A 50,860-nucleotide genomic window follows, 5' to 3' on the forward strand; every position below is an offset into this window, starting at 1 on the left:
GCCACATGGTGGGAGAGTATGTCGTCGCCCTTCTTTTGAAAGCCTGATTACGCAAGTAGTCAGGCTTTTTTTTTGGAGATTGGAGAAGGGAAATGGGAGAAGAGTAGAATCTGCTGATAAACAAATCACGCAATTAAAAGAACATCTTCTTTGTATTGAAAATTTTACGCATTTCCCTTCTCTCATTTCTCATTTCCCTTCTCCATCCAAACAAACCGCACAAATATAAAAAAGCCGTTTAAATCAATTTAAACGGCTTTTTTATATTTTATATCTCTACGGTAGTAATACTGTAGTTACTACTTCAACAGGGTCGCTAGGGTGTAATTTAGGTACAATAGCATGATAAGTTACGAATTTAGGTCGTCCACCCCAGTTTTGTAAGAAATCTACATGGAGGGTATATTGGTTGTATCGACTTCGTGTGTATACATATTTTATGTCAGCTGTATTGGATTCTACCCAAAATTGACCAATGATTAAATCAAAGTTTCTAAAGTCGATTTCAACATTACATCCTTGTACTAGCTTTCTGTAGTCGTACGGATTGTTGATGATGACGAATTGATTTTCGTGAAGACTTGGTACATACAAATTGTCTTTGGTATTAAAGCATCCGTATTGTTCTAAGTTTTCTGTGCGAATGAATACATCTTGTTCGTAATCATCGCTAAAGGAGCAACCTGCAAAGAGTAGAATTGATCCTAGAATTAAACTGTATTTTTTGATCATAGCTTTTTATTTTAATTGTTGGGGAATCGTACAAACGGGTATGGGCTTTATTTTGTGTTGGTTGATTCGATTTAATCGAGTGTATATGGTAAAAACATCACGTGCTCTTCCTTGAAAGTCTTCGATTGTTTTGCCTTGTTCTGCTGCTAGCATCGCTACTTCTAATTCATCATAGGTTGCTCCTAATTGATCTTCATCTGTTCGGTCATCACCAAATAAACCATCTGTTGGTTTGGCTTGAATGATGCTATCAGGCACGTTTAAAAACTCACCAATTAAGCGAACTTGTGATTTTAATAGATCGGCAATGGGACTGATGTCTACACCGCCATCTCCGTATTTCGTAAAGAATCCTACGCCGAAGTCTTCGATTTTATTTCCTGTTCCTACAACGAGGTAACGATGAATTCCCGCATAGTAGTAGAGGGTTGTCATGCGCAATCTTGCTCTTGTGTTGGCTAGGGTTAAGGCTACCAATTGTTCATCCTCTGTAGTGGGTACTTGCTGGGTAAAAAGATCAAATGTTGAAGTTAAATCTGCAAGTGTACTAGTCACATTGGGATAGGTGGCTTTTAAAAAAGCAAGGTGCTCTTGTGCTCGATCAACTTGGGATGCCGCTTGGTGAATGGGCATTTCTACACAAAGTAAGGGCAGCCCCGTTTGCGCACAGAGCGTTGATGTTACCGCTGAATCAATACCTCCCGATATTCCGATGGTAAAACCTTTGATTCCACTCATTACGGCATAGTTCTTCAGCCAATCAACAATGTGACGGGTTACTGCTTCGGTTTGAAAGTTTTGATTCATCATAGAAAAATTGTGATTGAATTGTGGTTCTTCTTTTTATATTTGTAACGATCAGAAAAATATTAAGTATACTATGTTCAAAATTAGTAAAATATCTTTATCCTGCTTGTTGGTTTCTAGTTTTTTTGTTTGGGGTTGTGGGGATTCTAAAACGAAGTTAGATCATGAAGTAGAACAAATTCCGATGGAAGTTACGGTAGTGCGCTTTGATCAGGAGTTTTATACTGGAAAAGACGAAGATTTTCAGCAGTTGAAAGCTAAATATCCCTATATGTTTCCTGCGGGAGTTGCGGATGCAGATTGGCTAGGAAAAAAACAAGACACTATTTTTAAGGAGTTATACGAAGAAGTAAACAAATCGTATGCCGATCTCAAATCGCTACCTGAAGAGTTAAAGCATTTATTCCAGTATATCAAATACTATTATCCAGAGGAATCAGACCACAAAAAGATTATAACGGTTCTATCGGAAGTTGATGTAGCAGCCAAAGCGATTTATGCTGATACGTTAGCCTTAGTTAGTTTAGATACGTATTTAGGTAAGGATCATCATTTTTATAAAAGTTTTCCGAATTATACCCATTTGACGTTTGAGTCTTCTCAGATTTTGCCTGATATGGCAGAGAGTTTTATTGTTCAAAAATTACCTAAAACAATGGATCGTACGTTTTTAGGCGCTATGATTCAGAAAGGTAAATTAGTGTTTGCAAAAGAATTATTGTTGCCTAAAGTGCCCAAAGAGAACTTAATGACTTATAGTAAAGAACAGTTGGATTGGTGTTTAGCGAATGAATCACAGGTTTGGCGTTACTTTATCGACAATCAATTGTTGTTTGATACGGATGTTAAATTAAGCGCTCGTTTTATTGATCCTGCACCTTTTAGCAAGTTTTATCTCGATATTGACGGCGAATCTCCAGGACGCGTAGGAGTTTGGTTGGGTTGGCAAATTGTTCGTTCATTTATGGAAAATAATAATGTAACTTTGCAGGAACTTTTTGCAATGAATGCGAAAGATATTTTCGAAAAATCAAAATATAAACCGAAGAAGTAATGAGTAAAAAGCACATTTCTGATATCAATATTAGAGTAGAATTAGATGAGAATCGCGTTCCAGATAAATTAACATGGACGGCTAAAGACGGCGGTGTTGATCGCGCAAAGTCTAAAGCGATGTTGTTATCTATTTGGGATCACGCAGCACAAGAAACCTTGCGTATTGATTTGTGGACTAAAGATATGCCAGTGGATGAGATGAAGAAGTTTTTTCATCAAACGTTGGTTGCTATGGCTGATACCTATGAACGCGCAACAGAAGACGAGAAAATGGCAGCAACAATGCGCGATTTCTGCGAGTATTTTGCAGAGAAAACAGAACTGTTAGACCAATAATAGAAAAGGGCAATTTTATCAGTAAAATCGCCCTTTTTATTTTTTATACTACCATGAGGTTGCAACCTCGAATATCAGCATGATCAAATCGCCCTAAAATTTCAAAGCTTCCGTCTTCGTATTTTTTACCTAGATCTTGTGTGGCAATGAAGGAACACGAATTGATATTGGCTAAATCAATCACATTGACTCCTCCTGCTTTTCCAAAGGTTTCAATACGTGTAAAAGGATCTTCTGGATCTCGAATAACAATATCCATCCACGTGGGACACTGAAAAATGCCATCGCCTAGGGAGTACGCCTGAGAAAGGAGTTCTGTCATGCCGTATTCGGAGTGGATTTTAGTTAGGCCGAACCCTTTACACAACAACTGGTGAAGCTCTTCGCGAATCATTTCCTTACGCTTTCCTTTCATCCCCCCTGTTTCCATAATAATGGTGTTGTTTAGCTCAAATTGATGTTGTTCAATGATGTCCAACAAAGCATAGGTTACGCCCAAAAGCAAAATATTTTTGCCTTGCTTGTCTAGTATTTCTAATTGGGTGATTAATTCGTCATAATTGTGTAAATAGAAACCACTTTCAGGGTGATTGGATTGCTTGATGAAATCATCTGCCATGTAAATAAGCGAAGATCCCTCTCGTTCTAGATAGGATGGCAATAGGGCTAAAACAACGTAATCTTCAATAGGACCATAGAAGTAAGAAAAGCCTTTTCTAAAACTTTCTTCATAGTACTTCAAATCCGTTACATGGTGTTTACTGGTACTTGTACCTGTGGTTCCACTACTGGTAAAAGTAGTTTGAATAGGGTGATTACTACTGAGCACTTCTTTGCTTTTAAAGAATTCAATAGGAAGAAATGGAATTTGATCGAGGCTTCGAACTTCCGTAGGCGTTTTTCGAATCAAGTCGCAAAATTGGCGATACACCGCATTGTTTTCATACTGATAACGATATACTTTCATCGCTATTTTATGAAATTCTTTTCGGGTCTGTATGCTAATGATATCTTCGGGTGTAAACACAATTCAATTATTTGCTACAAAAATACAATAAAAAAAGCATCATTGTTGAAATGATGCTTTAGATTTATCTGGGACTGATTGCTTACTTCACGATTAATTTACGCGTGGCAGAGGTATTATTTTCTCTTATTTTGATCATATAAATTCCTGCTGTAACGCTATTGGGTAAAATTAATTCTTTTGTATTGATACTTGTGGAAAATATTTTTTTTCCTACCACATTGTAGATCTCAATTTCTTTTGATTCATTTGTTTTTGTTTCTATTGTAATCTTCCCGTTAATAGTGGCGGGGTTTGGATAAATAGAAAGACCTTCAATTGTTTTCACAACTGTTGCTTTTTGGGACACACTCGTCGCACTAACCTGAGCATAGCCCAAAGTAGTTAGGAGTAATAAAATTCCAAGAAAGAAAAGTTTATAAAAGTAATTTTTAGTCATTCAAATGAAATTAATACTATAAAAGTAATCAATATTTCTTATATGATAAAAAAAATATTTGCTTTTTTAGGGCAAATATTTTTTCTTAACATAAATTATTGACTTATTGTTGGATTTAATTTAACTAAATTAAATTCTTATAGTCCTAAAGTCCAACCTTTTGTCCATTCTGGTGCATTTACACCGCTTCCTGCTCCTTGGTTGTCTCCTTCAGCAAATACGGCGTTTACATCTACTGCTTCACCAGCTGTATTTTTACCTTTGGCTTTTTCAGTAACATCAATTAATTTCACATTACTTACTAATAATGATCCATCTCCAACATTGGCGATTGTTTCATCGTGCTCTACGTCAAAGGCTAATTTCCAACCACTCAACACCACATTATTCATTTTTCCTTTTGTTCCTTCACGAAGTTTCATTGCTGTACCTTCTCCTTTTTTCGCAGCGATTAAGGTAATACCGTCAATCGTTGGGTTTGAATAAGGTTCTGCTGTTCTCGTTTTAGCATTGTTATCTGCTTCAAATCCTTTATCTGCTGTTCCACTTTGTTTAGAGAACCAGAATTTGTTTTCTTGTCCGTTCCAACCTTCTGTCCAGTCAAATTGATCATCGTCATTGTGTGTAGATACTAAGTATTGTGCACTTACTGTACCTCCAAACCACTCAAATCCATCATCAGAACCTTCGTGCGCTTGTACGTATTCAATTTTTGTTCCGCTTCCTACTCCGAATAAAGATAATCCATTGAATTCTTTTTCGCTGTTAAAGTTCGCTCCAGCATATTCAATTCTCAAATAACGGATAGATCCTGAATTGTCATTAGCAACGTCCCCACCATAGGTTAAATCTGATACTTCAGCTGTTGCTGTTTTTGCTTTGTTGATCGGTGCTTTACCACATACAACTAAACCGCCCCAGCTTCCTCTTGTTTTCTCCAAAGCAGTCATAACAACTGGATTAGTATTGGTTCCTTTGACGAAAATTTGTCCGCCTTGTGCAACTGCAATATAAGAAGATGTTCCACCTGTACCGATAATTTCAACTCCTTCTTCAATGTTTAACGTTGCTCCATCTTCAACAACTAATTTTGTTGATAAGTTATACTTCTTATTTTTTTCTAAGGTTAGTGTTTGCCCTTTTTTTAGTGTTTGCCCAATGTTTTCCGTTGGATCTGGACCTCCTCCATTGTTGTTGTTTGAATTGTCGTCTGATGAACAGCTAACGAATAATACTGATGCTAATGCAATGGATAACCCTGATTTGAATAATCTTTTCATAAAGTAATTGTGTTATTTTATTTTAACTGATACAAAGATTGTGTACTAAAATGAACTGATGGTTAGGGCTTTGTCATAGAATTGTTATGATACAAAGGATGAATATTAATGAATTGTTATGAAGGTGGAAAATTGAATTTTATGCTTTCTTCTCATTTGTTCATGCGGTAATTGATCAATTGAGAATTACGTATACAAAATAAACTAAAACTCTTTATTGCTTAGTATATTCACCTGTTTTGCACTCTACTTCTCCTTTTTAGCTTGTTTTTCATCTAATTTAGTGAAAATAAGTGAAAGAAAAGAGGCGTGTTTTTGAAGAATAAGTCGTGTTTTTTGAGGTAAATGTCTAAAAAAACAGCGTGTGTAGTTTTATTGTGTAGGGTGTTTATGACCACAGATGAACGACTTCTTTTTATACGCATTTTAGTTTCCCAGTTAAAAATCCTTTTATGAAAGATAGTCGTTCACCCGATTTGGGTTCAATACAACATGAAGCTGTGTTTTTTGATGCGCATCAATCCGTTAAGCCTATAGCAGAAATAGGTTCGCAGTATAGAGCAGGAGTTCCCCCTCTTGTTGATGTACGATTAGTAGTCAATGAAAAAGAGGTGCGATATTATACCCATTTTGAACTAAAACAGAGTACTCAAACCCACCATTCCTTTGCCGTTTCGTTGCGTTACGATGCATTGGAAGGAGAGGAAACGTACCGGATGGAAGAGGTGCAGAAATTATTGGGTACTCGTTTGGTCGCCTCCTTGCGATATAAGAATTTACCCGATCAAACCCTGCGTCATTTTGTTGGAGTTATCACTGCTGTTCACTTTAACCAAGCATATGGAAGTCGGGGTGATATTGTGCTCAAAGGACATAGTCCTACTTTTTTACTTGATCAGGCCCCACATATTCAAAGCTTTGGCGGTAATCATCCCGTGTCTTTGTACACCCTAGTGCAACAATTACTAGATCAGGGCTATCACCAACAGGGACGTTATCAATCAAAGATTAGTCCTTCTAAGACTTGTGATTTTTCTTATATGTGCCAGTATAATGAAACGGCGTATAATTTTCTTGCGCGGATGGCTGCAGCAGTTGGTGAATCCTTTTTTTATGATGGTGAAACGCTACACTTTGGCAAAATACCGGTACAAGCTAAATCGATCCTCCTAGTCTACGGACGCGATGTGGGTCAAGTCGATATTCGCTTACAAGGGCGTCATGTTAATCGTATGTTTTATGGATACAATAGCTTGACAGATGAGAAACTCAGTGCAGTCACATCCAGTCCACTTGAATTAAAAGGTAGCCTTGCAAAATCGTCCTATTACCAATCAAGAGAGACTTTTTCCAGCCCGTCGTTACAGCATGTTTCTTGGAATGCCTCCTCCCATCAAGATTTAGTACAAGTCCAACAAAGTGTTGAGGGAAGTACGGGAATGGAAGTTTTTGTTGTTAAGGGAAGTACGGTGTATCCTTTTTTGTATCCAGGGTGTGTGATTGAATTGAATATGTTGCAACCAAACGAAAAAACAAGCAGTTATTTTACAACCTTGATTATTACGGATATCCAGCATACCGTTGATGCACTGGGGCAGTATACAGGAACATTCGAAGCAGTAGATGCCCAGATGAATTATTTGCCTTCTCTCTTATATGAAGCTCCTGTAGCGAATCCGCAACTTGCCACTGTGATAAGTAATACTGATCCCCTAAAGAAAGGACGGGTTCAAGTGCAGTTTGATTGGCAGCAAACTGATCAGCGTACTGCCTTTATTCAAGTGATGACGCCTAATGCGGGGAGTAGTACAACGTTGGACACAAATCGTGGGATGGTGTTTATTCCTGAAGTAGGGGATCAGGTCATGGTGGGATTTGTTGGAGATCATCCCGATTGTCCTTTTGTTTTAGGTAGTTTGTTTCACGGAAAAAACGGTGCTGGTGGAGGTGTAGAAAATGAGGTGAAGAGCGTAACAACACGCAGTGGACATACACTCAAGTTTACTGATGATCAGAAGATCGAACTCTACGATGTAGTGGGAAATCACTTGACATTGGACACAAAATCAAAAAACATGCTGCTCACCGCTCCTGAAAGTATCGTGCTAAGTGCTAAAAATATTCAATTGCAAGCAAGTGAGAATATTACTGCTTGGGCTAAACAAGACATTCATATCGAAGCAGAAAAAGATATGGTTATCACCGCTGGTAATGATTACAACTTAGCCGCACGTAATGCACACAGTGCGATCGTATATCGCACGATTTACACAACCAAAGCGTACTTCCTCAGTAGTGAGTCAGGTCGCATAGAAGCCACAACCGCTAATCTGCAACTAGCCTCCAGTAATGAAGTAGAAACAATTAGCAATAAAAAAGTGAAATTATTGTAAAGGCAGTTCGCTGTTTAAAAATCAAAATGTTATGAAAAACCAAACCACAAGGCGTGCTGAAAAGACTTCAAGAATGGATCACCTAGAGGATGATAGGCAGCAAGATTCAGCAGATTTGCCTCTTTCAGAATATGTCGTTTGTAGTGGAGCTCAATGTAGTTGTACGGGCAATCCCGCTATTTTTCCATCGCTTTCTATTACGACGCATAAAAAATATTATGGCAATGCGGTTGATAAGTTAATTGCAACAATTGAAGATACTCAATTTGTAGAAGGGACGTCGCCTTTTAAGACGTGTTTGCATAAAGAAGGGTATGATAAAACATGCGTCTATCAACCTCTTGGATCATGGCGTGTCAAACAAAATGAATATTTCCCTCTGGTGGGTGGACGGGAAATACTCACGGAAACAGGACTGCTTTCTTGCGCACTAGGTGGGACGATAGGGATTCATTCCCATGGACAAGTAATCACGGTATCAGAGGATACTCCTCAAGAAGAGCCTCCATGCAAAGAAACCGAAGACGGTAAGGAAGAATCGCAAGTTGTTGATGTAGTCACTAGGAAAGGCGAATTACCAGAACCTTTAACCTATGTATCTACGGTTGAGCGCATGATCTTGTCTAACCAAGAAGATTTGCATTGGGGCGCTGTTGAGGGAGAAAATAAACAGGCTTTACGCATTTGCAAAGGGGAGGAATTGATTTTTACTGCTACAGCTCCCGTTGGAGAGGAGGCCAACTATATTAGCTGGAGCGTGACGGAACTAATTGCAGGTGCAACAACTGCTGAGATGCTGCGAAAAGGAGAGACGGTGCGAATTTCATCGGATTCAGAGATTGCGCGTTATGTGGTTCATCCCACAACTCATCGGGCATTTAGTTGGGAACCCACGAAATCAGGCATTTATTTACTTTCGGCAGCTAGTAAACCCAAAGAAGGAGAAGTAAAAACGTATTATCAAGCGTTTTATTACTATGTAGAGGTCGTCGATGAGGCTACGGTATTGTCACTTGATTTGGGTATGGATGCAGCAGATCCTTTGGTTGTTGGGAATCAGGTTGTGTTAAGGCTGCACAGCGATGTTCAACTAGCTCCCGCTCAAGTAAAGCAACTGCGGATTAAAGTAAGTGCTAAGGATTTACCTCCTGAAGTAGATACAGCGGTTATTTTTACTGATGAAGGGGCTTTTACCTTTGTGCAAAAAGGCACGATCCTAGAGGCAACGTTTACTTGTATGAATGCCAATACGTATCAAGTGACGGTTGAACAGCAGTTCGCTCCAGTTGCAAGAATTCCTCCTCAATATTTTCAGGTGATGGCCAATAGCGTCAATTCTATTTCTCCACAAGTTGAATGTGTTCGCGTGGGGAGTCGTATCACCTTCACAGCTGTCCTTAAAAATAAATATGCAGTGAATCCTACTCTTGTACGATGGTGCATCCAAACCCCCACACAGCCAAAGTTTCAAGAGCACTTCAGCCGAGGTCTTTCGGTTGTGTTTTCTTTTCCGCAGGAGGGAACCTATGTCATCGAATGTGTATATGGTAGATTGTGGTGGGGAAAGCGCGTTCAGCATTGTGTTCAAGTGGTTTCGAATGTCGTAACAGGAATTGCCCTGACGCCTAGTACACCAGATGATAATACAAAGGCGAACGGCTATCGGGTTTATCGCAATGACATCGTTTCCCTGATGATTGGAACGGCGATTGGCTATCAACCGCCAACGCAAGAAGAAGGCTATATCAAGGCTGAAATAGAAGAGAAACCAGGGCTATTTCAAACTATTCTTCATGCAATTTTTCCTCCAGTTCATCCCGCCTCGCTTTCGATTCATTCCAATACAGATTCAACCCTTAGTTGGACATTGAATTATATCAAAGGACCAAAGAAGAAAAAGGGCTTTGGGTTATCTGTGTATGCGGATGATGCTCAGGAAAAAGAGGCCATTCAGCAAGATCTACAAGAGATTCAGGTCGATAGACTACCCGAAACGATGGACCATCAGACTTTGGATGGCATTCGCATCTGCGCTATCCAGACGCCAACGGATGGCGTGGTGCTGCATACCAACCGGAATCGACTAGCTATTCAATTGGAGGAAGTGGGGATTTATCGATTGGCAATCTTACTCAACGGCAAAACAACAACGTATGAATTGGAATGTGTGGATGGAAAAGTCAGACGCTGGGAATTTGTTGATGCCTTGGGACAACAGGTGAATGACTTGAGTTTTAATGAAGATTTTTCCATCTCAGCCGAGATAGCAGGATTTGAAAATAAAGCGGTGTCTATTGCATATTGGTACGATTATCGCAACAGGCAAAAAGAGGTGTTGGAGTTGTATCGAGATACAGTGTCGTTTGATCGGGATGGAAAATGTACGCATAGCATCAAAAAACAATCTGATTTTTGGAAGACATTTGCCCGACATGTACCGGAAGGAAAAGGAGACTCTTATGCGGTGTTTTTTACTTTTTCGGAAGAGGTGGGATTAGCTAATGTCAAACGCGAGTTGTTTGAAGGAAAACCAGAATTGTTTGGTCATATTTTTCCGTTGGATACGCATCAGACCTATGCTGCTATTAACAAAGACTTTCACTTCGAGGTATTTTTTACTACAGCAGATCACCGTCGATTGATTAAGCCGATTTGCTATAAAGAGCCTGTGTTGATTGAGATTAAGCGTATCGTAGGTCGTTATAGTGACCAAGAACTTCTTCCAACGCAATTGACGTTGAATTTATATGAAAATACGAATCAAAGTTTTTTTAGGCTCGATTTTAGCGATCGTTTGGCAACAACGATGCCTATCGCTTTTCCAAAAGAGAAGCAGGTGATGTATCAACCGCTTGATACCGGTGATGATACTATTTACAAAGGAATAACGCATCAGCAAGATATCGGATCTGTTTTCGTTCCTCGCGTATTCTATTTGGAGCTTTTGTATGACAAACAAACCGTAGCAGAGCTCTATTATAAAGGATCAACGTATATCAAAATGACTCCTACAGCGGAATTGTTTCCGATGGGATATGAACGCAATGCTGCGAATGATCATCTGTTGAAACATCCCCTCAAGTCGGAAAAGGAAAAAGGAGTGAATCTGTCTGAAACTCAGCAACGCATTCAAGAAAACCGCAAGCGAATTGAAACGTATAAGAAAGACAACAAATTCGGTCAGCTGTATTTGAATCAGCTCAAATTGGTACAGGAGTTTGTATTTAGCGAAACATTTAAGGAACACCGTATTCCGATTGTGGTGGAGCGTAGACCAACAACTAAACAGGAAGTTGTGCCTGATTCCCATTCCGATTGTCCAAGATGCAAGGCCCCAGTAACAAGCGCCCAATTAATCCAACTATTTCCAGGGTCAGATGCGGTTGTTCTGGAAGCCATCGCCAAAGCTTATACGGATTATATGGCTGTTTTTGAGATGAATACCTGTTGGAACAAAGCGCATTTTTTTGCACAAGTTTTTGCAGAATCGGGAAGTCCCTTAAAAATTAGAAAAGAGAACCTTGATTATTCAGCTTTACTATTGGAAACAGGTAATGAACGAAAAAAGGGAAATACATGGGTAAAAGGAAATACCGTTAATAAAATTGGAGGATACTACACAGATGGAAACTATCGCTCTCAACCTGTACGATTAAATAATTTTTTCCAAAATAAGGAGAATTCTAGCAAGTATGGAAGAAAAGATTTAAATGCTCCTAATGACAGCGGTATACAAGCTGCGAATCAAAAAATGATTGCCAATTTGTTTTATGGAGGACGGTTTGGAAATGATAAGAATGAACCTGGAGGTGAAGGTTGGAAATTTAGAGGACGAGGCTATATTCAAATTACGTTTAGAGCCAGTTATGAACAAGCAAATAAATATACAACCAAACTGTTAGGTGTTGAGGTGTTAACGGAAGAAGGTGCCGATAAAGTAGGAACAGACCCTGAAGTGGCTATGGTGGCAAGTATGGCCTATTGGGCTTGGAGTGATAAAAAAGCAAATCACTATAGTAATTTAGAATGGGATGCCGATGAGGTATCAAAAAAAATTGGAAATAATGTTGCCTATGCAGAAAAGAAAAAAGTTTTTCAAGAGAAAACATCAAAGGTGTTTGAGGTTGATACCTGCAACTTTAGCTACTTTCCCGATTATGGAGATGGCGTTTTGGAAATGATGAAGCGCTATGTAGAAAAAGGATGGCCCTATAATCAAGAAGGATCACGGATAGGAATAAAGTATAAGGATATTTATGAAGCAGATTGCTCGGAAGTTGTGGCCCTGTATTTATATCATTTAGGTGTCGTCCAAGAACCCATACAACTACATACCGGTGTCATGACTACGGAAAAAGATTTTCAAAAAGCCATTGGCAATACCAATATTGAGCACATTGTAGGGAGTGAAAAATCAGATTTCATCCCAGAACGAGGAGATATATTTGTTTGGAGATATAATGGAGAAGGACATACAGGTATTGTATATGCCTATGATCAAGTCAAAAAAAATGTTACCATACTAGAAGCTATAGGCAAAAGCGGTAGTCAAGATGATAAATTCTATCTGAAGCAATTAGGGATAGATGCTCCTTCAAAAGAAGAGATTTTATCATTTGCTAAAAAAACTCGATTAGCCTATTATCCGCTAAATGGAAAAGCATTGCAAGCACACAAGGGTTGGAAAGGCTATTTCCGTCCCAAAGGGTATATTAAAAAATTATAAGAATACATAATGAAAAAAGAAATACATATGCTATTAATTATGGTTCTGAGTTTATGGAGCTGTAAAGAGCAGCATAAAGAAAAAAGAGCGATAATAAATCAAGTAGAAATTAAAAAAAAACATTGGTGGGAACTTCCGCAATATGTAGATGAAACAGATAGTAAAGAATTTATGGAACTGAGAACAAAAGAAAATCAAGCTAAAATAAAAAAATTATGGGATGCATTTGACCGGCTAGAAAAGTCGGACTATACTGAAGCCTATCTAACTTTAGAGGAAATCAATATTACCAACGAACTCAATTATATTTCTTTAAAATCAAGCGGATTCCAATTCCCAAATGAAGAAATATTTGCACAAGGAATAAAAAGAATTTTTAACGTAGATATATATGCTGATCACACAAATAATCCAAGAATTGTACAAAAGGATGGTTTTTTAATTCTATGTTCAAAAATTTACCCATCTAAGTATAACAAAATAGTGCCGACCATTGCGTTTGCATCTACGGGTTTTGTTTTTGATTTGAAAAGAAGATTTTTAACTGAAATAAGTATGATCAATGGATATATAGAAGAAAAAATAGATGACTATGGTGAAAATTACAGTATATACGCAGATCGTAAATTTCCCTTAACTGATAACAATTATATATTTTACACTAATAATGTGACATTAAACAAGGTCTATCATTCATATCTTCCTAAGCGATTAATAGTAGATGTAGGATACGAAGACTTTCCTTCAACGTATGATGATGTTTACAAGAGAATTCAAATCAAATGCATGGAAGAATACAAAAAAATGAGTAACCTATCTCGCGAAGGCTGGGATTACCGCATGTACGATCGTTTGTTTTTTTGTCGCGGATTTGATGGAAAGCTGATTGTCAAGAAAAAGATGCTCGCTGCAGCTGTAGAATTAGCCAAAGAAGACGAGGCCTATATTCGCGTGCCGTTGGACTACTATTTCATTCAAATGACAACAAAGTATATTCCTAATGAATATGCCGCAGAGTACAGCGAAGTAGACAATTACTTCACCCAACGAGAACCCTACTATACTCCGGAAGAACGAGCTATGATTTGGGTATATACTTCCCTTTTAGAATTGCATGTTGTAGAAAAATACGCGAGTACTATCGAATATGACTTTATTATTTTAGCCCAGCAATATCCTGAATTATATGAAGTAGCCAAAGAACACAACTTCTTTGGAGAAGATATGTCTGAAGTGTTGTCGTATTTGTAAGTAGTGAATAGTGTACAGAACGCTTCTATTCTAATGCTAAAATAGAGTGTTTTTTTCTCCTATTAACGGGAGAACCTATGGTTATGGAAAAGGAGAGAGAAACAATCCTGACAATTGGTTTGCTACGTATTCGTTGTATTTAAATGTCGCTTTAGATGATGGTGAATTAATAGCTGAGATAAAACGGAACAATTACTACAACCATGCAGGTATTAAAAAAGCCTTTACGGATGCGATGGACTTCTATGGCCTTCAATAGACATGTAAGGAACTATAGCGAGTTTTTAGTTTGAAATAGCAAGCAAAAATAGGCATAGCTTTTATAGTACTGGAATTATGTTATTATTAAGGACATCTCAAAGTGCAAAATGCATCAAGAGAAAAGACAATGTGTTCAATTCGCTAAAATAGCAGAAGAACAGAACTACTTTGGCGAAGATATGTCAATGGTCTTGAATATACTTGATAGAAACAACGGCTGGTGATAGGTTTTATTTTGTTGGTATGGAAAAATAGAATCGGCGTAGCCTAGATATTACATAAAAAAAGCCTGCTTCATGCAGGCTTTTTGAGTGAACAGAATCTTCTGTTTAGAAGGTATATTTGAATCCTAAGCTAAAGTTTTGTCCTAGTTTGTACGATTGTACTAAAACATCTTTGGTCAGGTTTTCTTGTTTTCTCTCAATTGCTGGATCTAGTAAGTTTCTCGCGTTAAAACTCATTCCAAAATTCTTCGTAAAGTCGTATTTAAACGTGAAATCTAAGAATCCAAAGGCTTTATCTACTAAGTTTCCGCTTTCTTCTGTTCCCAAAGAGTATAGCTTATCAGAGAAGTGTGCATAAGAAACGGTAGCCATTAATTTTTGGTCATTTGCCCATTCTTTGATGTAGGAGATATCTGCATTTAATAATAGATCCGATGCTCCAGTGAAACTAGCGTTGTCATGGGTAAACGAAGTGCTTAAATACTTGTTTTCGTTATTTACCTTTTCATTGTCTAATTTTTGATACGTTTTCATGATGGAAGCATTTAAACCTCCTGTAATCTTGTTGGTTTGTGCATCGTCAAAGCTGAATAAGTTTTTGCGTACTTCAATCTCTATTCCTGCAGCATACCCATAATCTCCTGTATTGGCATAGGTAATGTCATTGGAAGAAGATGCTGATACAATTTCGTTGATTGGATTTTTGATGTATTTTCCAAAAACAGTAGCTGAAATCACCTCGTCTGTTTGAGGGAAATATTCCCATTTTAAATCAACATTGTAGTCATCTGAAGCATATAAATCAGGGTTACCTACTTTAATTTCCGTTACATCTTCGTAGATGAAACGCGCTCTTTCTTTAAACTGAGGTAGAGTGTAGGTTTTGGACAAAGCAAAACGCAAGTTATTGTTGTCGTTTACTTCATACTTTAATGATAAACTCGGTAAGAACGCATTTTTAGTAAACTTGTTATTTGTTTTATTCGCATCCAATTGGGTTTGCCAAGAGACATCTTGCGAAATAGTTTCAAAACGCGCGCCGATTGAACCTGAAAGTTTAGGTGTTAAGCGGTATTCAACATTAACAAAACCAGCGTGAATCAATAGATCTCCATCATAGGTTTGCGGTAAAAGTGCATTAGGTGTTCCCGATCCCCCTCTAAAGGTGTAAATATCGAAATAACCTTGAGCAAAATTCGACTGGTTGAAGAAGTTGTCTAATGCGTTAGGGTTGATATTGTTGTTGTAATCGCTGTTTATTTGGAATACAAACTGTGTGGCTTTGAAGTTTCTTTCTTTTTTTCTGAAGTTGTATCCAACCGTTAATTTACCATCGTATAGATTTTCTTCATTTTGAGCGAATTTATAATCAGCAGCAATATTCGCAGCGAGTTCGTTTTCTTTTAAATCTTCAAAATAGCGGTTGTTGTCTGATCTAGAGTTAATCGAAAAGGCATAGCTGTCACTGTCTTTGAGTTTGTTTAACGTATATTGTTGTCTATCGGGAGTTTGAGCCGATATGTTGTTGAACGCTGCTCCCCAGTTAACATCGATTTGGTCCGTTACTTTGTGGTTTCCTAATAATTGGTTTACCATTAAGCGATCCTGACGATAAGTTTGCCTATTTACATAAGTGAAATCGGAATTATCCAGTGTGATATCTCGCATATATCCTGTATAATCCTCGTTTTTCTCTTTTGAATCATTAACAAACAAGAAGTTATATTTGATGGAGTTTGACGCATTGATATCAAAATGAGCATTTAACATAGCTGTTGTATTGGTGCTATATTCGTATGCATCTAAGTTGAGGTCTTTGGTAAATGAGTTTTGCGCTTGAGCGGTTCTTGTAATTCCCTCTTTGTGTTTGAAGTTATTGCCAAAAGAAGCTGTTGCAAATAGGTGTAGGGCAGATTCAGTACCAAAGAAGAACGACTTTCCTGTATTGATGTTTAATCCAGCACCCCATGGACTACGTGTATCGGTTTGTGTAGAGTTTTTGAAGTTGTACTCCTTGAGCGCATTACCTGGTAGTTTGGTATCCGAAAAACCAAGGTAGCTACGATCAGATAGGGTTTTGAAGTTATCTTGTTTTAATGCATTGGTGTTGACATTAGTACTTACTCCCACTTCAACATAACCTTCTCCAGCGTGATTTTTTGATCTAATATCAATATTCCCCCCTGCGAAGTCTCCGTAATTTCGAGCAAAATACGTTTTGTCAATGGCAATATATTCTACAATATCAGTGGAAAAAATATTTAAGTCAATATTTTTCTTTTCTGGATCATTTGATGCTAAGGGCAATCCATTTAGTAAGGTGCTGTTGTATCGATCTCCTAATCCACGAACAAAAATAGTTCCTGTACCTTCTTGTTTTGCAACTCCTGTTGTTTTGGCAACAGCACTTGCAACATCACTTACACCTTTTCTTGAAAGTTCTTGTGAACCAATATGTTGTTTCATTTCTACCGAACGTTGTTGTTCGATTAATAAGGTCGCTTCTCGCGATTTTGATCGGGTGGCTTGTACAACAACACCTTCTAATTGTACACTTTCTGAAATTAAGTCAATGGTTACTTCTACCGTTTGGTTTGGTTTAACCACGATGGTTTGATCTGTTGAGGTATATCCCACGTAGTGAAAAGTCAATACTTGTGTTCCTTCGGGTACTTCTATGGTAAATAAACCATCTAAATCCGTATTTACCCCTTGTGTTGTTCCTTTGATACTAACAGAAGCAAATGCTAAAGGTTCTTTGGTTGCGGAATCTTGTAAAAGTCCCTTAATAGTTCCATTAGATGCTCCAACTATCTGGCTAATAAATAATAGAGCGAATAGTAACTTTGATTTCATAATTCTTATTTTATTTAAGCTAGTGCAAAGAACTAGCGCAAATATGTCTTATGTGTTATCGGTACTTTAACACATTTTACACTAAACGTTATTAAATAGTTATCACATTAAATAATTGTAAACTTTACTTAACATAATGTATTATCTTTATCTTTGAACTGATTTAAAACACACACATACAAAGGATGAAAAATTCAGACATTAAAGTCTTATTGGTTGATGATGAACAAGATATCATTGAAATCATCAGTTATAATTTGGAGAAAGAAGGGTATCAAGTGAGTACAGCACGAAATGGGAAAGAGGCAATAGAAAAAGCGAAAAAAGAGCTTCCTCATCTTATTATTTTGGATGTTATGATGCCTGAAATGGATGGAATGGAAGCTTGTGAAAACATTCGTAAAATAGACAGTTTACAAAACGTTATTATTGCGTTTTTAACTGCAAGGGGGGAAGACTATTCTCAAGTTGCGGGGTTTGATGCTGGGGCTGATGATTATATCACCAAACCTGTAAAACCAAAAGTTTTAATGAGCAAGATTAAAGCGTTGTTGCGTCGTTTAAAAACTGTAGAAGAAACGGATAACGGAGATATTATTCAGATTGGCAATATCGAGATTAACCGAGATGAGTACAAAATTTTGATTGATGGCGTAGAATTGTCTTTACCGAGAAAAGAATTCGAATTGTTGTATTTATTGGCCTCAAAACCAGGAAAAGTATTTACAAGAGAGGAAATCTTAGACCGCGTTTGGGGGAATGAAGTGGTTGTTGGCGGAAGAACAATTGATGTGCACATCCGCAAATTAAGAGAAAAAGTAGGCGATGATTGTTTTAAGACAATTAAAGGAGTAGGCTATAAATTAGATATGTAGTTGAATGTCCATACGCTTTAAGAAATCCTACAAATTTGCTGTTAAATCAGCCTTATTAATAACAATTTGTTCCCTTGTTATTACCTTGCCCTTTGTCTTTTTAGTTAAGGATGGAATAGGGATGCTTTTAGTTATTCACACTATATTGGTTTATTTCGCTTCTTTTTTTGTGATTCAGTATCGCGTAGAACACTTTATTTACCGTAGAATCAAAAAAATTTACGACAAAGTGTCGTTATTAGAGCACACTGATCTTCGTGCAAGTGCCGTTACAACGGATATGAAAACGCTAACTGAAGAAATTGAAAAGTTTGCGACCAATAAAAAAATTGAGATTGAGTCTTTACAAGTTCGAGAAGAATATAGACGAGAGTTTTTAGGCAATATCTCTCACGAATTAAAGACGCCTTTGTTTATGATTCAGAGCTACCTCGAAACCTTGAGCGATGGTGCAATTGATGATCTCGAAGTACGCGATCGTTATTTAGAACGCGCAGAACAAGGCGTAGATCGCTTGATCTATATTGTACAAGATTTGGATATGATAGCCAAATTAGAATCGGGAGATCTACACCTTAATATTGTTGAATTTGATTTGGTTGAGACCATTCAAAATGCCTTTGATTTTTTGGAGTATAAAGCAAAAAAGAAAAATATTTCCCTACTTTTTGACATGGGCTATAAAAAGCCAATTTATGTGGTAGGCGATAAAGAACGCATTGGACAAGTGATTACCAATTTGGTTGAGAACTCCATTAAATACGGCAAGGAAAAAGGAACGACAGAAGTAAGCATTGAAAACTTAGTGAAAAACAAATTGATTGTGCGTATTACGGACAATGGTTTGGGGATTCGAAAGGAGCATATTCCGCGTTTATTTGAGCGTTTTTACCGCATTGATAAGAGCGGAGCACGCAGTGTGGGCGGTTCGGGCTTAGGTCTGTCTATTGTCAAACATATTGTCGAAGCACACGATGAACATATTTATGTGGAAAGTAGCTATGGATACGGTTCGGAGTTTTCATTTACTTTAGAAAAAGCAATCGAAGTGTCCACAGAAAACGCAAGTTAATTTGTGTTCCCTATAAAAAGGTTTTACTTTCGTTATATTTATTTAATTTTGCGTCGAATTTAAACGAATAACCCTGTGGGAAGTAAAAACAAGTTAAAGCGATTTAGAGAAAACGAAACGTTCGGTAATGTTTTCCAACCATCAAGAGAAGAAATGATTGCTAAATTGCCTCAAAAAGGCAAATGGGCATCGGAAGTATTTAAAAACAATAACCCTATTGTTTTAGAACTAGGCTGTGGAAAAGGAGAATATACAGTAGAATTAGCTCGTCGTTATCCCAATACAAACTTCATTGGTATCGATATCAAAGGCGCTCGTTTTTGGAGAGGTGCTAAAACAGCAGTTGAGGAGGGGTTAACCAATGTTGCCTTTTTGCGTACCCAGATTGAATTGATCGAATTTGCCTTTGAACAAGGGGAAGTGAGTGAAATCTGGATTACCTTCCCAGATCCACAAATAAAATACAAGCGCACCAAACACCGTTTGACTAATACGGAGTTTTTACAACGTTATAAAAATATCTTGACTGTTGATGGGGTAGTGAATCTAAAGACGGACAGTGAATTCATGCACGGCTACACTTTAGGTTTATTGCATGGAGAAGGACATGAAGTGATTTATGCCAATCACCACGTGTATAAAAATGAAGGGGCTCCATCGGTAGTAACTGAAATTCAAACATTTTATGAATCACAGTATTTAGAACAGAATAAGGCCATTACTTATATTCAATTCAGAGTTAAATAACGGATGGATCATTATTTTATCTTATTAATTATCGGCTTTTTAGCAGCAGTGATTGGTGTTTCCCTTCCGGGCTTACTCAATATGACTGCTGTTAAAGTAGCTCAAGAAAGAGGGCGACCAGCTTCTATTATGTATATTGCAGGGGCACTATCCGTTATTTTTGTGCAAACCTATGTCGCTATATTTTTCGCTAAATTAATTGATTCAAGCCCTTTTATTACTGAAATTCTACATGAAATAGGCTTGGTAATTTTCGGATCCTTAACGCTCTATTTTTTAGTGTTTGCCAAGCGAAAGAAAAAAGAAGAAAATGAAGAGGTTAAACGCTTGAAGAACCCCTATATCTATGGTGCACTTCTAGCTTTGATCAATGTATTTTCTATTCCCTATTACGTTTTTCTCAGTGTGACTTTAGCGTCCTATCACTACCCTATTTTTGAGTGGTTGTATACTGTAATCTTTTCTATTGGTGTGGTTTTAGGTTCTGGCTTGATGTTTTACGCCTATATATCGGTGTTTAGGAAAGTGGCCAATGAAAACGCTTTTCTATTGAGAAACATCAACTATGTGATTGGTTCAATAACGGGAATTATTTGTTTGATTACGCTTTATAAATTATTTCGTTAGTGACAGATTCAGCTAATTTTTTTGAACGAGTATATGCTGTGGTACGCGAGATACCAGAAGGTAGAGTAACCACGTATGGCGCTATAGCCAAAGCGATTGGAGCACCTCGTTCAGCAAGAATGGTGGGGTATGCAATGAACGCCTCTCATTTTGATGATTCTGTCCCTGCTCATCGCGTGGTTAATCGGCTAGGTATGCTCAGTGGAAAACATCATTTCGATGGAACTAATCTAATGCAACAATTACTAGAAAATGAAGGAGTAATCATTAAGGATAATCAAGTGCAAAACTTCAATTCACTCCTTTGGATTCCCGCTGTTCAATTCTAAATTAGACGATAGGAAAATTGATACTAAAATACGTCAGTTCTTCTTTTCGGTTAAATGTCAAATAACCGTTGTGCATTTCAACGATGTTCTTCGATAATGGTAAGCCAATTCCTGCACCATCTTCGCGTGTGGTATAAAAAGGGATGAAAATCTTGGGTTTTATTTCTTCTGGAATACCTTTGCCATTGTCAATAATATCAATCCACAAGCGATTGTTGCGTTCAAATAAGTGAACGGTAATCTTTTTTTCTTCTAGATTTTTTACTGCGTAAATAGCATTGGTCAATACGTTGATGAAGACTTGTTCCATTTGCTTAGCATCCCAATAGAGTGACACCTGTGTTTCAATGGTCGTGTGTAATGTAATGTTGTACTGCTGGCAAATCGGTTTGAGTATTGCCAAGCTGTTGGAGAGTATTTCTGCGCTGTTTACCCAGGCTTTTTGAGGGCTTGGGAGCATGGTTAACTTGCGGTAGTTGTCGATGAATTGACGCAAGTGATTTGTGCGATTGGCAATGGTCTGTATGCTTAGTTTTAAATCGTCCATATCATCTGCTGTTAATGACTCTTCTTCTTCTAATACTTCCAGCGTATTATGCGCTAAGGAATGGATAGGAGTCAAAGAATTCATAATCTCATGTGAGATAACTTTCATCAAATTCTCCCACGTATCTTTTTCTTTTTTATCCAATACTTTCTGAATGGAATCGAGCAAAACAATATAAAACTCTTGATTCTGACTCATTGTTATGGACGTTTGTAGGATAAAGGTTTGTTTTTCCTCTCCTTCTATCCGCATATCCAATGAGTTTTTAGACTCTTTAAATTCCAACTGTTCCAGGTATTGTGTTAGGTTTGGAAGTAAACGCGCAAGGTTATTCCACGATTTTACTTTGGGAATATCAAATAGTTTAGCAAAATAGTCATTGATTAAAAAGATATTCCATGTTTCTTTATCGCGTTCAAAGATGATAATACCCGTTTCTAAATTGTTCAAAATGTTGAGGTAGACCAATTCCTTTACTTCATTTTGTTCCTGTTCATTTTGCAGCTTCTGATACAGAGTTTGCAAGTTGTGAAAGGTTTCATTGGCCTGTTTTTTATTGGATTTCAGAGAGAAATCATTGTAGATCATTGCCAGTACCAATCGGTCAATAATACTGTAGTATTTGCGTTGATAGTTATATAGTTCAAGTAAACAGCCGATCACGACGAGAATCGAAATGAAAGCCGTGTAGGTGTACTGTTGTACAAACAACCAAACAGCAGTCAGTGATAAACCGAGGATGAGCAAGATGCGCATAAAAACTTTGAAGTGAAACGACAGCATAGGGTGTGTTTTAGTTTTTAATGTTATACTTTTCTAGTCTGCGATATAAAGCGGCACGAGATAACCCCAATTCTTCGGCTGCTTGGCTAATATTGCCATTAGATTTTTCAAGGGTTTTGATAATGGTAGTTCGCTCAATATCCTGTAGGGTTGTGTCATCAAGGGAACCTTCTTTAATAGCCGCAGCGGAGATACCGAAATCGTGTAAAGTTAGCTCTTCAGCTTCCGTTAAAATTAAGGCGCGTTCGACGCGATTTTGCATTTCTCTAATATTTCCACGCCATTCATAGTTACAGAGTGATTCTAAGGTGTTGGCGTTAATTTTAGGTTGTTCGATTTGATACTTTGCTGCATATTGTTCCATAAAGAAATCCAATAAAGCAGGAATATCTTCTTTGCGTTCTCTCAAGGCAGGTAAGGGAAGTACGACTGTATTGATTCTATAGTATAAATCCTCTCGGAACTCTTTCTGTGCAACTTCTGTTTCAATATCTGCATTGGTAGCCGTAATAATGCGTACATCAACAGGACGAGGTTGAGATTCACCCAATCGAATAACGGATTTGGATTGAATCACTTGGAGTAATTTGGCCTGTAAATGCAAGGGAACATTGCCTATCTCATCTAAGAAAATAGTTCCGCCATGTGCCGCTTCAAAACGACCAGCTGTATCTTGTTTAGCATCTGTAAAAGCTCCTTTAGCATAACCAAATAATTCACTCTCAAATAGATTTGCATTTAAGGATCCCAAATCGACATGGACAAAAGGTTGATTCTTGCGCGTCGAATTTTGGTGGATGTAAGCAGCTAGTACGTATTTACCTGTTCCATTTTCGCCCAAAATCAGGGTATTGACTTCCGTTTGTGCTACGCGTTGTGCCATGCGATATGTTTTCTGAATCGCGGGTGAAGTACCTTCAAAATACGTAGACTTCTCTTGGATAACAGTTGATGGTTCTTGTTCTTTCTTGCGTCTTTGTTGAACGGCTTTCTTCACAATATCAACCAAATGATCGTTGTCCCACGGCTTTAATAAATAATCAATTGCCCCTAGTTTAATGCCCTCAACGGCACTTTCCACATGCCCATACGAAGTCATCAAAATAATCTGCGCCTGTGGATAGTTGGATTTGATTTCTTTAAACCAGAAAATTCCCTCTTTCCCATCCTCAAAACCCACGCGGTAATTCATGTCTAAAATAATCACATCAACAGGAGTATTCTGTAGGATTTCGAAGATCTTTTTGGGGTTGTTATTGGTCAAAACCGACTCGAAATGACGTTTCAAAAGCAGCTTAGCAGCGATTAAGACTTCTGTATTGTCATCTAAAACTAGAATGGTGGCATTTGTTTTTCTCATGGTTATGGACTCTGTAGTTTGAAATCGTACATTTTAGTGTTCAATAGCGGACACTTTAAAAATAAATTAAATTATATCTTATTGATTTACAGTGTGTTGTTTGTTTTTTATTTTACGGCATGTTTTTGTTAGTATACCTGTAAAAGAAAGTAGTATGGACAAGGTTCTGCCTCGTAAAAATAGAAAAAAACAAAAGATTTTACTAATTATTGGTGGGGTACTCCTCCTCGGACTCACTTCGTATGTAACGTTTTTTCAAGATATTGTATTAAATGTATCGAAAAAGGAAATTCGAATTACCGAAGTCAAAGAAGGCCTCTTCGAAGAGTATATTTCCTTTCAGGGAAAAGTAGAACCTTTGCAATCTCTATTAATTAACATTGCTGAAGGTGGTGCGGTGAGTGAAATATTTGTGGAGAACGGCAGTGTGATTCAAAAAGGAGATCCCTTGGTTTTATTGCACAATCCCAGTTCGGAGTTAGCCTATATGTCACAAGAATCGTCTTTGATTGAGCAAATGAATAATTTGAATGTCAATTTGATGAATATACGCAACCAAGAAATTGGCTTGATGAAAGATTTAATTAGCATCGAATATGAATACAAAAATGCAGAGCTACAATATACGCTGAATAAGAAATTATTTGATCAAGAGATTTTATCTTTGAATGAGTGGAATCAAACTGTTGAAAGTTTTTCCTACCAAAAAAAGAGAAAAGCGTTGATGGAGCAAAGTGTGGAGAAGGAGAAACAATCCAATCAGGTACAGGTTCGACAAATCAATCAGTCGATTGCGGTGATTCAACGCAGCTTGGACAAGCTCAAAGAAAACAAGCAGAATTTTTTATTGAAAGCGCCCATTTCTGGTCGATTATCTTCGTTTGATCCCATGCTGGGAAAAACGTATAACGGAGGCGAAAGCATAGGTAAAATAGACGTACTAGAAGGCTATAAATTAGTCGCCAATGTCGATGAGTTTTACTTGGATCGCGTTGTCGTTGGTCAAAAGGGTCAGGTGGATATTAAAGGACAATTGGTGGCAGTTGAGGTGATTAAAGTATTGCCAGAAATTATCAATGGACGCTTTGAAGTGCAGTTGAGCTTTAGAAGTGATACGGAATTAAAATTACAAGAAGGTAATAGTATGGGGATCAAGTTATTCCTTTCAAGTAAAGAGCAACGTTTATTGTTGGCTAAGGGGAGTTTTGCTACAGATACCAAAGGCGAATGGGTGTATGTGATCAAAGACGGAAAAGCAGCAAGGAGACAAATAGAAATTGGCCGTGAAAACCCAGCCTATTATGAAGTGATTTCGGGCTTATCTCCAGGAGAACAAGTTATTATATCAAGTTATAAAGATTATTTAAGAGTGAATTATTTACAAATAAAAGAATAAGTATGGTAATATCAATTAAAAAATTGTCTCGTATTTTTCAAACGGAAGAAGTAGAGACAACCGCTTTGAATGAAGTATCCTTAGAAGTAAAAAAAGGAGAGTTTATTTCGGTGATGGGGCCTTCAGGATGTGGAAAATCAACGTTGTTGAATATCATCGGATTGTTGGATGATGCCTCTTCGGGTAGTTACCGTTTACTAGAAAAGGAGATGGTAGGCCTAACAGAGAATCAACGTGCTATAATCCGAAAAGAGAACATCGGATTTATCTTTCAGAATTTTAATTTGATCGATGAACTTTCGGTTTATGACAATATTGAATTACCGTTGATTTACAACAAAGTACCCAGTGGAGAGCGCAAAAAACGAGTGATGGAAATCGCAGAGCGCTTGAATATTGTACACCGTTTGAAACACTATCCACAACAACTTTCAGGAGGTCAACAACAACGTGTGGCTGTGGGGCGTGCGTTGATCAACAACCCCAAGATTATTTTGGCTGATGAGCCAACGGGAAACTTGGATAGTAAGAATGGTGCAGAAGTAATGGAATTGCTGACGGAACTACACCAACAAGGAGCAACCATTATCATGGTAACGCACTCCCATCACGATGCCTCCTATTCGGAACGCACGATTTTGATGAAGGATGGTATGATTTTATCCGAAAAAATCAATACCAAGATCGTTGATGTATTTACGGTATAAAAATAAAACTATGATACGTTTTTTTCTGAGCTTGCTCTTGATGTTATGTAGTTTGTTGATGCAGGCACAAGCCAAGCAAACGCATACCATCGCAGGGCAAGTTTCTAAACTAGTGGCTGCTATGCCAATTGAGATTCAGGTTGATGCAACTTCGGATTCTACTACTATTCGCGTAGAAGGGTCGCAGGAAGATGTAGAGTATATCGCTGTAAAACAGATTGGTACAGTCCTTTATGTTGACATGAATACAAAGAAAAATAAAAAGAATGTGTATCTCACCAGAGGGAAGGTGTTTATTGCCCAATCCAAGATTGTGGATTATGATATTAGTACTACGGCTCGTGTGGTGGTGAAGGGGCGTGTGCAAGGGAATGCTATAACGATTAAGGCGGATGCAGCTTCCTATCTAACAGCTGATTTTTCGGCAACTACAGTGTCAATTAACTTAGATTCTGCTTCTAAATATAAGGGAGACCTTACGGCAAAAAACATCAAAGTAAATATAGATAGTGCTGCTGGAGTAGTTGTTACTGGAGATGCGGAAAATCTGTCGATTAATGTAGATAGCGCCGCAAAATTTGATGGCAAAGGACTCAAGGCAAAATACGTAAAAGTTGAGGCAGACTCCATGGGAAAAGCTGAGGTCTACCCCATCGAAAGTTTAAATGCCTATGCGGATTCGATGGGCAAAGTGGTCTACTATAATACGCCAAAAGAATTAAAAAAATACACCGATTCTATGGGATCCGTGAAATCGAATTAAGTAGGTACTATGTTGTTCAGTTGGTTTAATACATTTAGGAAAAACATCCAAAAATCGATCTTGTTCTTTTGTTGGACCATTTTAGGTTTGGCAATAGGAATAGCGTGTTTGTTGCTATCGCTTTTCTTTTTGCAAGACGAATGGAGTTATAATAAATGGATAGCCCATGTAGAACAATACTATGAGGTTAATGTGACGGTTGGAGAAGAGGCTAATGCCATTGTTGTACCCGCTGCCGTTGGTCCTCAATTACTACAGCAAAAACAAGTGGAAAATTACTGCTACTATGCTTTGGATTATATTGATTTTTACGCAGAAAGTAAGTTTCACCAAGCTGTGGTGGGGAAAATATTAAATACACAACCTACTTTTTTTGATTTTTTCAATTTTGAATTCACCTATGGTAGTGCGGATGAGGTAATTGCTCATCCCATGCATATTGCCATTTCTGAAAAGGTAGCCCAGCAATTTTTCCCCCATCAAAATCCGATCGGTCAAACGCTATCTCTGGCACATAGCCCCTATCAGGTGACAGGGGTCTATAAACTCAATCAAAAAGCGACGATTATGCCCGATATAGTTTTGATGAATATGGAGTGGAATGAGTACGTAAAGCCTGCTTTATGGCAAGAGAATGGCGGGGGACTGCTCGTTAAAGTGAAACGTAAGGAAGACTGCTTAGCGATTGCCTCTAGTTTGGTGACTCTGGTTGAAAATAATCAAGAACAGGTCTTTGAAAATAGCGAAAAGCTAGAGAAATACAACGTTTTCCTTTCTCCGTTGGACGAAGGGCGATTCATCTCGAAACAAACCGCTTTGTTAGAGGGGAAAACCAAATTGGAAACCCTGTATTTACTCGTGGGTTGTTCGGTTTTAATCTTTTTGTTGGCGGTGTTGAATTACATCAACTTAAATCAAGCAGGAATATTATCGCGTTTAAAAGAATTTCAAGTGCGGGCTATGTTGGGGAGTTCAAGACTGCAGCTGTTGTTGCAAATTGGTTTTGAAACCCTGTTAAACGTATTGATGGCCATGGGAATTGCCTTGATGCTCGTTGAATTCAGCATGCCGATTTACAATCTATTCTTACACAAGACCATCGGGATCAAGCATCAAGTGCTTTGGAGTGGAATTGTACTCGTGATCTGTATTGTCGTGCTTTTAGCTGGAGGTATTCTTTCCCTTTATGCCATGCGACTAGTTCGTCAGTTGTATCAAGTGAAAGCAAACAGAAAGCAAAGTAAAAGCCTGCGATTGAGAGCGAGTAGTTTATTCATTCAAATCTCCATTGCTTTTTTCTTTGTTGTCGGTGGCTGGATCATCTCCAGACAGGTGCACTTTATGGAAGAAAAGGACCGAGGTTTTGAAGGGAGTCAAGTGGTACAAGTCAAACTATTTACCCAACAAATACGCAGAAAACTTTATCGCAACGATAAATTGATGCAGGAGATTCAACAGATCAAAGGAGTCAAATCGGTTGCTTTATCGACCATTGCCTACGAAGATAAATCCATTAAAACCAAGTATACGGCCTATTATGGCATGCGCAAAATCCCCGATTTTGTGATGGAAGGTATAGACAATCGCTATATTGATATGGTGGGGTTTGAAAAGATTGCTTATCGCCCAATTGAAATAGATAGTTTACCCAAGGTGTGGATCAACGAGAAATTTGCTGAAAAAATGGGGGTAACGCCAGAGGAAGCATTGGGAAATGCTATTTCCTATGACCGAAGTACCTACCTCATTGAAGGCGTGGTGAACAATTTTTTTAGCACGGGATTTGAAGAAGCTGTACAACCAATTTTACTGTTTCAATGGAAAGATATCGAGTTTCTACCTTATGGGATTAATTACCTCTCCATTGAATTAGATCAAGCGGTAAACCAAGCAGAAACCCTAGAGCGTCTGCAGTCGTTTTGGATTGTAAATGTCGATTATGAATATCCCTTTCAACAGCAAACCCTCTCGAAGCAATTTGAGTCTAACTATCAACACATCAAATCGCAAAAACGCATGTTTCTGATTTGGAATGTAGCGGTTGTATTCATGGCTTTATTTGGTTTGTATGCCAGTTTATCCCTCTATTTGGAGCAAAAACAAAAAGAAATTATTATTCGAAAAATAGTCGGGGCGAGTCCACGAGAACTCTTTTTTCTCTTGGGAAAACCCTTTTTTATCACGGTTGTATTGGCTTGTATTACGGCCGTTTATCCCGTGTATTGGATCATGAACGCTTGGTTGAATAAATTTAAGTACCAACAAGAAATAGAAGCCTATCCCTTTGTGTTTTCGTTTCTCTTACTTGTTGGATTGGTTCTTTTTATTATCCGAACAAAAGTGCGCCTAGCAACAAAAGGCGATTTAATTAAAAATATTAAATATGAATAGTTTATGTTGAATAATTGGTTTAAAATTTACATATACAACAGCAAGAAAAACAAGGTGTATTTCTTACTGACTATTTTGTGTTTAGCTATTGGAATAACCGCAGTATTGCTGTCATCCCTCTATTTAAAAGAAGAAAAATCGTTCGACCAGTGGAATGAAAATAAAACGTCCATTTACTTAGTAGAGAACAGCGGTGGAAAAGTGACGATGAATCGACATCCTTTTGCCTTGGTTGCTAAGCTCAAAGAGGAGTATCACCTCATCGAAGATTATTTGATGTATAGCAATTATAGCGAAGAGATTGTTGTGTATAAGGACAAAGAAGAACGATCAGATAAAGTACTCAACAGCAGTCAACGTTTTTTTGATTTTTTTCCTTATCCCTTGGTATATGGAACCAAACAAAGTGTGTTTCAGCATCCCAATGAAGTGGTGTTAGAACAAGAAAAAGCAGCCCTGCTATTTGGAAAAGGGGTAAATCCCGTGGGCGAGCAACTAAAAATAAAGGAAGAGTTGTATACTGTCGTAGGGGTATATGCTATAGGACATAGAAGAAGTAGTTTTATGCCGGAGATCGTGTGCAATACTTATCAGTTTTTATCTGTCGATCAACAAACAATTTGGGATCGACCAGCGCATAATCTCCTGTTGAAAACAGCGAAGAAACAAGAAACAGCAGCAGCGATCAAAACGTTGTATCTCAAATATTACTATGAACCTATGGCAGCCAGATCCAATGTGAGTTTAGCCGATTTTGTAAAGCAATATGAGGGAATTATCGGTATGGATATTCATTTAGAGCCCTTAGATCAGTTGCATTTTCAAAGTGATAAACCCATAGCGAGTAGTATTCCCGAACCCGTAGTAAATAGTAAAATGCTGAACATCATTCTTGGATTATCTGGTTTGATGTTGCTATTGTCTTTGTTTAACTATGTGAATTTGTCCCTCTCTCAAACCTTATCTCGAGCCAAAGAAGTTGGGGTACGCAAGGTATTAGGAGGGGTGAAAGGATCGATTATCAAGCAGAGTTTATATGAAACGACTATCACCGTTTGTATTGCTTTTGTTTTGAGTATCTTTCTGTTTTTGTGGTTGTTGCCCTTTGCCAATTCTTATTTAAACATCAATATCGTTGTGCAGTGGAGTGATATGGTGTTCTTATTTGTGGGTAGCTATTTTTTGATTTTGCTGATTGCAGGGCTAGTTCCCGCCTTTTATATTGCACAATACCGCGTGCTAAAGGTGCTAAAAGGCGATTTCAACCGCAGTCGTTCAGGGAGTTTTATTAAAAATACTTTTTTAGTTATACAATTCGCCATTGCCTGTTGGTTTATTGTGGGCACTTATATGGTGTATAAACAAGCCCATTACATGGCGACAAAAGATTTGGGATTTTCTGGAGATCAGGTGATTAGCTTTCCTTTTCTAACTGATGTAAACGATGGAAGTAAAACACAAAAATACGAAGTATTCAAACAAGAAGCATTACAGATCAAAGGAATCGAACAAGTAGCTGTATCCGGTGTCGAATATGCAAGTATGGGAGGAGCAGGTATTTTCAATTTTTTCAGACACAAGGACAAAGAGAATCTGATTGCGTTTATGATGAAGGCAGAGGCCGATTATTTTGAAATGATGAACATTCAGTTGAAAGAAGGACGCTTTTTAGATCGAGCTTTGGCTAACGATAGTATCGAAAATGTTTTAATTAACGAGAGCTTATTAAATATTGTTGGTGAAACGAGTATAAAAGATCTTAAAGTCGCAAATAAAACAGTTGTAGGCGTGCTTAAAGATTTTCATACTGCAGGATTGGAAAATTCGATTACTCCTTTGATGTTTAGTTTACCTAATGCAACCGAATATTATTTTTTCAATGTAACCATGAAAGTGGATGTCACGCAAATGGAGACCCTTGCTCCCGCTTTGGAGAAGTTGTGGGATACCTTTAACCCAGAGGCGAGAGAGCCCTTTAGCTATGAGTTTGTCGATCAAAAATTTGCCAAAACCTTTGAGAAAATTAAAGCACAGAAGCAAATCCTATTGGGCTTGTGTTTGATCGTCATCTTTATTGCGCTATTTGGATTGTTTGCCGTTTCCTCTTTTACCATCGGAACGCGATTAAAAGAGGTGGCTATCCGCAAAGTATTAGGCGCTAGTACAAGGGAATTGATTCAGAAGTTGTCTTACCAATATTTGATCTATTGTATCATTGGTTTTGTACTCGCTGTCTTCCCAAGCTATTACCTGTTGAATGCATGGCTGAGTGAGTATACCTACCGCATCGAAATAAGTTATGACGTTTACGTGGTCTGTTTGATTCTCATTGTCGTGCTTACCCTGTTTATTGTGGTCAGTAGAGCGTATCAGGCTACCCGTGTGAACGTATTGAAATACATTAAATACGAATAATAATGCTAAAAAATTGGTTTAAAATAGTCGTGTATCACAGCAAAAAAAATAAGCTATATGTTTTATTCAATTTGTTGTGTTTGGCACTGGGTATTACTGCTGTGTTGTTATCGACGCTCTATTGGCAGGAAGAGACGTCTTTTGATCGTTGGAACGCAAATAAAGAAGAGGTGTATTTTATCGAGAGTCGAAGTGACAACCATTCGTTCGGTTATCAACCCTATGTCTTGTCTAGTTTGCTCAAAGAACACCATAACTTTGTTGAGGATTATTTACTGTATAGTGGATATTTTCCAACAAATGTCATACACAATAAAAAGGCGTATGCCCTAGAGAAAATTCTACAGACTAATGCTTCTTTTTTTTCCTTTTTTTCTTATAAGATTATTTATGGATCACCTTCGAGTATATTTAAAAATCCAAAGGAGATAGCATTAGAAAAACAAAAATCATCACTTATTTTTGGTGAAGGCGTCAATCCAATTGGCGAACAGATTGAGGTAGATGACGAGTGGTACACCGTTGTAGCGGTGTACGATTTGGAAGGTAAACGCAGTAGTTTTATGCCAGAGGCCGTTGTCAATGATCATCAATTCATACCTGAAGATTTAGTCGGCAATTGGAATTACAGTAGTTCTTCTGTCTTAATCAAAACCAAGGAGGGAGAGAAGCTTGCCCAAGCAGCAGATCAGATTTATAGCCAATACTATCTCCTGCCTATGGCTGAAAAACAGCAACTCTCTTTAGCAGAGTTTGAGAAAAAAAACAATGGAATTTACGATCAAAAAACAGTGATACATCCCTTAAAGGGATTGCATTTTGGAGATGCAGGAAATGTAGTTACCCCAGAAGCCAATGTCAAAGGCACAACCCTGTATGTGATTGTAGGCTTGTCGTGGGTGCTTTTTATTCTATCGCTGTTTAACTACGTCAACTTATCCCTTTCGCAAACGGTTTCGCGAGCGAAAGAAGCAGGGATTCGCAAAGTATTAGGAGGATCAAAGCGCAAGATTATACAACAAGCTTTATTTGAAACCTCCCTGACCATGCTGCTTTCTTTTGTAGCAAGTTTCTTTATGGTGCTGTGGATCTTGCCTTTCGTCAATTCGTTTTTGGGAACGCATATTGTCGTTCACCTGCGTGATGTCCTCTTTTTGCTTGTTGGTGTTTACCTCTTGGTGTTGCTATTCGGTGGTTTAATCCCAGCACTATATCGAGCAAATTATCAGGTACTTCCTGTGTTAAAAGGCAATTATTATCGCAGCCGCTCGGGAATCGTATTGAAAAATGCATGCTTGATTCTACAGTTTGCCATTGCCTGTTGGTTTATCTCGGGCACGTATATCATGTATAAACAAGTCAATTATATGACGACCAAATCCTTGGGTTTTTCGGGAGATCAGGTGATTAGTTTTCCCTTTTTAGAGGAAGAACCGATCGAAATAGAAGAAAAACATCAGGCGTATCAAACCTTTAAACAAGAAGCGCTAAAAATAAAGGGCGTGGAACAAATAGCCTTTGCCGATTTAGACTATGGAAGTGAGGAACGAAGTCGTTATATGCAGCTATTTGAATATGAAGGAGAGAATATGAGAGTGGCGGTTCACAATGTCGAAGCAGGGTATTTGGAAATGATGCAAGTGGGATTGAAAGAAGGACGTTATCTGACGAATAAATTCGCTAGTGATAGTATTCAAAATGCCGTAATCAACGAAAGCTTATTACGTCAACTGAACAAAGATAGTATAGCGGGATTGGTTGTCAATGGAACAACCATTGTAGGCGTCGTACAGGATTTTCACACTGCTGGATTCGAACATGAAATAAGCCCAAAGATGTTTGTGTTGCCTTCCCAAACGTTCTTTCACTTTACTCAAGTGAGTATGAAGCTAGATGTACATCAGCTTGAAACCATCCTACCTGCGGTGGAAAAACTATGGGAGAATTTCCATAAAGGAACAGAGAAGCCTTTTGAGTATAGTTTCATGGATCAGAAATTCGCAAAAAACTTTGAAAAGATAAAGATACAGCAACAAGTGATGATGGGGTTAAGCTATCTGGTCATCTTTATTGCTTTATTTGGACTTTTCGCTGTTTCCTCCTATACCATAGGCACCAAATTGAGAGCGATTGCCATTCGCAAAGTATTAGGAGCAGAAACAAGAGGGTTGATTCAAGATTTGTCCTATCAATATCTGATTTATTGTATGATCGGTTTTGGACTATCTGTCTTCCCTAGCTATTATTTATTGAATGAATGGCTAAAAGGATATGCCTATCGCATTGAAATTGGATGGGAAGTGTATGGGGTTTGTTTATTGGCTATTGCAGTGCTCACATTGCTTATTGTGGTCAGTAGAGCGTATCGCGCAACACAAATAAATGTTTTAAAATACATTAAATACGAATAATTATGTGGATCAATTGGTTGAAAGTGTACCGTTACCATTGGCTGAAAAATAAGTTTTATTTTGTTTTGACTGTGTTGGGCTTAGCTTTTGGGTTATCGCTTCTTACCATGGCGCTTTTGAGCTATGAAAGAGAGCAGACCTATGAGCAATGGAATCCCAATACAGACAACCTTTTTATGGTGGTCAATGTCACGCCGGATTACGCCTATCCCAACCAATCCTATGCTTTGGGTAGAACACTAAAGGAGCAATATCCCGTGATTGAAGATTTTGTGTACTATTTTGGTTATGACGATGTTGTAATGAAAAATGGAGTAGAATCGCACACCTCGACTAAGGCAATAATGACACAGCGCAATTTTTTTGATTTTTTTCCTTATCCATTTGTCTATGGATCTGCTCAACAGTTCGCTAAAGAAAAAAACAACATTGCATTAGAGGAGGAAAAAGCGATTGAGCTCTTTGGCAAAGGAGTAAATCCAATTGGAAAACAACTCAATATAGAAGAAGAGTGGGTGACGGTTTCTGGCGTTTTTACAGTCGGAAATAAGAAAAGTGCTTTTATGCCAGAGGTAGTTATTCCCTTAATGGATGAGGTTGTAACTACGGATACGGATTGGAGTGCAAGGAGGTTTGCCGTACTGCTCAAAACACAACAGCCAACTTCAGCCTTAGAAGCCGTAAACCAAGTATTGGATACCAATTATTTTGAACCTGAAGCAACTAGGTATGGAACTACGGTAGCGGAGTTTAAACAGCGTCAACTCAATAATATTCAATTGGAACTCGCTCCTTTATCCACCTTACGTTGGAAAGAAGCAGGACAATTTACTCCCGAAGACACGCCCAATTCGAAGATGATGTACATCTTTTGGGGGCTAGCAGGGGTGATTTTTATATTGTCTCTCGTCAATTTTATTAACTTTTCTACTACGCATTTTTTGATGCGTCTAAAAGAGATGGGGGTACGTCGAATTTTTGGAGGTAATACCAGTGAAATTAGAGGGCAAATTGTATTTGAAAGCGCGATTACCCTATGTATTGCACTACTTATTAGCATTTTCTTTATGGGTTTTATGATCCCTTATGTCGAGCTCATTACCGCATCGACCATCGAATTGTCTCTAGTGAAGTTAGGAGTTTGTTTCTTGCTTTTACTCTGTAGTGTATCGATAATAACGGGCGGAGTAATTGCGTATTATGTGAGCAGACAAAAAGTAAGTAGCTTGTTGAAAGGCAATTTTATTTCCACGCAAAAGGGCAGCCTACTAAAAAATGTTTTTTTAGTTTTTCAGCTTGCCATTGCCTGTTTTTTTGTTAGTAGTACGATGATCTTTAATCAACAAGTTCACTATATGCTTAACAAAGATTTGGGCTTTAAAGGGGATCAGGTCATTGGTTTTAGTTTTAATGAAGCGCTCCGATGGGATAATACAGCACTACTCTTAGATAAATATAGGGTATTTAAAAAAGAAATAGAACAGATTAAAGGGGTAGAAGGGGTGTCAACGTCCGATCAAGTATTTGGACGTTCGTCTATGGGGAGTACTACGGGTAGTTTTGAAGGCAAAGATTTTTTATACCATATTGGTCAAGTTGATTATGGTTATTTCGATCTTTTTCAAATCCCAATCGTGAAAGGTAGAGACCTCAACCCTGCCTTTGCCTCAGATTCTATACAGCACATTGTGGTGAACGAAGCTTTTGTTCGAGAAACGGGTGTACAAGATCCCGTAGGAAAAACATTTACCTCCCTAGAAGGACCTCGAATAATTATAGGTGTTGTCCAAGATTATAATGCGAAGGATCTAGAAGAAAAAGTGTCTCCCATTGTTTACTACCATTACAACTCCCTTACACACAAAATGGGAAGTATAGAAAAAGTGTATGTAAAAGTCAATACAGCAGAACACTTAGAACGCACATTGAAAGAGATTGAAAAACGATGGAAAGCTTTTAACATGGATTCAGCATCACCTTTGGAGTATGAGTTTGTCGATAAGCAATTTCAGCGCACGTTTGAACAAGTATTGATGGAGCGAAAAGTACTCAATAGCCTCAGTATAGGTGTAGTGTTTATTGCGCTGTTTGGTTTATTTGCCATCGCTTCCTTTGCGATAAACGGTAAGTTGAAGGAAATTGCCATTCGCAAAGTATTAGGAGCAAATTCGTTTGGCTTGTTGAGAAAATTGACAGTCGAATACGTAGTTTATTGTACCATTGGTTTTGCCTTGGCTATTTTTCCGAGCTACTATTTTCTAAACTATTGGTTGAACCATTACGCTTATCGCATTGAAATAGGATGGGAAGTGTATGGATTGAGTTTGATAAGTATTCTGATTTTGACCTTGTGTATGGTGTTACAAAAAGCGCGAAAAGCAGTGAATGTAGACGTATTACACTACATTAAGTATGAATAATACATAATCGAAAGCACAAGAGAATGATAAAAAATTGGCTAAAAATATATTGGAGAAACCTCAGTAAAAACAAGGTGTATTTTGTACTGACCCTTTTGGGGTTAGCCTTGGGTATATGGGGTGTTCTACTGTCGTATTTGTACTACAAAGAAGAAGTGCAATACGATCAGTGGAACCCATATAAGGATGAGGTCTTTCTAGTGAATACCAATTTGAATGATGGAGGTATTTGGACTGCTGCTCCTTATGCTATAGGACCGCGATTAAAGGATCTCGGTGTGGAGGACTATATGTATCTCCCCTATTATCACGCCGGTTATGTTGAGGTAGATGGGGAAAAGCGCTTTTTTACCAAAGGACTGCAGATTCAATCTAACTTTTTTGAGTTCTTCCCCTTTGAAATGATCCAGGGCGATAAGACCATCCAAGACCCCACGAGTATTTTTGTTTTAGATACCTATGCTCAAGCATTAATTGGTCCAGATCCCATAGGAAAAAGAGTGCGTTATCAAGGGGAATGGTTTGTTGTGAAGGGCGTGTATTCATTTACAGGAAACCCAAGCTCAATCGCACCAACTATTCTCTTTTCGGGAATGGAAAAAGAAGTTAAGGCGAATTTGGATAATTGGGGCGATTATGTTTCAACCTTATACATCAAGCCAACGCATCCCAATAAACTCGATCGCTTGGCCAAAGAGATGAAACAATTGCTGTACGATCATGTGTATGTGCGTTTAGCCAAAGAAAAAGGTCAAACGACTGCCGCCTATTTAGAAGAGAGTGGCGACTTTATGAAGAGTTATGACTTCTTTTCTCTATCAGAACAACATACATTAACGAATGCGGATGCAAATGGAACGTTGGAGGCATCTGTTAATATGCCGCGTTTTTATATTCTAGTAGGGCTAGCTCTTGCTATTTTACTGTTAGCCGTTGTGAATTATGTGAATTTGCTGTTGGTACAAACCTTAAAAAGACACAGAGAATTTGCCGTTCGGCTAATCGCAGGAAGTTCCTATGTGAAAATTTTTGGACAATTACTCTTTGAATGTTTGCTGACCTTAGTTACCGCAAGTATACTGAGTTGCGTTTTGGTCGAGCTTTCTCTGCCTTCAATTCGCGTTTTTTTAGATTCAAGAGTACCCTTTTCGCTTCTTGATCATTGGGCTTATTTTCTATTGTTTTTGATCGGAATAGCGCTACTTGCCTCAGGAATATCGTATGGGGTTATTCGTCGATTTACGCTTTTCAGGTTGCTTAAAGGCCAACTTTCTCATGGAAGTTCTGCTTTTGGAATTCGACAGGGCATGATGATTTTTCAATTTGTCATCGCTAGTTTTTTTATCTTGGGAACAGGGGTGGTCTACCGACAAGTTCACTATATGTTAGATAAAGAATTAGGATTGAGTAAGGAAGAAATTCTAATTCTTCCATTTGTACCGACAAATTCAGCGGTCAATACATTTCAGTTGTACGAAACCTATAAAAAGGAACTACAAGGTATTCCAGGGGTACAACAAGTTGGAGGGGCGGCTTTTCGCCTAGCAGAAGGAGGATATAATTCAACGTCTTTATCCTATCAAGGAGTTTCGATACAAGTAGCCAATGTGGCCATGGATGTAGAATATTTAGACCTGTTACGCATTAAAATAGCTGCTGGTAGAGGCTTTGTTAAAGAGTTGGCTTCGGATACTATTTCCAATGTATTGGTCAATAAAAAATTTGAGGAGAAAGTGGGCGATGAGCACCTGCTCGATAAGCAAGTGATTTGGAATGGTATGCCTTTTACTGTCGTTGGCATTGTAGATAATTATCATGCTAAAGGACTAACTCAGGATTATTTGCCCATGGTCTATTTTAGAAGTGAAACGATTCCGTGGTTGTTTGAACAAGTACAAGAACTTTACGTGCGTTTTGACCCCACTAAAATCGATCAAGTACTAGCCGAATCCGAAAAGGTCTATGGTCAATTGAAATTTTCCGTTTATCCTTTTTCGTACGAGTTTTTAAGTCAGCGCTTTGATAAAAAAATGAAAAAGAATATACAAGAACGCGATAGCTTATTGACATTAAGCATCATCGTTGTTTTTATTGCGTTGTTTGGGCTATACAGTTTGGTTTCCTTTAATCTGGTGAATCAGTATAAAGAAATTGCCATTCGCAAAGTCTTGGGCGCTTCAAACACAGTACAAATGCAACATGTAGCAAAGCAATATGTACTGCAAGTGGTTCTTGGATTTGGTTTAGCCATTTACCCAAGCTATTATTTTATGAATACTTGGCTTAGTGCCTACGCCTTTCGCATTGAAATTAGTTGGGTCAACTTTGTTGTTGCCTTTCTCTTTTTGCTGCTTGTGACCGTTTTGATTGTCTGGTTCAAAGTACGACAAGCGGTTCAACTTAATGTGTTACAACATATTAAATACGATTAAATTATAAAATACTAAACAAAATTAAAGATGAAAAAAATAGCCTTTATCTTCCTGTTAATGGGAGGTGCCGTATTGGCACAAAAACAAGAAAAAAGACAAGTAAGCGATTTCGCTGAAGTGCAAGTATCACAAGCCATTCGTTTAGACTTTACCGCTGGAGAAACCAAAGCCGTTGAGGTAGAAGTAGCAGATGAAAAAGACATGCAATACGTCAAAACAGAAGTAAAGAATGGCGTGTTACACGTGTATATTGAAATGCCTAAAGGACTATTTAATTATAAAATGGGACAGGTACAGGTAAAAGTGAGCAATCCAACCTTAACAGGTGCCTATGTTTCTTCCTCTGCCGCATTTAATCTGAACAACAAAGTAAAAGCAAAGCAATTCAACATTACGACAAGTAGTTCAGGCAAATTTACAGGCGCACTGATTCAAGCAGATAATTTATCCCTTGCAACTAGTTCGTCTTCTAAATTAGAAGGGAAATTCGAAGTGGCAAATGGCACAACTATCGATGCAAGTTCTTCTTCCAAGATCGATATCGATTTAAAAGCCAATAAAGTAGAAATTTCAGTTAGCAGTTCAGCTCGAGTGGAGGTCGATGGATCGGCAAAAGAGGTAAGTGCAAAAGCATCAAGTTCAGGAAAAATTGACGGCAAAGACTTGGCAATTAAAACCTTAGATGGAAAGGCGAGTTCTTCAGGAACAATGAGTTTCACAGTATCCGATGAGGTGAGAGGAAAAGCGAGTTCTTCAGGTAAGATTAGCGTCTATGGATCAGCGAATTTAGTAGACGTTGCGAAGTCATCTGGTGGTAGAATTGAAAAAGTAAATTAATAGGATATCCATGGTTTTTAATTGGTTAAAATTATATCTCCGATATTTTAAAAAGAATATCGGATTCTCCTTGCTCAATATTTTGGGGTTAGCTATTGGAATGGCGGCTCTACTTATTGTGCTATTCTATTGGAAAAACGAGCATAGTTTTGACCAATGGAATCCCTATAAAAACAAAATTTACGAAGTAGAAGGCACCGCAGATTCGTATTTTAGAAGCTGGTTTCCTGCGCCTATTGCCAGTCAATTGGACCAAGCTTCGTCCCTTGTGGAAGCCTATAACTTTGGCTATACCTCTTTTAGTGTGATGAGTGTTGTCGCAGAGGGTAAAGCAGATTTTTTATATCAAATTCACGAGCGCCAAGCGAATTTCTTTGAGTTCTTCCCTTTCACAACGATATTTGGTAGTGCCGAAGAGTACAAACAAAATTACAAGGACGCTTTAGCCTTAGAAAAAAAAGAGGCTGCGCGATTGTTTGGTGAAGGGGTTGATCCTACAGGAAAACTCGTACAGCTAGACGATGGCAAAGTTTTAACCGTGCGATTTGTGTTTACAATACCGGGTAATAGTTCTATTGAATTTAAAGGGTTAACCTCGTATTTGACCGAATATCAAATCGCGAACAATCGCGATAATTGGGGAGACCACAATTATACCCTGTTGATTAAGTTGAAAGATGGTCTGGTCCTCAGTGAAGTGGAAGAACAATTACACGAGGTGTTCTATAAGGAGATCCTGCGTTTATATGCCAAAGAAGAAGGCGTGCCTGTAGCGGAGTTAAAAGAAAAGATGAAGCCCTATTTGTCCTTTAATTACAATGTATTGAGCGAGGTTTACCTCAATCCCAAATCGACGGGATTAGGAGCAGGCCCTACGGCAAATAAAATTGTGAACATCATGTTGTTTTCTGCAATTTTACTTTTGGTACTAGCGTTGGTCAATGCGATTAATCTCGCCTTGGTACAAAGCTTTAAACGCGCCAAGGAAATAGGGATTCGAAAGTCGATCGGCAGTACACGCCGTCAATTGATGAAGCAAATGATGTTTGAAGCAAGCATCACAACGATCTTGTCCTTTGCACTCGCTCTTGTGATCACCGAAATAGGAATGCCCTACTTTAATATTCTCGTCGATCGAGCACTAACCACCGATTTCGTATCCCTGTGGTCCGTGATGGGGATTCTCCTACTAGTGGTGTATCTACTCTTGGGAATCTTACCCAGCCTTTTTGTGGTTTCTTTTGACGCAATTAAAGTGCTAAAAGGCAATTTTGTACGCAGTCGATCCGGTATGCGCTTGCGCAACGTGTTGTTGATTTTTCAATTTGTGATTGCCTTTTTCTTTCTGTCTACGGCTCTTTTCATTCAACAACAAGTCAGCCATCTCTTACAAGAAGATTTGGGATTTAACGGTGATCAAGTGGTGAATATCCGCTTTAAAGTCAAAGATAGTAACCAGCGAAATGAGATCTATCAGCGCATAGAAGCTGATATTCAAAAAATAGAAGGAGTCAAAGCCGTTGTCAATCACTCCATGTTAATGGGAATAGGGTACGGAAGTAGCTCAAACAATGCCATAGGCAAAGGTTCCGTTCAGAGTAAAAACGTCCCCGTAGGCTATGATTTCCTTAGGGTATTCGATGGTCAATTGCTAGAGGGACGATTTTTTGACCGCGCTTTTGCCTCAGATAGTATCAATACGATTGTCGTGAATGAAACCTACAAGAGAACCTTTCATTTTTCGGATGGAATTCTCGGAAAAAAGATGAGGTGGAATGGACGCGATTTTGAAATTATTGGTGTTGTAAAAGACATGAAAATTGAGGGGTTTAATCAAGCAATCCCTCCAGTGACCTATTTTATGCCTACTTCGGTTGATTGGTTTACAGGACTGGTGGAAACGATTTCCGTTAAAATTGATCCAACAAACGTCCAACAAACGATGGATCAATTAGAGTCATTCTGGAGTAAACGCGTAGAGCAGACCTATCCCATGCACTATGAATTTGCCAATAAAGAGTTTGCGGTAAGCTATCAGAAAACCCTGTATCAACGAACACTATTTTTGTGTTTAATGGGGGTATCGATGTTTATTGCCCTCTTTGGATTAATGGCTATAGTGTCCTTTAGTATCGAAAGCCGATTAAAAGAAGTCGCTATACGCAAAGTGTTGGGGGCGAGTAGAAAAGAACTCATTGTCAATTTATCCGCCCGTTTCTTGGTGTACTGTATCCTGGGATTTGTTTTATCAATCTATCCTGTTTATTATCTGATACAGCTGTGGTTAGAAGATTTTGCCTACCGCATAGACCTGTCTATTTGGCCCTTCTTGCTCGCTTTTATCGGGTTAACTGTTTTTTCCATGCTGTTGGTTTTATGGAAATCCATCAAAGCAACGCGTATAACAACATTGAAATACATAAATTATGAATAAGAAAATTTGGACGTTAATTGCTGTATGTTGTACGTCTTTCCTCTTTGCACAACAAAAGTGGACGCTAAGTGATTGTATGCGCTTAGGACAAGAAAATAGCTATGAGCTAATGATTGCACAGCTGGAAAAAAACGTAGTAGAAGCGCAACAGCGAAGTATGGGATCTTATTTCTTGCCCCAAGTAGGATTGAATGCTTCCCAGAGCTTCAATTATGGATCGGCCATTAACCCTACTACCAATGCGAGGGTCAGTTCGAATATTCAATCGCTAAATACGGCAGTAGATGCATCGTTGAGCCTATTGGATTGGTCGGATTATATGGATCGTCAGAGAAATAAATTAAATACGTCTTATGCGAGTTTACAGCAAGAAGAAGTGAAATATCACTACCAACAGCGCATCTTGGATTTGTTCTTTCGAATCATTGGCACCCAAGAGTACTACGCCTTGCAAACGCTACAATTGGAAAACAGCCAGTTGAATATGGATCGCGTGATCAAGGAAGTAGATGCAGGAGCTAAACCCCAAAGTGATCAATATGATATTGAGTATATTTTTAATAACGAGCAAATTAGAATACAGGAAACGGTTAATGAATTGCAGAATCAAAAATTGCAGTTACTCCAGTTGTTAGATGTGAAAACGGTGGGAATTGCCGATTTTGAACTAGTGTTTGAAAGGGAATTTGTTGGATTTAATTCGGATTATGAATTCAATCCCATCTTGGAAAAAGTACGGCAGTATCAGGCTATTTTAGACATGGAAAGAAAGGCTTTACAAGCAAAAAAATACCCTCGAATTACAGCCAATTATCAGTGGGGAACGTTCTATTCCAAACCCTTTAATACCAGTTTAGATTGGGATGTTGCGTCATTCTCGAGGCAGTTTGGCGACAATAAAAGCCACTATGTGGGTATAGGACTAAGTATTCCTCTTTTTCAAGCGGGAAGTGTAACGAGGCAGTTGCGCAAAAACAAGATAGAGAGCCAGCTAAATACGCTGAAAATTCAGGATAAAGAGCGATTTGTACAAAAGGAAAATGATCAATTGGTACAAGAAATTGATCAGATAGAAACCCTCAATGAACGACTAAAAAACAGTATTGAATTGGCGCAAAAATCGTTCCATACTACCCAAGTGAAATACGAAAACGGCAAGGCCGATATCTTCTCCTTTAATGCGGCAAAAAACCAACTGCTCAATGCGGAATTTGCCCTAATACAGAACGAAATAAAACGCGTTTTTTTAGGTAAAAAAAGAGCGTTGAATTTTGCAAATCACCTTTAATACCAAGTGCGCTAGGGAATTGCATTTAGAATATATTAACACCATAATTTAAAATATAACTGCTATATTTGCGTTAGTCAAGATTTATAGTAAAATATTGAAAACTAATCGCATATAATGAAATTAGATAGAAAAGACATTCTGAAGGCATTAGAGACTATTTCTATTGCCGGAGAAGGGAAAAATATGGTTGAAAGTGGGGCAGTTAACAACGTCATGACCTTTGGAGATGAGGTTGTTGTTGATTTAGTTTTGTCAACACCTGCATTACATATCAAAAAAAGAGCCGAAGTAGATGTGATGAAAGTGATTCACGAACAAGTATACGAAAAGGCAAAAGTAAAAGTAAATATAAAAGTTGAAGCCCCTGAAAAACCAGAGATAAAAGGAAAAGCAATTCCAGGTATTAAAAATATCGTTGCCATTTCTTCTGGAAAAGGAGGCGTTGGAAAATCTACAGTTACAGCCAATATCGCAGCTAGTTTAGCCAATATGGGCTTCAGTGTTGGGGTGTTAGATGCTGATATTTACGGACCGTCCATGCCTATCATGTTTGACGTAGAAAACGCAAAGCCAATTTCAGTTGAAGTGGATGGGCGTTCAAAAATGAAACCCATTTCTTCTTATGGGGTTGAATTATTGTCTATCGGGTTTTTCACTAAAGCAGATCAAGCGATCATTTGGAGAGGACCGATGGCATCCAAAGCATTAAATCAAATGATTTTTGATGCAGATTGGGGTGAATTAGACTTCTTATTATTGGATTTACCTCCAGGAACAGGAGATATTCACTTATCAATTATGCAATCATTGCCCGTAACGGGGGCAGTAGTGGTATCAACTCCACAAGCCGTTGCACTGGCAGATGCGAAAAAAGGAGTGTCGATGTTTATGTCTGACAGCATCAATGTACCCGTGTTGGGAATTGTTGAAAACATGGCGTATTTCACACCAGAAGAATTGCCAAACAACAAATATTACATCTTTGGAGAAAATGGAGCGAAGAACTTAGCGGAAGACCTACAAGTGCCTTTCCTAGGTGAAGTGCCTATTGTACAAAGTATTAGAGAAGCAGGAGATTTCGGTCGTCCAGCAGCTTTACAAAAAGACACCATCGTAGCCAATGTATTTGAAGAAATTACAAGAAACGTAGTTGAACAAGTTGTATTGCGCAACGATTCATTGCCACCAACAGAGGCAATTAAAATTACCACTATGGCTGGGTGTTCCGCTGTAGGAAAAAAATAAAACCATTTTAGATACTAAATATATGGCATCAGAAACTATCAGAGAAAACGTTATGAAGGCGTTAGACGAGATTCGCCCGTTTTTGCAAACCGATGGAGGAGATATTACATTAATTGACATAGTTGATGACAAGCACGTGAAAGTTCGCTTAGAAGGTGCCTGTACAGCTTGCAGTGTGAATCAAATGACATTGAGTGCAGGGGTTGAAACTACAATTAAAAAATATGCACCCGAAATCGAGACGGTAGTTAATGTTGGATAAAAATAACAAGTCAACTAACTGCTAAAGAGTAATTTATCTTTCAGTTAGTTGACTTTTATCATTTTTAATAAACGTTACAAAGGGTACCTTTGTATTAAAGAACTACACCATGATTGAAACCGATATAATTATTATTGGAGCTGGACCAACGGGTCTATTCGCTGTTTTTGAAGCAGGCTTATTAAAGCTTAAATGTCATATCATTGACGGATTGCCTCAACCTGGAGGTCAATTAACCGAGCTTTATCCGAAAAAACCTATTTTCGATATCCCAGGATACCCATCCGTAGGAGCAGCAGAATTAATCGATAATTTAATGGAGCAAATTAAGCAATTTCAACCGGGATTTACCCTAAATGAAGTTGCTGAAACAATCGAAAAACAAGAAGACGGTACGTTTATCGTTACAACAAATAAAGGAACAAAACACCACGGAAAAGCAGTGGCAATCGCTGGCGGTTTAGGTTCTTTTGAACCACGTAAACCAGAATTGGAAAACTTGGCGTATTATGAAGATAAAGGCGTAGAGTATTTCGTGAAAAAACCAGAAATGTTCGCTGGTAAACACATTGTAATCGCAGGTGGAGGTGACTCTGCTTTGGATTGGAGTATTTACTTAGCTGATGTGGCGGAAAAAGTATATTTGGTACATAGACGTAACGAATTTAGAGGAGCTTTAGATTCTGTAGAGAAAGTACAAGCGTTGAAAGATCAAGGAAAAATTCATTTAATCACTCCAGCAGAAATCGTTGACCTAAAAGGAACAACAAAATTAGAGGCTGTCGTTGTGGAATGTGAAGGTGAACGCCAGGATGTTCCTTGTGATTACTTTATTCCTTTGTTTGGGTTAACACCTAAATTGGGTCCAATTGCAGATTGGGGATTAGAAATTGAGAAAAATGCGATTAAAGTAAATAACGCATTGGATTATCAAACGAATATTCCAGGTATTTATGCAATTGGAGATATTAATACCTATCCAGGAAAATTGAAGTTGATTTTATGTGGATTCCACGAAGCCACTTTAATGTGTCAAAGTGTGTATAACATGCTGAATCCTGGAAAGAAATACGTGTTAAAATACACGACAGTTTCAGGTATTAATGGATTTGATGGTACGCGAAAAGAAGCGGAAAAAGCTGTTGTTAAATCAATTGAATAGTCATGTCAGATATTAAAATTACAATTATTGATAGAGAAGGTGTAAAACACGAGGTTGACGCGCCAACAGATATGAGTATGAATATCATGGAAGTTGTTCGTGCTTATGAACTAGCACCTGAAGGAACTATTGGTATTTGTGGTGGAATGGCGATGTGTGCTTCTTGTCAGTGTTATGTACACAATGCTGATGAAGTTGATGTACCCGAAATGAATCCCGATGAGGAAGCCATGCTTTGGGAGGCATTAAACGTCAAAGACAATAGTCGTTTAGGTTGCCAAATTGCAATTGTTCCCGAAATAGAAGGGTTAATTATTGAATTAGCTCCCGCAGAGTAGATTGTAGCGCGTTAGAGAAGCGATCAAATCGTTTTGATACTCGCATACCAAAATAAGAAAAGCGACGGTGAAAACCGTCGCTTTTCTTATTTTGGTATGACTGTAAAGGCAAACTGTGTGTGAATTGTAAACTAAAATAGGTGCCTTTGGCACCTATTTTAATTATTCTTCAATACTTGTTTCTGTTTTCTTTCTTTTAGCCAATTTGATGATAATCGGCAGTGTTGTTACAAGAACCAAGAACAAGACAATGTATTCGATATAATCTTTCAAGTTGATGCCGTAGCTTTCCAACAACCAAACTTGTAAGTAATGTCCTGCAAAGATCAAGGTAGTAGCCCATAAGAATGAACTAATAACATTATACAGCATAAAGCGCTTAACGTCCATGCGAACAATTCCTGCGATAATCGGGGCAAATGTTCGTACAACAGGTAAGAAACGAGCAAAGATAATTGCTCTTCCTCCGTGTCTTTCGAAGAATACTTTTGATTCGTACAGGTATTTTTTCTTGTATATGAAATTGTCTTTTACGTTGTAGAGGTAATTGCCACTCTTGGCCCCAAACCAATAACCAAAGGTATTCCCGAGAATCCCGGCTAAGGCGACTAAGGTGGATAAAAGGGCAACGTTTAAAAAGTCGCTCTCTATAGGGAAAATCTCATGCATTAAGGCTGTACTGTATATACCCGCTAGGAACAGTAAACTATCTCCTGGTAAGAAGAATCCAGCAAATAAACCTGTTTCAGCAAATACAATAAACAATACAACGTAGATTCCAATAGAGTGACCTGCAATCTCTAAATTGATATAGAATTCAGGATTGATTAGTTGTGATAAATGAAATTCGTCCATAGTTTGTTTTTAGTGTGTCTTTATTGTCTTTATTGTGTTTTTAATTTTCAATAAGGGGAGCACTTTCACCCTCTTTGTTTTCAAATTTATCAATTGAAGCAGTTGATAATGCATTACCCAATACGTTTGTCATACTTCTACCCATATCACAGAAGTGGTCAATTGGCAGGATAAATGCAATTCCTTCTGGTGGAATGTTGAACATCGCGCAGGTGGCCACAATAACAATCAGAGAGGCACGGGGTACACCCGCTACTCCTTTACTCGTTATCATTAAAACTAATAGCATTAGAATTTGATCACCTAAGGTCATGGGAACATCGTAGATTTGAGCGATAAATATACTGGCAAATGTCAAGTACATCATGCTTCCATCAAGGTTAAAAGAATACCCTAAAGGTAAGGTAAAGGATACAATTTTTGGCGAACAACCGAATTTATTTAATTGTTCGACCAATTTAGGAAAAACCGCTTCACTACTCGTTGTAGAGAAAGCAATTAATAAAGGTTCTTTGATTGTTTTTAGCAAACGCCATACATCTTTTCCAAGGATAAGGTATCCAACGAAGATTAAAACCGCCCATAAAACGATCAATCCACAAAGAAAAGCTACTAAATACTTTGCATAGGTAAAGAAAATACTCAGTCCATATAGGGCTACAGCACTAGCAATCGCGCCTAAAACTCCCAATGGAGCGGTCCACATAATATAAGTTACCATTTTTAATACAACTTCCGCAATGCGATCAAATAGCTTGATGATTACCTTTCCTTTTTTGCCTAGACTCGCTAGTGCAATACCAAAAAATACGGCAAACACAACAATTTGTAAGATCTCATTATGTGCAAAAGCATCGAATACACTTTTCGGAATTAAATGCTCTATAAAGGATTGAAGACTTAATGCATTAGTACGCGTTAGTAAATCATCAGCAGAGGAGGTGTTGTCTAAATTGAAGTTTGCATTCGCTCCTGGTTTAAACCAGTTGACTAAAATTAAACCAATCCCAAGGGATACCAAGGAAGCTGTAATAAACCATCCCATTGCTTTTGCCCCAACACGACCTACCATTTTCATATCACCCATTTTGGCAATTCCAACCACTAAGGTACAGAAAACCAAAGGGGCTATGATCATTTGAACCAATCGAATAAAGATGGTCCCTAGTAATTTGATGTTTTCAGAAAAACCAGCAATATAGTCCGGAAGTGTATAATGAATGATACTTCCAAAAACAACACCTAGAACTAAGGCGATGAGGATAGCAATAAAAAGTTTATTGTTTTTCATAGATGAAAAATTTTGTCGGTGAAAATAGTTATTATTTTTATAATAATTCTATGTTTTAGATAAAAATAACACTTCAAATTGTATTCCAAGATGGAAGATTATGAAACCTTTTTTTTATTTTATTCCGTTTTTTAATGCATGAAATTTCAACTTTTACTTTTTAGTTGAGGATTAACTGGCAGAAAGGCAGAAAGACAACGCCTTCGCTTTAACAGTGCTATCAGGCTCTTCTTTATTTTATAATCAAAAGAAAAGATTAAATTTACAGCTTAATAAACCTACTCAATATGAAAAAAATAGTTTGGCTTGCCTTGAGTTTAACGTGTTTTACTACGTTTGCTCAAGAAGTAATGACAAAAGAACTCTTGTGGAAATTAGGAAGAGTAAGTCCTGTTGGAATTTCAAAAGATGGGAAAAACCTGATTTACAAGGTGACTCATGCCAAGATGGAAGAAAACAGCTTTGATTCTAAAACGTATCAAATGCCAGTAACAGGTGGAAAACCTGTTGAAATTGAATCGTATAAAGATTTAGTACACGATGCCAATATTTCGCCAGATGGAAAGCATATTTTGTTCGATGAAGCAGTTAAAATCAATAAGGTTTTAGGAAAAGATTTGTATCCAACGATGGATAAATCAGATACCTATGTGTTTGATGGGTTGGATTACAGACATTGGGATACGTGGAATGACGGAACACACAACCACGTGTTTTATGCTGCTAGGGACAATCAGGACAACAAAATTGACATCATGAAAGATGAGCCATTCGATGCCCCTCAAAAACCATTTGGTGGTTCAGAAGATTACGTATGGGCTCCAGATGGAAAGTCTATTGTATATGTGTCTAAAAAGAAGTTTGGTACAGACTATGCCCTAAGTACAAATACTGATTTATACCAATATGATTTAGCAACTAAACAGACAAAAAACCTAACGGAAGCGAATGTGGGGTATGATACGCACCCAACGTATTCGCCTCAAGGTCATTTGACTTGGTTGCAAATGAAACGCGATGGATACGAAGCCGATAAAAACGATATTATTGTGCGTTTTGGCGATGTTGAGCAAAACCTAACAGCAAATTGGGACGGTACAGTCGATAGCTACCAATGGAGCAAAGACGGAAGTAAAGTGTATTTCGTTGCTGCTGTAGGTGGAACGGTGCAATTGTTTGAAGTGAACTTCCCTGGATTAAAACGCATCGCTCCTGTAGTGAAACAGTTGACAGATGGAAACTTTGACGTAACAGGTATCGTTGGATTTGACGGAGATAAAGTAGTAGTAACACGTACGGATTTCAATCACGCAACGGAAGTTTTCTCTTATGACTTAAAGAAAAAAACATGGAATCAGTTAACGAAAGTAAATGACGATATTTATTCCAAAATTGCGTTGAGCAAAAGTGAAAAGCGCATCGTGAAAACAGTAGACGGAAAAGATATGGTGACTTGGGTGGTATATCCACCGAATTTCGATCCAAATAAAAAATACCCAACTTTGTTGTATGCACAAGGAGGACCACAATCGGCTTTATCTCAATTTTATTCTTTCCGTTGGAATTTTCAATTAATGGCAGCTGAAGGCTATATCATTGTAGCGCCAAACCGCAGAGGAATGCCAGGACACGGTGTAGAGTGGAACGAGGCAATCAGTAAAGATTGGGGAGGAAAACCCATGCAAGATTACCTAGCTGCTATCGATGATGTAGCAAAAGAAAGCTATGTTGATAAAGAACGCCTAGGTGCAATCGGAGCTAGTTATGGAGGATATTCTGTATTCTATTTAGCAGGAATCCATGAAAATAGATTCAAAACGTTTATTTCACACTGTGGCGTATTCGACTTAGTAAGCATGTATGGAACAACAGAAGAAGTATTCTTCCCTAATTTCGATACAGGTGGAGCATACTGGGAAAAAGACAACAAAGATGCACAAAATGCAATTAAAAACTTTAACCCAATCAACAATGTAGATAAATGGGATACCCCTATTTTAATTATTCAAGGAGGTAAAGATTATCGCGTGCCAATCGGACAAGGACAAGAAGCTTTCCAAGCCGCACAGTTGAGAGGTATTAAAAGTAGATTCTTATACTTACCAGAAGAAAATCACTGGGTAGTTCAACCGCAAAACGCACAAGTTTGGCAAGGTGAATTTTTCCGCTGGTTAAAAGAAACACTATAGTAAAAAAAAAGCAATCCGAAAGGGTTGCTTTTTTTTTGGTGAGAGGTGAATGGTGAGAGGTGAATGGTGAGGGGTGAATGGTGAGAGGTAAATGGTGAGGGGTGAATGGTGAGAGGTAAATGGTGAGGGGTGAATGGTGAGGGGTAAATGGTGAGGGGTAAATGGTGAGGGGTGAATGGTGAGGGGTGAATGGTGAGGGGTGAATGGTGAGAGGTAAATGGTGAACGTCCCTAAATATGGTTGACCGTTTTTAAACATTAACTTCATTATTAAATATAGTAATAAATGGTTTG

At 38.1% G+C, this 50,860-nt stretch carries 38 protein-coding genes; 28 read left to right on the forward strand and 10 right to left on the reverse strand.

Annotated features, from left to right (window positions below; translation table 11 throughout):
- Positions 1–229, forward strand: a 229-nt coding sequence (locus tag ACPDHL_RS12465) for a hypothetical protein (RefSeq protein WP_430533086.1), incomplete at its 5' end; no start/stop codon positions are given.
- A gap of 47 nt (positions 230–276) precedes the next feature.
- Here ACPDHL_RS12465 and ACPDHL_RS12470 read toward each other — a convergent pair.
- Both ACPDHL_RS12470 and nadE read right to left on the reverse strand, forming a co-directional pair.
- A complete protein-coding gene (locus ACPDHL_RS12470) occupies positions 277–732 on the reverse strand; it encodes a hypothetical protein (protein WP_430533087.1) in 456 nt (151 codons plus the stop codon).
- 6 nt (positions 733–738) lie between these two features.
- The gene (nadE, locus tag ACPDHL_RS12475; RefSeq protein WP_430533088.1) at positions 739–1,542 is read right to left on the reverse strand and encodes an NAD(+) synthase; all 804 of its coding nucleotides are present in this window, start codon (positions 1,540–1,542) and stop codon (positions 739–741) included.
- Between the two features lie 70 nt (positions 1,543–1,612).
- On the opposite strand from nadE, the gene gldB reads away from it, so the two are divergent.
- Both gldB and gldC read left to right on the forward strand, forming a co-directional pair.
- Positions 1,613–2,593 (forward strand): gliding motility lipoprotein GldB, encoded by a 981-nt coding sequence (gldB, locus tag ACPDHL_RS12480; RefSeq protein WP_430533089.1) that lies wholly within the window; start codon positions 1,613–1,615, stop codon positions 2,591–2,593.
- The gene (gldC, locus tag ACPDHL_RS12485; RefSeq protein WP_430533090.1) at positions 2,593–2,931 is read left to right on the forward strand and encodes a gliding motility protein GldC; all 339 of its coding nucleotides are present in this window, start codon (positions 2,593–2,595) and stop codon (positions 2,929–2,931) included. The genes gldB and gldC overlap by 1 nt, the downstream gene beginning before the upstream one ends.
- A gap of 43 nt (positions 2,932–2,974) precedes the next feature.
- On the opposite strand, the gene ACPDHL_RS12490 is transcribed toward gldC, so the two are convergent.
- From ACPDHL_RS12490 to ACPDHL_RS12500, 3 genes are all read right to left on the reverse strand, one after another.
- The gene (locus ACPDHL_RS12490) at positions 2,975–3,958 is read right to left on the reverse strand and encodes an acyl transferase (RefSeq protein WP_430533091.1); all 984 of its coding nucleotides are present in this window, start codon (positions 3,956–3,958) and stop codon (positions 2,975–2,977) included.
- A gap of 82 nt (positions 3,959–4,040) precedes the next feature.
- Complete coding sequence (locus ACPDHL_RS12495) at positions 4,041–4,286, reverse strand: T9SS type A sorting domain-containing protein (protein ID WP_430533092.1); 246 nt, start codon at positions 4,284–4,286, stop codon at positions 4,041–4,043.
- Between the two features lie 248 nt (positions 4,287–4,534).
- Positions 4,535–5,677: a hypothetical protein gene (locus tag ACPDHL_RS12500; protein WP_430533093.1), complete on the reverse strand. Its 1,143-nt coding sequence runs from the start codon at positions 5,675–5,677 to the stop codon at positions 4,535–4,537.
- A 452-nt stretch (positions 5,678–6,129) separates the two neighbouring features.
- Between ACPDHL_RS12500 and ACPDHL_RS12505 the strand changes: the two genes are divergently transcribed.
- Genes ACPDHL_RS12505 through ACPDHL_RS12520 form a run of 4 tightly spaced genes read left to right on the forward strand, consistent with a single transcriptional unit; the run spans position 6,130 to position 14,306 of the window.
- Positions 6,130–8,070 carry a type VI secretion system Vgr family protein gene (locus ACPDHL_RS12505; RefSeq protein WP_430533094.1) on the forward strand — a complete coding sequence of 647 codons (1,941 nt, stop codon included), beginning with the start codon at positions 6,130–6,132 and terminating at the stop codon, positions 8,068–8,070.
- Between the two features lie 31 nt (positions 8,071–8,101).
- The gene (locus ACPDHL_RS12510; protein ID WP_430533095.1) at positions 8,102–12,796 is read left to right on the forward strand and encodes a PAAR-like protein; all 4,695 of its coding nucleotides are present in this window, start codon (positions 8,102–8,104) and stop codon (positions 12,794–12,796) included.
- Between the two features lie 9 nt (positions 12,797–12,805).
- Entirely contained in the window at positions 12,806–14,047 is a 1,242-nt protein-coding gene (locus ACPDHL_RS12515; protein ID WP_430533096.1) for a hypothetical protein, read from the forward strand.
- Between the two features lie 46 nt (positions 14,048–14,093).
- A complete protein-coding gene (locus ACPDHL_RS12520) occupies positions 14,094–14,306 on the forward strand; it encodes a hypothetical protein (protein WP_430533097.1) in 213 nt (70 codons plus the stop codon).
- Between the two features lie 331 nt (positions 14,307–14,637).
- Here ACPDHL_RS12520 and ACPDHL_RS12525 read toward each other — a convergent pair whose 3' ends face one another.
- Positions 14,638–17,388, reverse strand: coding sequence for a TonB-dependent receptor domain-containing protein (locus ACPDHL_RS12525; RefSeq protein WP_430533098.1), 2,751 nt, complete (start codon positions 17,386–17,388; stop codon positions 14,638–14,640).
- Between the two features lie 185 nt (positions 17,389–17,573).
- Between ACPDHL_RS12525 and ACPDHL_RS12530 the strand changes: the two genes are divergently transcribed.
- The 5 genes from ACPDHL_RS12530 (at position 17,574) to ACPDHL_RS12550 (ending at position 21,038) form a co-directional block, all read left to right on the forward strand.
- Entirely contained in the window at positions 17,574–18,263 is a 690-nt protein-coding gene (locus ACPDHL_RS12530) for a response regulator transcription factor (RefSeq protein ID WP_430533099.1), read from the forward strand.
- Positions 18,264–18,267: 4 nt separating this feature from the next.
- Positions 18,268–19,335, forward strand: a complete 1,068-nt coding sequence (locus ACPDHL_RS12535) for a sensor histidine kinase (RefSeq protein WP_430533100.1) — start codon at positions 18,268–18,270, stop codon at positions 19,333–19,335.
- Positions 19,336–19,410: 75 nt separating this feature from the next.
- On the forward strand, positions 19,411–20,082 hold the full coding sequence (trmB, locus tag ACPDHL_RS12540) for a tRNA (guanosine(46)-N7)-methyltransferase TrmB (RefSeq protein WP_430533101.1): 672 nt from the start codon (positions 19,411–19,413) through the stop codon (positions 20,080–20,082).
- A gap of 3 nt (positions 20,083–20,085) precedes the next feature.
- Positions 20,086–20,709, forward strand: coding sequence for a LysE family transporter (locus ACPDHL_RS12545; RefSeq protein WP_430533102.1), 624 nt, complete (start codon positions 20,086–20,088; stop codon positions 20,707–20,709).
- Entirely contained in the window at positions 20,709–21,038 is a 330-nt protein-coding gene (locus ACPDHL_RS12550; RefSeq protein WP_430533103.1) for an MGMT family protein, read from the forward strand. The genes ACPDHL_RS12545 and ACPDHL_RS12550 overlap by 1 nt, the downstream gene beginning before the upstream one ends.
- 1 nt (position 21,039) lies before the next feature.
- Here the strand turns inward: ACPDHL_RS12550 and ACPDHL_RS12555 are convergent, their stop codons facing one another.
- Positions 21,040–22,365: a sensor histidine kinase gene (locus ACPDHL_RS12555; RefSeq protein WP_430533122.1), complete on the reverse strand. Its 1,326-nt coding sequence runs from the start codon at positions 22,363–22,365 to the stop codon at positions 21,040–21,042.
- A 13-nt stretch (positions 22,366–22,378) separates the two neighbouring features.
- Positions 22,379–23,728, reverse strand: a complete 1,350-nt coding sequence (locus ACPDHL_RS12560) for a sigma-54-dependent transcriptional regulator (RefSeq protein ID WP_430533104.1) — start codon at positions 23,726–23,728, stop codon at positions 22,379–22,381.
- A gap of 154 nt (positions 23,729–23,882) precedes the next feature.
- Here ACPDHL_RS12560 and ACPDHL_RS12565 point away from each other — a divergent pair, with 154 nt between their 5' ends.
- The 15 genes from ACPDHL_RS12565 to ACPDHL_RS12635 all read left to right on the forward strand — a co-directional run bounded on the left by ACPDHL_RS12565 (position 23,883) and on the right by ACPDHL_RS12635 (position 46,232).
- Entirely contained in the window at positions 23,883–25,124 is a 1,242-nt protein-coding gene (locus ACPDHL_RS12565; RefSeq protein WP_430533105.1) for an efflux RND transporter periplasmic adaptor subunit, read from the forward strand.
- A gap of 2 nt (positions 25,125–25,126) precedes the next feature.
- A complete protein-coding gene (locus ACPDHL_RS12570) occupies positions 25,127–25,831 on the forward strand; it encodes an ABC transporter ATP-binding protein (RefSeq protein ID WP_430533106.1) in 705 nt (234 codons plus the stop codon).
- Positions 25,832–25,841: 10 nt separating this feature from the next.
- Entirely contained in the window at positions 25,842–26,594 is a 753-nt protein-coding gene (locus tag ACPDHL_RS12575; RefSeq protein WP_430533107.1) for a GIN domain-containing protein, read from the forward strand.
- An 87-nt stretch (positions 26,595–26,681) separates the two neighbouring features.
- On the forward strand, positions 26,682–28,985 hold the full coding sequence (locus ACPDHL_RS12580) for an ABC transporter permease (RefSeq protein ID WP_430533108.1): 2,304 nt from the start codon (positions 26,682–26,684) through the stop codon (positions 28,983–28,985).
- Positions 28,986–28,988: 3 nt separating this feature from the next.
- Positions 28,989–31,400: an ABC transporter permease gene (locus tag ACPDHL_RS12585; protein WP_430533109.1), complete on the forward strand. Its 2,412-nt coding sequence runs from the start codon at positions 28,989–28,991 to the stop codon at positions 31,398–31,400.
- A gap of 2 nt (positions 31,401–31,402) precedes the next feature.
- Positions 31,403–33,811: an ABC transporter permease gene (locus ACPDHL_RS12590; protein ID WP_430533110.1), complete on the forward strand. Its 2,409-nt coding sequence runs from the start codon at positions 31,403–31,405 to the stop codon at positions 33,809–33,811.
- Positions 33,812–33,813: 2 nt separating this feature from the next.
- Positions 33,814–36,231: an ABC transporter permease gene (locus ACPDHL_RS12595; RefSeq protein ID WP_430533111.1), complete on the forward strand. Its 2,418-nt coding sequence runs from the start codon at positions 33,814–33,816 to the stop codon at positions 36,229–36,231.
- 23 nt (positions 36,232–36,254) lie between these two features.
- Positions 36,255–38,663, forward strand: coding sequence for an FtsX-like permease family protein (locus ACPDHL_RS12600; RefSeq protein WP_430533112.1), 2,409 nt, complete (start codon positions 36,255–36,257; stop codon positions 38,661–38,663).
- 27 nt (positions 38,664–38,690) lie between these two features.
- On the forward strand, positions 38,691–39,500 hold the full coding sequence (locus ACPDHL_RS12605; protein ID WP_430533113.1) for a GIN domain-containing protein: 810 nt from the start codon (positions 38,691–38,693) through the stop codon (positions 39,498–39,500).
- 10 nt (positions 39,501–39,510) lie between these two features.
- Entirely contained in the window at positions 39,511–41,934 is a 2,424-nt protein-coding gene (locus ACPDHL_RS12610; protein ID WP_430533114.1) for an ABC transporter permease, read from the forward strand.
- Complete coding sequence (locus tag ACPDHL_RS12615) at positions 41,927–43,222, forward strand: TolC family protein (protein WP_430533115.1); 1,296 nt, start codon at positions 41,927–41,929, stop codon at positions 43,220–43,222. The genes ACPDHL_RS12610 and ACPDHL_RS12615 overlap by 8 nt, the downstream gene beginning before the upstream one ends.
- 117 nt (positions 43,223–43,339) lie before the next feature.
- Entirely contained in the window at positions 43,340–44,470 is a 1,131-nt protein-coding gene (locus ACPDHL_RS12620) for a P-loop NTPase (RefSeq protein WP_430533116.1), read from the forward strand.
- A 22-nt stretch (positions 44,471–44,492) separates the two neighbouring features.
- Positions 44,493–44,732 (forward strand): NifU family protein, encoded by a 240-nt coding sequence (locus ACPDHL_RS12625; RefSeq protein WP_002987908.1) that lies wholly within the window; start codon positions 44,493–44,495, stop codon positions 44,730–44,732.
- Positions 44,733–44,841: 109 nt separating this feature from the next.
- Positions 44,842–45,894 carry an NAD(P)/FAD-dependent oxidoreductase gene (locus ACPDHL_RS12630; protein ID WP_430533117.1) on the forward strand — a complete coding sequence of 351 codons (1,053 nt, stop codon included), beginning with the start codon at positions 44,842–44,844 and terminating at the stop codon, positions 45,892–45,894.
- A 2-nt stretch (positions 45,895–45,896) separates the two neighbouring features.
- Positions 45,897–46,232, forward strand: a complete 336-nt coding sequence (locus ACPDHL_RS12635; protein ID WP_430533118.1) for a ferredoxin — start codon at positions 45,897–45,899, stop codon at positions 46,230–46,232.
- A 162-nt stretch (positions 46,233–46,394) separates the two neighbouring features.
- Here the strand turns inward: ACPDHL_RS12635 and ACPDHL_RS12640 are convergent, their stop codons facing one another.
- Complete coding sequence (locus tag ACPDHL_RS12640) at positions 46,395–47,087, reverse strand: DedA family protein (RefSeq protein ID WP_430533119.1); 693 nt, start codon at positions 47,085–47,087, stop codon at positions 46,395–46,397.
- Positions 47,088–47,127: 40 nt separating this feature from the next.
- On the reverse strand, positions 47,128–48,378 hold the full coding sequence (locus tag ACPDHL_RS12645) for a dicarboxylate/amino acid:cation symporter (RefSeq protein WP_430533120.1): 1,251 nt from the start codon (positions 48,376–48,378) through the stop codon (positions 47,128–47,130).
- 287 nt (positions 48,379–48,665) lie between these two features.
- Between ACPDHL_RS12645 and ACPDHL_RS12650 the strand changes: the two genes are divergently transcribed.
- Entirely contained in the window at positions 48,666–50,567 is a 1,902-nt protein-coding gene (locus tag ACPDHL_RS12650; protein WP_430533121.1) for a S9 family peptidase, read from the forward strand.
- The last annotated feature ends 293 nt before the right edge of the window (positions 50,568–50,860 follow it).

This window comes from Myroides sp. C15-4 (genome assembly GCF_050522745.1).
GTDB lineage: Bacteria > Bacteroidota > Bacteroidia > Flavobacteriales > Flavobacteriaceae > Flavobacterium.

Bases quoted from the DNA above. Each gene is read 5' to 3' on its own strand.
- ACPDHL_RS12470 (WP_430533087.1), bottom strand. From the start codon at position 732: ATGATCAAAAAATACAGTTTAATTCTAGGATCAATTCTACTCTTTGCA.
- nadE (WP_430533088.1), bottom strand. From the start codon at position 1,542: ATGATGAATCAAAACTTTCAAACCGAAGCAGTAACCCGTCACATTGTT.
- gldB (WP_430533089.1), top strand. From the start codon at position 1,613: ATGTTCAAAATTAGTAAAATATCTTTATCCTGCTTGTTGGTTTCTAGT.
- gldC (WP_430533090.1), top strand. From the start codon at position 2,593: ATGAGTAAAAAGCACATTTCTGATATCAATATTAGAGTAGAATTAGAT.
- ACPDHL_RS12500 (WP_430533093.1), bottom strand. From the start codon at position 5,677: ATGAAAAGATTATTCAAATCAGGGTTATCCATTGCATTAGCATCAGTA.
- ACPDHL_RS12505 (WP_430533094.1), top strand. From the start codon at position 6,130: ATGAAAGATAGTCGTTCACCCGATTTGGGTTCAATACAACATGAAGCT.
- ACPDHL_RS12510 (WP_430533095.1), top strand. From the start codon at position 8,102: ATGAAAAACCAAACCACAAGGCGTGCTGAAAAGACTTCAAGAATGGAT.
- ACPDHL_RS12515 (WP_430533096.1), top strand. From the start codon at position 12,806: ATGAAAAAAGAAATACATATGCTATTAATTATGGTTCTGAGTTTATGG.
- ACPDHL_RS12525 (WP_430533098.1), bottom strand. From the start codon at position 17,388: ATGAAATCAAAGTTACTATTCGCTCTATTATTTATTAGCCAGATAGTT.
- ACPDHL_RS12530 (WP_430533099.1), top strand. From the start codon at position 17,574: ATGAAAAATTCAGACATTAAAGTCTTATTGGTTGATGATGAACAAGAT.
- ACPDHL_RS12535 (WP_430533100.1), top strand. From the start codon at position 18,268: ATGTCCATACGCTTTAAGAAATCCTACAAATTTGCTGTTAAATCAGCC.
- ACPDHL_RS12545 (WP_430533102.1), top strand. From the start codon at position 20,086: ATGGATCATTATTTTATCTTATTAATTATCGGCTTTTTAGCAGCAGTG.
- ACPDHL_RS12560 (WP_430533104.1), bottom strand. From the start codon at position 23,728: ATGAGAAAAACAAATGCCACCATTCTAGTTTTAGATGACAATACAGAA.
- ACPDHL_RS12565 (WP_430533105.1), top strand. From the start codon at position 23,883: ATGGACAAGGTTCTGCCTCGTAAAAATAGAAAAAAACAAAAGATTTTA.
- ACPDHL_RS12570 (WP_430533106.1), top strand. From the start codon at position 25,127: ATGGTAATATCAATTAAAAAATTGTCTCGTATTTTTCAAACGGAAGAA.
- ACPDHL_RS12575 (WP_430533107.1), top strand. From the start codon at position 25,842: ATGATACGTTTTTTTCTGAGCTTGCTCTTGATGTTATGTAGTTTGTTG.
- ACPDHL_RS12585 (WP_430533109.1), top strand. From the start codon at position 28,989: ATGTTGAATAATTGGTTTAAAATTTACATATACAACAGCAAGAAAAAC.
- ACPDHL_RS12590 (WP_430533110.1), top strand. From the start codon at position 31,403: ATGCTAAAAAATTGGTTTAAAATAGTCGTGTATCACAGCAAAAAAAAT.
- ACPDHL_RS12595 (WP_430533111.1), top strand. From the start codon at position 33,814: ATGTGGATCAATTGGTTGAAAGTGTACCGTTACCATTGGCTGAAAAAT.
- ACPDHL_RS12600 (WP_430533112.1), top strand. From the start codon at position 36,255: ATGATAAAAAATTGGCTAAAAATATATTGGAGAAACCTCAGTAAAAAC.
- ACPDHL_RS12605 (WP_430533113.1), top strand. From the start codon at position 38,691: ATGAAAAAAATAGCCTTTATCTTCCTGTTAATGGGAGGTGCCGTATTG.
- ACPDHL_RS12610 (WP_430533114.1), top strand. From the start codon at position 39,511: ATGGTTTTTAATTGGTTAAAATTATATCTCCGATATTTTAAAAAGAAT.
- ACPDHL_RS12615 (WP_430533115.1), top strand. From the start codon at position 41,927: ATGAATAAGAAAATTTGGACGTTAATTGCTGTATGTTGTACGTCTTTC.
- ACPDHL_RS12620 (WP_430533116.1), top strand. From the start codon at position 43,340: ATGAAATTAGATAGAAAAGACATTCTGAAGGCATTAGAGACTATTTCT.
- ACPDHL_RS12625 (WP_002987908.1), top strand. From the start codon at position 44,493: ATGGCATCAGAAACTATCAGAGAAAACGTTATGAAGGCGTTAGACGAG.
- ACPDHL_RS12630 (WP_430533117.1), top strand. From the start codon at position 44,842: ATGATTGAAACCGATATAATTATTATTGGAGCTGGACCAACGGGTCTA.
- ACPDHL_RS12635 (WP_430533118.1), top strand. From the start codon at position 45,897: ATGTCAGATATTAAAATTACAATTATTGATAGAGAAGGTGTAAAACAC.
- ACPDHL_RS12640 (WP_430533119.1), bottom strand. From the start codon at position 47,087: ATGGACGAATTTCATTTATCACAACTAATCAATCCTGAATTCTATATC.
- ACPDHL_RS12645 (WP_430533120.1), bottom strand. From the start codon at position 48,378: ATGAAAAACAATAAACTTTTTATTGCTATCCTCATCGCCTTAGTTCTA.
- ACPDHL_RS12650 (WP_430533121.1), top strand. From the start codon at position 48,666: ATGAAAAAAATAGTTTGGCTTGCCTTGAGTTTAACGTGTTTTACTACG.